The following is a 57,671-nucleotide window of genomic DNA, read 5'->3' as shown; positions in this document are numbered from 1 at the left end:
CACCCAAGGCAGACTTACTCCACAACAATGGATGAAAAAAGCAGTCGGTAATCAAATTTCTATTGAACCATTGCTAAATGCGGTAGATGCAGCGGTTGATGCAATTAGCAATTAGCAACCAGTGGTCTGTGGTTGGTGGTTGGTGGTTGGTGGTTGGTGGTCGGTGCAACATTTTCAGTTGCTTCGGTGTCTGAAGGTCGCTGAGTGCCGAAGGTGTATCGAAGCGCCGAAGACCGAAGCACTGAAAATGCTTATTTCTTAAATTAAAGCTTTGATTAGGCTAAAATGTTTCAAATAAACTGTTTTGTCTCTATCTTTTTTATGTTCTTTTGTCTTGACACAAAAGAACCAAAAAGTCAAGGCTGACATTTCTTTTCTGAATTACGTTCTCATGAATCCTAAGTTCGTGCGGGTGATTTCCGAGCAAGCTCGGAACTTCCCGTTCTCACTAAGGATTCATTTCGAACTTCATTCAGAAGAAATGTATGCCGTCCTTTTAAAGCAAAGTTTTTGGCTATTGATATTTTTTTCTATGATAGATTATCTATACGAAAAGAGTGAAGTTCGTTTATTACACGGCAGTTTAACAAAATTATTGAAACTCGTAACCCGTCCCGAAACTTCGGGACAACCCGCACCACGCATCACCCATCACCCATCACCCATCACCCATCACCAATCACCGAATGCAAACGTCAACAAAACCGGATTATGGTCTGATGAGGCAAACTCTTTATTAACACCGGTTACAGACAATAATTTTAAATTTGGCGAAAGCAAATAATAGTCGATTATTGTTGTGGCTGTTTCGCCTTTTGTATAAGGAATTATAACTCTTCTGTTTGTTGGAGTGTATGGGTCGTATGACCAAGTCCAGTCGGGAAGGTAGTCTGATGGGATATCTAATTTATTTATACTGTCGAAGACGTCATCAGTATATTTATAATTGAAGTTGGGCGGACACTGGTTCCAGTCGCCACCAACGACAATATAATTACCTTTCTGATATTCGGAAGTCAAAAATGTTTTAAGGTAATCCATTTCTTGCTTTCTCATGCTGCCATCGTCGTAAGCAGAATTATGCGTATTTATAATCAGCAATTGCTTGCCATTGCTGAGATCGTATCTGTTTACTAAAAAACAACGATTTAACATAGCCAAATTTTTAGGGAATCCATAACTGCTTGGAAACGAGTAACGGACAGAGCTTGTAGGAGTGATTGAGCTTAAGGTCAGCAAGCCGCTTTTTACACTTCCCATAGGACTTTTTACAGGTACGGGTACAAATCTAACGTTGTAATTAAGGGCGAAACTGCTACAGCGGTCAGGGAAATTGACACAAAACTCATTCATCTGATTAGTTTTATAACTCCTTTTCGATTTTTCATCAACTTCTTGCAAAAGAATAAAGTCTGCGGAGTTACCCAACTCATGCACGGTTTGCAAAATATTATTAAAGTTAAGCTCCGATTGTTCTTTTGTCGGACGCACCTTTTTGCCACCATCGTAAAAGAAATCCATGCTTTGGTCTAAACCGGCATAACCGATATTCCATATCATAACGTTAAAAATGCGGCTGCTATCAACTGTTATGGTGTCGCCATCGGATATATACAAGGTTTCTTGCTCGCTTGGTTTGTATTTGGTAACACTTAAATACAGCAACAAAGAGGCGAAAGCCACAATTGCAATAATAATTATGGCTAAGAAAATTTTTAATACTAATTTCACAACTTTAATTATTAATTTTTATATATGTAGTTTTGTTGTTTTGGAATAATCATTCGTTTCCCCAAAAAGACAATTGGTCTAAATTAATTTTTACTACTTGTATATTTGCGTTGGTATTTTTAATTGCGTCTTTTTCCCAAACATTAACGTGGTCTTTGTTTAGTCTGCCTGTGAATTTAGCCCAATAAATAACAACCAAAAAATCGGAGTTATCGTTTACAGTTATTTTGGTTGGGTTACCTTCTAAGTCGCATAATCCAGCGTTAATATCATTAAATTTAACTAAATCGTTTATCTGATACGTTTTGTTTTTATCCAGTTCTAAAATTGCACTAAAAGCATGTGCATTGCATTCGTTGGTGTCGCGGTAAATGATATTATCTAAGTTTTTATTAAATATTAAAGCTTCGGGTACGCTTCCACCTGCAAAAAACAACTGATTTTGAAAGCTTTCGATATTTTTAGTTGTAAACACATTATCCGAAGTCATTTTTATCTTTCGCATGTATTTGCGTAAAGACTCTGTGGTTTCAACTTTTGGCTCGTGCATTCCCGCATACATCATGTATAATTTTTGGGTACAACTGTTTGTTAGCAACAAGACTAACATTAGGCAAAATATTGTAATCTTAGATTTCATAGCTAAATATTTGTTATATGTTTTACTACAAAGTTAATATAACGCTATTATTTTGCAAATAATTAATATTATTTTTCAGTTATGTGATTGTAAAACATCTAAGACCCCCATTACCTGTACCAATCCCGCTTGGTTTCTACTTTGCTCAGCCACCGCAGGATTGCTAATTGTTCATTGCTAATTGCATGACAACCCGCACCACGTACCCCGCAACCCGTCCCGAAACTTCGGGACAAATAGCCAACAGCCAATAGCCAACGGCTAATAGCCAATATTAACCAAAAAACACTACTTTTGCACCAATTAAACACTATGAAATTCACTTTAAATAAAACATCGCAGGACAGCAAAGCCAGAGCCGGTACTATTGTTACCGACAACGGAATTATTGAAACTCCTATTTTTATGCCTGTCGGCACGGTTGGCAGTGTTAAAGGTGTTCATATTCAAGATGTTAAGGAAGATGTCGGAGCTCAAATAATTTTGGGCAATACTTACCATTTATATCTTCGTTCGGGAACTGAAATAATTCGGAAAGCCGGCGGAATACAAAAGTTTAATGCTTGGAACAAGCCAATGCTGACCGATAGCGGAGGTTATCAGGTTTATTCGTTGAGTCAAACTCGCAAAATCACTCCCGAAGGAGTAACTTTTCAATCGCATATAGACGGTTCTAGGCACTTTTTTTCGCCGGAGAAAGTTATTGAAATTCAAAGAATTATTGGAGCCGATATAATTATGGCTTTCGACGAATGTGCTCCGTTCCCTTGCGACTACGATTATGCGAAAAAATCCTTGGATTTAACTCATAGTTGGTTACAAAGATGCGTAAATCATTTTAAATCGACTGAACCTATTTACAATCACAGGCAATTTTTGTTTCCTATAGTGCAGGGAAGTGTTTACAAAGACCTACGCAGGCAGTCGGCTGAGGTTATCAGCAGCTACGAGGCATCGGGCAATGCCATTGGCGGACTTTCAGTCGGCGAACCTGTTGAAATAATGTACGAACTCACCGATTTGGTTACGGATATATTGCCGCATGACAAACCCCGATACCTTATGGGTGTAGGTACTCCCGAAAACATTTTGGAATCCATTTCGCTTGGAGTTGATATGTTCGACTGCGTAATGCCTACCCGAAACGGCAGAAACGGAATGATTTTCACATCGGAAGGGATAATAAATTTGAAAAATCAAAAATGGGAAGATGATTTCTCGCCATTAGACGAAAACGGAACTTCGTACGTCGATAAAACCTACACTAAAGCGTATGTGCGACATCTTTTCAAATCTAACGAAATGCTAGGACCTATGATTGCCAGCAATCATAACTTGGCTTTTTATTTGTGGTTGGTCAAAGAGGCACGCAAACACATAATTGATGGGGATTTTGAAACTTGGAAAAGAAATATTTTGCCAAAATTAACCAACAGATTGTAAAATATATATATTTGCTTTATCGCGATAATCTGTTCTTTTATGAATAATATTTTACTAAATCTTTTTTCGTCTTCGTATTTTCAGGGCGAATGCCTTATTGCAGGGCAATTGGGCAAGACTTTTATTTTTTCAGCCATAATTGCTCTGATTGCAGGCGTTGTGGTCAGTTTGAAAAGCAATAAGGACAACGAAAGCAACTTAAAAAGTGCAGCGGCGTTTTATTGGTTTCACTTGGTTTTTCTTTTTGGAGCCGTTTTGGTTTTCTACTACATAATACTAACTCACAAGTTTGAGTATTCTTACGTTTGGCGTTACACTTCAAAAGACACTCCTTTGAGTTTGCTTATATCAAGTTTTTGGGCAGGTCAGGAAGGCTCGTTTTTGTTTTGGGCTTTTGTGCAAGCTATAGTTGGAGCGGTATTGTTGCTGACAGCCAAAGAGTTGAAAAGAACCGTAATGATGGTTTTTTCGATAGTGCAAATATTGCTTATCAGCATGATGTTAGGCATTGATGTTAAGGGTTTTGTGATAGGTGTAAGTCCTTTCCAATTATTACGCGAAGTTCCCGAAAACTTAAAATTGGAATTTTTTCATCAAGCCGATTATCTCTCCAAAATTACAGACGGCAACGGTTTAAATCCTTTATTGCAAAATGTTTGGATGATAGTGCACCCGCCGGTGCTTTTCGTGGGATATGCCGTAAGTCTTGTGCCATACAGTTACGCCTTGGCTTCACTCGTTGAAAAAGATTATAAAACATGGCTAAAACCCACAAGAGCTTGGACAAGATATTCACTTGTTGTTTTAGGTCTGGGTATAATTTTGGGAGGCAGATGGGCTTACGAGTCATTGACTTTTGGTGGCTTTTGGGCTTGGGATCCTGTCGAAAATGCATCTTTGGTTCCTTGGCTTTTACTTCTTGCATCAATGCACATGTTGGCTCTTACCGACAAGAAAAAACGACTGCATACACTTTCATATTTGTTAGTGTTTTTGAGTTATTTTTTCATAATCTACGCTACTTACCTTACCCGAAGCGGAGTTTTGGGACAAACGTCGGTGCATAGTTTTGGTGTCAATGTACTTTCGCCGCAAATGGTAGTGCTGTGTTTGCTTGCCTTGCTTATACCTGTTGGTTTTTTGGTGGTAAGACTAAAAACAATTCCCAATCAGGACGTAAAAGACAAGATATTGTCGCGCGAATTTTGGCTGATTATTGGCGTGGTTTTCATTTTAGTTTCGGCATTCCAAATTATTCTAACAACATCGCTGCCTGTAATAAACAATGTCTTTAATATAAACTATGCTCCGCCTGTCAATCCTGTGCAGTACTACAATCAATGGCAGTTGCCTTTAGTCTGCGTAATATTTTTCTGCATATTTATTAGCGTTTCGCTAAAATACGGCAAAAATGATTTCAAAGCCAAGTACAAAAGTCTATTGTTGCAGGTAGTAATTTCGCTTGTGGTAACTTTAATTATTTTTATCTTTTTACCAAACAAAAACCTTGGCTACTTAGCTTTAATGTTTTTTTCGGTGTTGATTTGTGTTGGCGGAATATACAAACTCGCATTGCGTTATTCTTTTAAAAAATTAGGAGCAAATATTTCGCATATAGGAACGGGAATTTTTATGTTGGGTGTTATTATTGCTTTCGGGCAGTCGAAAATAATGCATCAAACTGATGTTAACAACGATAATTCGGGAATTTTATTAACCAAAGGCAAGGATGTAAACATTGGGAATTATATTATTAACTACAGCGAAAGCCACACAGAGCGTGACGAAACCTTTTATCGCATAGATTTTAAGAAATCGGGTAAAAGCAAATCGTTTTCTTTGTATCCTTCGGTTAATGCCAATCCAACCTTTGGATCTGTTTACAATCCCGATGTAAAGCATTTTTTGACAAGCGATATTTACACATACATTTTACAGTATTCGCAAAATGCTGATGGCGAAAAGTATGACAAACTCTTGGAAGTTGAAAAAGGAATAGGCGATACCGTGATATTCGACAATACTAAGTTCGTAATTAATGATATCAATGTTAAGTACGACGGCAAAGACATTGACAATCTTTCAATATGTGCCGTAATGAGTGCTCAAAACGACAGTACATACACGATAAATCCTTGTTTTAACATTGTAGGCGGCATTGTGCAGCGTGTAGATTCGGAAATTAGCGGAACCGACACTTTTGTCAGGTTCGAGAATGTTGCAGATAAATCGACGGATATAGTTTTGGGTTTTTACAAAAAAACTTCGCCGTACATTTTGGTAAAAATGCTCAAATTTCCATTTATTATTTTGGTTTGGTCGGGCGTTACGCTTTTATTCGCGGGCGTAATTCTTTCAGGAATAAAAAAACGTAATCATGAAGTATAATATATCAATAATAGGCAGCGGCAATGTAGCGTGGCATTTGATAAATGTTTTCAAGAAAAACAATATTAATGTCATAGGTTTTTGGGCAAGAAACGATGTCGCATCAGCCGAAATTCAACAACAATTTGATGTTCACAGGTTTAACAGCATGCAAGAAGTCAAAACCAAAAGCAATATTGTGATAATGGCAATAAACGACGATGCTATCAGTGTTATGTCTTCTGAGTTTGCCGATTTTGAAGGCATTTTGGCTCATACTTCGGGCTCTGTCAGCATTGATTCTTTGTCCGATAAAATAAAAAGACCTGCTGTATTTTATCCATTGCAAACCTTCACCAAAGGCAAAGAAGTCGATTTTAAGGAAGTGCTGATTTTTATTGAAACCAAAAACGAAGAAGACCAAAACTTATTGCAAAGTCTTGGTAAACAAATCTCCGATAAGGTCTATAAAGCTAGTTCTGAGCAGCGTTTGTTCCTTCATATTTCGGCAGTTTTTGCCGGAAATTATTCCAACTTTATGTACATTATTGCCGAAGATATTTTAAAACGAAACAATCTGCCGTTTGATGCGCTGCATCCATTGATAAAAGGAGTAGTTGAAAAAACAATCAAGTCCAATGCCTACGATTCAATGACAGGACCAGCCAGAAGGCACGATGTTAAGACCATACAGCTACACAAAAAAACTTTATCAGAACAGTACGAACAGTACGCAAACATCTACAAAATATTGGCTGACGAAATCGGCAAACTTTACGCATAGAAACAGCATTACTTCGGTTATTTATTTGTATCTTTGCATTGTAAAAATAATTATGAGTAAAAAATCGACATGCTAAATTATCGCGAAAGATTAAAAAATATAACCACTTTTATTTTCGATTACGACGGAGTTTTAGGAGGCAACATAGTTGCTATGTTAGATTCGGGTGTGGTAATTCGTTACTCCAACGTAAAGGATGGCTACGCACTTCAATTGGCTGTAAAGGAAAATTACCGAATTGCAATTATTTCGGGCGGCTACTCCGAATCGGTTACAAAGCGAATGGAACTCTTAGGTATTACTGATGTTTATCTTAATTCAAAAAACAAGATGTCGGTGTATAAGGAGTTCGTAGAAAAATATAATTTGAAGCACGAAGAAATATTATACATGGGCGACGACATTCCCGATATAGAAGTTATGCGTTGCGTTGGTATTGCTGCTTGTCCCGCCGATGCCAGCGACGAAATTAAAGAAATTTCAAACTATATTTCGCCAAAAAACGGAGGCGAAGGCTGCGTTAGAGATATCATTCAGCAAGTGCTTAAAGTGCAAGGCAAGTGGGGAACCGAAAATTCAATTAATTGGTAATTTTTTCGCTGATGATATTTGACAAGATAAAAAATTACAGATTGTTGTTGGCTTCAAAGTCGCAAAGGCGTATAGACCTGTTTAAGCAAACGGGTCTTGATTTTACAGTTGTTGATATAAATGCCGACGAAAGTTTTCCGCGAGACCTGCATGTGTCAGAAGTGCCTTTGCATATTTGTCAGAAAAAATCTCACGCATACGATACTTCCAAACTCAAGGACAATAATATACTTGTAACGGCTGATACGGTAGTTGTATTTGGCGATAGTATTTTAAACAAACCACACGACGAGGTGGAAGCCAAAAAAATGCTCTCCATTCTGAGCGACAAATCGCATAAGGTATATACCGGAGTTTGCATCAGAAACAATAAGTTTCAATCTGTTTTCGTTGAAGAAACAACAGTTACATTCGGCAATTTGTCGGAAGGCGATATCGATTTTTATGTAAAAAACTACAAACCTTTCGACAAGGCTGGTGCTTACGGCATTCAAGAATGGATTGGACTTGTAGGAGTTGAACGTATTGAAGGATGTTACTACAACATAGTTGGTTTTCCTATGCATACGTTCTGCAAACAGTTAATTAAATTTATAGAAAGAAACACAGAAAATGAATAATAAACCATTAATATTAGTTACAAACGACGATGGAATTTTTGCCAAGGGCTTACGAACTCTTATAGATTGCGTAAAGGATTTCGGCGAGATACTTGTTTTAGCACCGGATAAGCCGCAATCGGCTATGGGGCATGCTGTTACAATTATTAATCCGTTGTTTATCAGAAAAATATCTTCTTCCGAAAATTATAGAGAGTACAGTTGTAACGGAACACCTGCCGATTGTGTTAAACTTGCATACAGGGCGGTTTTAAATCGCAAACCGGATCTTATTGTTTCGGGCATCAACCACGGAGCAAATTCGTCTTTGAACGTTTCGTATTCAGGTACTATGGCTGCTGCTATTGAAGGAGCTATGTCCGATATTCCTGCGGTTGGGTTTTCGCTATGCGATTATATGCCTGATGCAAACTTCGACCATTGCATAGATGCCGTTAAATCCATAGTTGCCAATGTGTTGGAAGAAAAACTGCCGTCTCGCGTGGCACTCAATGTCAATATACCTGCGGCATCTTGCGGAAAGATTAAAGGCGTTAAGGTTACCCGACAAGCCAAAGCTTATTGGGACGAAAGATTTGACAAAAGAACCGATCCACACGGCAGAGAGTACTATTGGCTTACAGGCGATTTTATTAATATTGATGAAGATGACGACAACGATTTGGTAGCACTTGATAATTCGTATATATCAATAGTGCCGGTGCAGTTAGACCTTACTGCGCACGAAACCATAAAAGAAATAGGAAAATGGAAATTTGAATACTAATCATGAGTTTTTTTAAGAAAATAATAAAAAATGATAACCTGCAAACAGGAATGACATTAGGTTTGACAGTTTTTGCCGTTACTTCTGTTATACTACTTGTAATATATTACACGGCAGCCTTTTTTTATACGCAAACCTACAGCGTTCACCTTTTGAAAGTGCTTTTAATTGCATGTGTTCCAAACCTGATTATTATGCGTAACATGTTTATTATCAGCAAAAAAGAACAGATTGGAAAGGGCGTGCTGATAGTAAGTTTTGTTATAATTTTTGTGGTGGTATTATTGCATCAAATAATGATAAAATAAAAAATTGATTCTATGCATTAAAGCGTTGTAATCAAAACGAATAGAATATGAAATATTACATAATAGCGGGCGAAGCATCGGGAGATTTGCATGCTGCAAGATTGATTAAAGCTATCAGTCAGGGCGACAACAATGCAGAATTCAGATGTTGGGGTGGCGACAAAATGCAAAGCGAAGGTGCACATGTAGTCAAGCACTACAAAGACCTCGCGTTCATGGGTTTTGTCGAAGTGCTTGCTAATATTTCAGAAATTTTGAAAAACATAAAGTTTTGCAAGTCGGATATTATGGAATGGCAACCCGATGCTGTTATTCTTGTTGATTATCCGGGATTTAACATGCGTATTGCAAAATTTGCAAAAAGCAAAAACTTTAAGGTCTATTATTATATTTCTCCGCAAGTTTGGGCATGGAAAAAGTATCGCGTGCATAAAGTTAACAAATACACCGACTTAGCTTTTGTTATTTTGCCTTTTGAAACCGATTTTTACGCAAAATACGGATATACGGCTCATTACGTCGGAAATCCGTTAGTCGATTCGCTTGTTGATGTTAATCAAGAGACGAAAGACGCGTTTATTAAGCAATACAATTTGTCGCCAAAGCCTGTTATTGCTCTTATTCCTGGTAGTCGTGTGCAAGAAATAAAAAAAGTGTTGCCTATTATGATGCAAATGGTTGATAAGTTTCCTGAGTATCAGTCTGTTATATCAAAAATGAAAAATATTGACGAAAAAGTTTATCAAGATGTTGTAAAAACGTACGACAATGTAAAACTTGTAGAAAGTCCAATATCCAATATTTTATCCGTAGCAAGTGCGGCGCTTGTAACCAGCGGGACTGCAACCTTAGAAACGGCTTTGTACAACGTACCGCAAGTAGTCTGTTACAAGACAAGTGCGGCATCTTTTTTTATAGCCAAAAAAATAGTCGATGTTAAATTTATCTCGTTGGTAAACCTGATAATGGATAAGCAAGTCGTTAAAGAGTTGATACAAAACGATTTGAATTCGGAAAATTTATATCATCACTTAAATCTTATTTTGAACGATGAAACGACTATAAATAAAATGAAAGACGACTATAAAGTTTTGAAAAATAAAGTTGGCGAAAAAGGCGTAGCCGACAGAGCCGCCGACCTTATATTGAACAATTTGTTAAATCATTAATGATAAAAACATGAAACTAAAAGAAATAATTCAACTGCTTGAATCTAAATCGCCGTTAGATTATCAGGAATCGTTTGATAATAGCGGTTTGCAGATAGGCGATGTAAATCAGGAGATAAATGGAGCATTAATTTGTTTCGATGTTACCAATCAGATTGTTGAACAATGTATAAGCAAAAACTTTAATCTGATTATTTCGCATCACCCTTTGTTTTTCAAGGGAATAAAACAAATAAATCAGCAAAGCAACGAAGGCAAAATGATTAGTCGGCTTATAAAGCACGACATTGCCGTGTATTCAATGCATACTTCTATCGATAATCAGATATACGGAGTTAACGGTCTTTTGGCTCAGTTGTTAGGTGTAAAGCCCGAATCCGTTTTGCAACCGGTTGAAGATTCCTTGCTGAAACTATCGGTATTTTGTCCCGAAAGTCATGCAGCCAAAGTCAGAGAAGCAATTTTTGAATCGGGAGCCGGATATATAGGAAATTACGACAGTTGCAGTTTCAACACGCAAGGAATAGGCACTTACCGAGCCAACGAAAATGCAAATCCTTTTGCGGGCGAAATCAACAAGTTGCATAGCGAAAACGAAGTTAAAATAGAAGTCATTCTGCCAAAACATTTAAAAAATGCTGTTGTGGCTAACATGATAAAACATCATCCTTACGAAGAAGTTGCATACGATTTGTATCCGATTGTCAATGTAAATTCTCAAATTGGTTCGGGAGTGATTGGTAAATTACCCAAGCCGATTAAATTGTTCGATTTTTTCGATATAATTAAAACAAAATTAAATCTCAAAATTATTCGACACAATTCTGAAACTAATCATTTAGTGCAAAGAATTGCCATGTGCGGCGGTTCGGGAGCGTTTTTAATACCGCAGGCAATGCGACTTAAAGCCGATGTTTTTTTGTCGGGCGATATTAAATATCACGACTTTTTTACCGATAACGATAAGCTTATAGTCGCCGATATCGGACATTTTGAAAGTGAACAATTTATAACAAATTGGATATTTAACTTGATAAAAGAAAAATTTCATAATTTTGCAACCGAAATTACAAGTATAAATTCAAATCCGGTTAAATACCACTAAATATAAATCAAATCTTATGGCAAAGACTACAGACAAAAAAGATACAAAGAAAGTTGTAAAGAAAACTACGACAACTAATAAAGCAAAAAAAGAAGAAACTAAAACAACAAAAACAACCAAAGCAACCAAAGCAACTAAGGCAGCTAAAGCAACCGAAGAAACCAAAGTTAAAACTAAAGACGTTCCTGAAGTTGTTGAAAAAGAAGTTGTAGAAGTTGTTGAAAAGGTGGACGAACAGCAAGAAGTTGAACTTACAGTTAAAGAAAATTTATCCGCTTTGTACAAGTTGCAACGAGTTGATTCTAAAATAGATAAAATTCAAATCATAAAAGGTGAGCTTCCTTTGGAAGTACAAGATTTGGAAGATGAAGTTGAAGGGTTGAGCACTCGTATCGAAAATTATATTCACGAAATTGATACCTGCGAAAAGGAAATCAAAAGCAAAAAGAACGATACTAAGGAAAGGTTTGTTTTGGTTAAAAGGTACGAGGAGCAGCTAAACAATGTTAGAAACAACCGTGAGTACGATGCTCTTCAAAAAGAAATTGAATTTCAGGGTTTGGAAGTACAACTCAACGATAAGAAAATAAAAGAGTTTGAAGCAAAAATCGCTTCCAATAAAGATGCCATAGAAAAATTCCAGTCGCAACTTGGAGAACTGCAAAGCGAACTTGAAATTAAACAAACCGAACTCAAAGATATTGTTGCAGAAACTGAAATAGAAGAAAAAGAACTTAGAGAAATTTCGGAAAAGCAAAAAGCTAAAATAGATGAGCGCTTGGTTTTTGCATACCAACGCATCAGAAATGCAGCTCGCAACGGATTGGCTGTAGTACCTGTCGAAAGAAACTCCTGCGGTGGTTGTTTTAGCACCATTCCACCACAAAGACAGTTAGATATCCGCTCGCACAAAAAAATTATCGTATGCGAATTTTGCGGACGTATCCTTATCGATAGCGAGCTTGTTGGGGAAATAGACGAGTAGTGTTGCGTGGTGCGGGTTGCGTGGTACGTGTTGGCTTTTAGCCATTAGCCGTTAGCCATTAACCATTAGCCATTAGCCGTTATCTGTTGACTAAATACAGCTAATAGCTAAGAGCTAAGAGCCAAAAGCTAACAGCTTTTAACTGTTAATTATCAATCGTTCCGTAACAATAAATATAGCTTTGTCCTAGTTTTCAAAAAAACACCGCAATGATACGAGATTTTATCAAGTACGTTAAAACAGAAAATCTTTTTCAAAAACAAGATAAACTCTTGGTTGGAGTTAGCGGTGGTGTTGATTCGGTTGTTTTATTAAACATTTTGGTAAAATTAAATTACAATGTGAGCGTTGCACATGTCAATTTTAATTTAAGAGGCAACGATTCGCATCAAGATTACCTTTTTGTCGAAAAAATGGCTAAATCGTTGAGTGTGCCGTTTTTTTTCAAAAACGCAGATACACATCTCTATATGAAGCAGCACAAACTAACTCTGCAAGAAGCCGCAAGAGAAATCAGATACGATTGGTTTAATCAGTTAATTTCCGAAAACAACTTTTTCGCAGTCCTTACAGCTCACCATCTAAACGACCAATTTGAAACGCAAGTCATTAATTTGCTGCGTGGTACGGGTTTTAAAGGACTTAGAGCCATGTTGCCCAAACAAAATAATATTATCCGTCCCTTGTTGTTTGCTACTTCCGAAATGATAAGGCAGTACGCTACCGAAAATAATTTGCCTTGGCGTGAAGATATTTCAAACCAGTCGGATGATTATTTGCGAAACTATATTCGCCATAATGTACTGCCATTGCTGCTTGAAGTGAGTCCCAATCTGTTGGAAATAGCCGAAAAAAACGCTCAAAACTTCAGGGATGCCGAGCTTATTTTAGAAAATCATATAAACCAAGTCAAAAATCAGGTTTTTGTTGAAGAAAACGGAATAACCTACATAGATTTGGACAAAATTAAAAACCTTGAACCTGTAGCAGCATACATGTATTACCTGCTTAAAGATTTCGGGTTTAATAAATCTCAGACCGACGGTATTGTGCAGGATGTAGAAACAACATCGGGAAGATGCTTTAGTTCTGCCACACACACTTTGCTTTGCGATAGAAACAGCATTATTATCAAACCCATTGAAACCAACGAAAAGTTTGTAACCGAAACCTATAACTCAATTGATGAACTTTTAAGCAATAAATCAAAAGTTATTGATTTTAAGCAGATTGCATATTCAGAAATCAAAGATTTGAAAAACAAAAACCAAGCTTTTCTAGATATCAGCAAAATAAAATTCCCTGTAACCATAAGGCATTGGCAACAAGGAGATAAATTTATTCCATTCGGAAGTAAAAACTTTAAAAAACTCAGCGATTTTTTTATCGACAATAAACTCTCACTTTTCGAAAAAGAAGAAATTTTACTACTCACTTCTGGCGACGATATTGCTTGGATTATCGGCATGCGTACAGATGAGAGATACAGGGTTACACACGAGACTGAGAAGGTACTGCAATGTTCGGTGGTTAGTGATTAGTGGTTGGTGATTGGTGGTACGTGGTGCGGGTTGCGGGTTGCGTGGTACGCGGTGGCTTTTAGCTTTTAGCCGTTAGCCTTTAGCCTTTAGCCTTTGGCTTTTAGCTAGTCCCCGCTAACAGCTAACAGCCAACAGCTAATAGCTAACGGCTACTTCTAATTTCTAATTTCTACCTTCTACCTTTAGCATTGCCATTTTGGGAATTAAAAAAATAAATACCCAACAATCAAATAATATCTTCAAAATTACGTTTAATAGCTATAAATTAATCTATAAGACAAATAAATGACTAAAATAGGTTTGTTTACTGCATTATTAAAGCAAAAATGCTACTTTTGCCGACAATTGTTTTTAATTAAGTAACAGACTTTTAGTTTTATAAAAATTGAAGGATAATTAAATGTACGATTTTATTGAGGGAGATATAGATAATGTTGCGCCAACAGTTGCGGTTATTAATAATAACGGTATAGGCTATTTAATTAATATATCTTTAAATACATATACACAAGTAAAAGACCTGAAACGATGCCGATTGTACATACATCAGGTTGTTAGGGAGGATTTAATATCGCTATTCGGTTTTTTTGAGAAAGCGGAAAGAGAAGTTTTTCAGAATTTAATTTCAGTATCCGGAATTGGACCCAATACTGCACGTGTTGTGCTTTCGTCATTAACAGCGCAGGAAGTTGTTGAAGCTGTAGCCAACGAAGACGTAGCCAGATTTCAATCGGTGAAGGGGATAGGAGCAAAAACCGCATCGAGAATTATTATAGATTTGAAGGGCAAAATCGACAGAGGCAGTATTGCTACTACCTTAATGGGCGGAATTGCGGTTACACAAAATAAAAATGAAGCTCTTTCGGCTTTGGTTATGCTCGGTTTTAATAAACAAACAGCAGAAAAAGCACTTAATAAAGTTATAAAGGACAATAATAACGAAGAATTGCCCGTTGATAGACTTGTTAAATTAACTCTTCAAATATTGTAAATGCTGTTGAATTAAAATTAATAAGAAAAATTTGCCAAGATTTTGAATAAATACAAATACTCTATAATACAAATCATACTGTTAACTATACTGTTAACTCAAGTCTTCGGAAGCACAATTCCTGATAGAGATTCGGAAGTTTTGGCGTCGGGCGATGTTGTTAACGACTTTTCTCAAATAAAATCTCATCCTGCCGATACCAATAGGGGAGATAACGTTGTTAATCCTTACGAACCGCCAAAAACCGAAGGTGTTGATTTAAAAGAGCCATCGAATATAAGAACCGAAGTTGAGTACGACCCCGAAAACAACGAGTATTCGGTAAGCAAAAAAATGGGCAATATAAATTATCAGCGTCCTTTGTTGTACAGCTTTGAAGAGTACCAAAACTTAGATTCCAAAAACATGGTCGACAAATTTTGGAGAGAAAAAGCTAACAGAGGCGTTGCAGCTTCTAAGAGTGGTAGTGGATTGTTTCCGCAACTGCACATAAACAGCGATGTTTTTAATCAGGTTTTTGGAGGCTCAACAATAGATATTCGTCCGCAAGGTAGTGTTGAACTACTGTTTGGAATCAAGTCCGACAAGCAAAACGACTACAGCATTACCCCACGACTCAGACGAAATACCAATTTTGATTTTGATATGAAAATTCAGATGAATGTTTTGGCTAAAATAGGCGAAAACATTCAGTTTGATGCTAATTACAACACTGAAGCAACCTTCGATTTCGAAGATAAAATAAAACTTAAGTATGAGGGTAAGGAAGATGATATAGTTCAACTTATAGAAGCCGGACACGTTAGTTTGCCTTTAAATTCAACACTTATCACAGGTAGCCAATCTCTTTTCGGTCTGAAGTCGCAATTGAAGTTCGGTAAGGCTACGCTGACTTCGGTGTTTTCAAATCAAGAAAGCGAGGTGCAAAATATAACTGTTCAGGGTGGAGGTCAGAAGCAGCAATTTTCTATAGAATCGTTAGATTACGAAGAAAACAAACACTTCTTTATAGCTCAATATTTTAGAGACCACTACGAGGAAGCATTGGCTCAGTTGCCTGTAATTACTACTAATATAAACATTACAAAAATAGAAGTTTGGGTTACAAACATAGGAGCTGCCGTTACCGAAAACAGGAATATTATTGCATTTCAGGACTTAGGTGAATACAATCCGTACAGAAGCGATATTTTACCTATTGCAGGGCAGCATTATCCGTCCAATTTGTCCAACAACATGCTTATGCAGTTGGATACATCAAGGTTGCGCGATAATAACTACGTAGGACAGTATTTGAATGCCGAAAAAGGTTATACTCCCGGAGTAGATTTTGAAAAAGTTGAAAGTGCAAGAAAACTTAGTCCTAACGAATTTACTTTCAATAGCAAGTTAGGCTTTATTTCTCTAAACGCAGCTTTAAATCCCGACCAAACGCTTGCAGTTGCTTTCCAGTACACAATTTTGGGTAGCGATAGGGTATACCAAGTTGGTGAATTTTCCGACCAAGGTATTTCAACTCAAAATAGCCTTATTGTCAAATTACTTAGGAGTACGGCAATAAATACAAAAATTCCTTTATGGAATTTGATGATGAAAAACGTGTATAACCTCAGGGCATACAACGTTAACCGAGAAGATTTTTATTTAAATATTTTATATATAGGAAACGATAATGCTGTTCCTACAGGCTTTTTCGCCGACGGTCCAGAAAACCTTAAAGGTATTCCCATCATTCGCTTGTTGGGATTAGATCGTTTAGACCAGCAAAACAATCCACAACCCGATGGTATTTTCGACTTTATGGACAATGCTGCTGTCGGCGGTGGAACAATACAGTCGTCGAACGGACGTATTTATTTTCCGGTACTCGAACCTTTTGGAAGCAGTCTAAGGGCTAAGATTGCTGACCAAAATGTTGCCAACCGCTACTGTTTCGACTCATTGTACACTCTTACCAAAACCAAAGCTCAGCAATATCCCGACAAAAATAAATTCCTGATAGAAGGAGAATACAAATCGCAGTCGGGTTCTGACATACCGCTCAATGCCAGCAATGTTCCGCAAGGTTCGGTAAGAGTTACGGCAGGTGGTGTGCCATTGGTCGAAGGTGTCGATTTTACAGTCGATTACATGATGGGAACGGTTAAAATTATTAACGAAGGAATTTTAAATTCAGGAACTCCTATCAATATCAAGTTGGAGAACAATTCCTTGTTCACAGTTCTGCAACAAACTATGGTTGGTACGCATTTGGATTACCGTGTAAACAAAGACCTATTGTTAGGAGCTACAATACTTAACCTATCGGAAAGACCGATTACCACAAAGACAAATTACGGCGACGAACCTATATCCAACACCATATGGGGTGGTAGTCTTAATTACACCAGAAACTCGGGGCTTATCACAAAAATCATAGATAAACTTCCATTTTACAATACAAATGTCGAATCAAGAGTTAGAATAGATGCCGAATTTGCCCATTTCATTCCAGGGCATTCGAGAGCTGTCGGCAAAAAAGGTACTGCCTACATCGACGACTTTGAAGGAGTTAAATATCCTATACATCTTGCTACTTCGGCTATTGCATGGAGTTTAGCCAGCACGCCTCAAGGACAAACCAAGCAGGGATTTTTCCCCGAAGCCGCACCAAATACAGGATTAGAGTACGGTTTTAACAGAGCAAAATTATCGTGGTTTATAATCGACCAAAATATTTTTTATTCTGAAAGCGGTAACCGACGACCACCCAATATTTCTAAAAACGAACTTTCAAGGAACTCAGTCAGGCGTATTTCTCAAAATGAGTTGTTTCCTAACAGACAAAATGAAACCGGATTTCCTCTAAATTTGCAAGTTTTCAATTTGGCATATTTTCCAAGCCTCAGAGGACCTTACAACTACGATGTCATTGGCGGAGCCTATTCGTCGGGAATAAACGACAAGGGCGAGCTTCTTGACCCGGGTTCACGTTGGGCAGGAATTATGCGTAAAATGGAAACCTCCGATTTTGAAGCATCTAACGTAGAATATATTACGTTTTGGCTCATGGATCCGTTTACCGAAGATGAAACCTTACAAGGAGGCGAGTTGTACTTCAACTTAGGCGATATTTCCGAAGACTTGTTACGAGACGGACGAAAATCATTTGAGCAAGGCTTACCTATCAACGAAAACGTTATCGATGTTGATACCACAATTTGGGGTAGGGTTCCGTCAAAGCAAGCAATAATAAACGGATTTAGCAACGAACCCGGTAGTAGAGAATTTCAGGACGTAGGATACGACGGACTTCGCAACGAAGATGAAAGGGCTTTCTTTAACGAAACATTTTTAAAAAAAATAGCTCAAAGGTTTGGCGAAACTTCCGAAGCATACGTAAAAGCCTATGAAGACCCGTCCAGCGATGACTTCTCATCGTATGTGGGTGCCGAAAAAGATAACGATCCATTCTATAGTAGCGTTATAAACAGATATTTGGATTTTAACGGACCATCAGGAAACTCTCCGGAAATTGAAGACAACAACGCAATTGCAGTTACCGGACAAAGGCATCCCAATATGGAAGATATCAACGGCGATAATACGCTTAACGACCAGGAAAGGTATTTCCAATATATGGTTAAAATCAGACCCGAAAATATGCAAGTCGGACAAAATTATATTACCGATATGTTCGAGTCGACTGTTGAGAAACTTCCTAACGGCAAGCCTGGAGGTGTTAAGTGGTATCAGTTTAAAATACCGGTACAAAACCCCGACGAAGTTGTTGGAGGCATACAGGATTTTAAATCCATAAGATTTATGCGTATTTTCTTAAAAAACTTCGAAAGTCCTATTGTTTTGCGTTTTGCAACTTTGGAATTAGAGCGTGGCGAATGGCGCAGTTATTATTCAAGTCTTTTAACACCGGGCGAATACATTCCCGATCCTAATCAAAATCAAACCAAATTCGATATCTCTACTCTTAGCATTGAAGAAAACAGTAACAGAAAGAATGTTATTTATGTTGAGCCACCCGGAATAGTCAGAGAAACTAATCAGGCATCAACACACTATCAACTAAAAGATGAGCAAAGTATGGTGCTTAAAGTTACCAATTTGTTAGATGGAGATGCCAGAGGAGCTTATCGTACAACATCTTTCGATTTCCGAAATTACAAACGTCTTAAAATGTTCACCCATGCCGAAAAAGTGCAGGAAAGTGACATTTTAAATGATGGCGATGTTACATTCTTTATTCGTATAGGAACCGATTTTACTCAAAATTACTACGAGTACGAAATTCCTCTTACGATTACTCAATGGAAGAGCATGTGGAGCAGAGACGAAGCCAGTGTCAGAGAAATTTGGCCCCTCGAAAATGAGTTAGACCTCGAACTTGATAAACTTGTAGAGTTAAAAACTAAGCGAAATCTTTCTTTACATGAAAACAACGCAATTGTTAGTGCAGCTACTCCTTACTCATTAAACGACGGCAAAAACAAGATGACTATAGTTGGAGCCCCGAGTTTGAGCGATATTAGAGCCATAATGCTTGGTGTTAGAAATCCAAAGCAAAAAAATACAGGATATTCCGAATCCAACGACGATGGAATGCCGAAGAGTGTGGAAGTTTGGGTCAACGAACTTCGTTTGTATGAGTTTAACGAAAAATCGGGGTGGGCAGCCAACGCTCGTGTTGCAGCCAATTTAGCCGACTTGGGTAACTTAGTTCTTTCGGGAGCTTATAGCACGCCCGGATTTGGAAGCGTTGAACAAGCCATTACCGACCGCCAAAAAGAAGCTCTTACTCAGTTTGATATAGCTTTGAATTTGGATTTAGGAAAATTCTTCCCCGAAAAATCGGGAGTTAGAATACCTGTACACTACGACTACTCGCTTACTCAAAGCAATCCCGAATACAACCCTCTTGACCCCGACGTGCTTTATGGCGAATCTGTGAAAGGATTGGAAAAACACGAGAGAGATTCTATACGAAGCATTACAAACGACGTTACGCAAAGGCAGAATTTAAACTTTATGAACGTCCGCAAAGACCGAATTAGTGCTACACGAAAACCTATGCCGTGAGATATAGAAAACTTCGACCTTTCGTATGCTTATCCTAACATAAAACAGCGCAATGTCGACGTTGAAGTCGATTCAAGAACTACGCACCGTGGAGGATTAGGCTATAATTATATGACAAACTCTCAACCATTAGAGCCGTTTAAAAAAATCATTAAAAGTCCGAGCTTGAAATTATTGCAAGATTTTAATTTATACTATTTGCCACGTTCGTTTTCGTTCCGAACCGATATGAACAGAGACGTTCAAAAGCGTTTGCTGCGTAACAAGAGCCGAGCTCAAATTATTTTAGAACCAAGCTATTCAAAACGTTGGGATTGGAACAGAATGTACAACCTAAATTACGACATAACTCGCTCATTAAAATTAGACTACAGTGCCAATGTCAATGCCTACATTTACGAACCACCCGGATATTACGAAAGAGGAATGGCAGGGTACGAACAATTTAGGGATACAATTTGGAACAGCATTAAAAACTTTGGATTGCCCAACAGATATAATCAAACGGCAAACGTAAATTATGTTCTTCCAATTAGTAAAATTAATTTCTTAAATTGGATTAATGTCAATACCCGTGCTGGCGTAATTTATAGGTGGGAAGCATCGCAACGTTCGTTACAAGACAGATTTGGTAACTCCATAGAAAACTCCAGAGATTTAAGCGTCAATGCCAACGTACGAGTTTCATCATTATTTGAAAAGATTAGTTTCTTAAAGAAAGCAAAAGACTTTAACGACAAGCAATTCCGCGAGTCAATTATGAAAAAATCGCCAATTCCTGCCAGAGAATTGCAAAGGCAGGGCATTGACCCAAAAAGATTGAAGGAGACTGAAACAGCCGAAGATACAACTAAGAAAGAAAAGAAAGATTATTTCCGCATAGTCGGCAATCAGCTGATAGGAGTGCTGTTAGGCGTAAAAGATGTAAGCGGCTCTTATTCGAAATCAAACGGAATAATGCTGCCTGGATTTATGCCGCAGGCAGGAGTATTGGGCAATAGTTGGAAAGGCAACGCACCCGGTTTGCCATTTATTTTCGGTAGTCAGGAAGATATAAGGTACAGGGCTGCTACGGAGGGTTGGTTGTCGCAAGATACACTGTTAAACAATCCGTTTGCTAAGCGAGAAGTTGAAATCATAAACTTTAGGGCAAATATTGAACCATTTAAATTTATGCAAATAACCCTAAGCGGCGATAAAAACTTTTCGCAGAACTATCAATCATCGTTTAAAAATGTTGGCGATGGTGTGTTTAAAAACACTTCGGAAATGAATACCGGAACATATACTTCTAGCTATTTAATTTTACCGACAGCCTTTATGTCGGCAGGAAGTTCAGAAGATGTCGACCCGGTGTTTTCAAAAATGTTGGATAATAGGATAGATGTAGCCAGAAGATTAGCCGAAGGTAATCCTAATTCTGTTGGTACTGTCGATTCTACAGGCTATCCCAAAGGATACGGAGCTACAAGTCCCGAAGTGCTTTTATACTCGTTTATATCGGCATATAAGGGCGAAGACCCCTCAAAGGTAAAACTAAATCCGTTCCCCAAAATACCTATACCCAACTGGCGATTGACGTACAACGCCGGACAAGCTATACCGATTTTGAGAGAATATTTCAGTTCGTTTACAATCAATCACGCTTACAGGTCGGCGTATTCAGTTGGTAGTTTCCGCAACGATGTTAACTTCGATGACAACGGAACAGGTTTCCCATGGGCATTGGACAATGCCGCCAATTTTATTCCCGAAACGCGCATCGATATGGTTTCAATTACCGAACAATTCGGACCGTTTTTAGGAATAGATATAACAATGAAAAACAGCCTATTAGTTCGTTTGGAATATAAAACTTCGAGAAATCTATCGCTTAGCTTTGTTAACAATCAGCTTACCGAAGTTAAAGGCAATGAATTTGTGATAGGCACAGGATATCGTTTCAAAAAAGTACCGTTAACCGTAAGGTCGGTAACTTCGGGTAGTAGAGTTAAAATTGAAAGCGACTTAAATGTTAAAATCGACTTTTCTATAAGAGATAACGTTACGTATATACGCAAAGTAGAAACATCTGAAAACTTGGTAACTTCGGGAGCCTTAAGGTATTCTATCAACTTTTCAGCCGATTATATGCTAAGTCAGAAATTAAATTTAAGGTTTTATTACGACCACATGATAAATCGACCACATTTGGCTGGACAAATCAAGACATCTAACTTTAATGGAGGAGTTTCGCTAAGGTTTACTTTATCTCAATAAATGAAAAAATAAAATAAAAATTATATTAAAAACATCGTTATTTAATTTCTTTAAATTACCTTTGTAAAAAAATTATAACACATATAAAATATAAAACTATGAACATACCTAATAACTTATTATTTAGTAAAGACCACGAATGGCTTAGAATAGAAGGCGATACAGCTTATATTGGAATAACCGATTTTGCTCAACAACAATTGGGCGATATTGTATTCGTTGAAGTTAACGACCTTGGTGATATTGAAGCAGGCGAAGTTTTTGGTACTGTAGAAGCCGTTAAAACCGTATCCGATCTTTTGATGCCAATTTCGGCAACAATAGTTGAATTTAACAGCGCATTGGAAGACAATCCCGAACTTATTAATCAAGACCCATACGGCGAAGGATGGATAATTAAGATTGATAATTTCAACGATGCCGACAAATCTGAATTGCTAAGTGCAGAAGATTATAAAAAACTTATAGAAGCTTAGTTAGCGTTTTTTTAATATATTTTTTAGCAAATATTAAATATTATTAAAAAAAAATTTGTAGTTCTGAAAAAAATTGTATTTTAGCTACGAATTTGATTGGTTGAAATTTTTAATAAAACAAACAAAATTATGCAACAGAAAAAAACAGAAAGAGCCAATTTGGAAAAAAGGAGTTTTTCTTTTTTGGAAATAGGCTTGATAATATCATTAGCATTAGTGCTGTTAGGCTTCGAGTGGAAGACCTATGATAGAGAAGTTGAGACGGATTTTGTTTCGGGACCTGTTCAGGAAATTCCAGAAGAAATGGTTCAAATTACTCAACAAAAGGCTCCACCACCACCGCCAGCTCCGCAAGCACCTTCAGTTGTTCTTAACATAGTTGAGAACACAGCAGTTATTACAGCTGATATCCGTATTGACGCAGAAGCTGACGAATCTTTAGTGATGGATGAGTACATAGCTCCACCACCAGCTCCGGTTACAAAAATTGAAGAAGAGGAAGAAGTTTTTGAACGACAAATATTCTTAGTTGTTGAAGAAGATCCTGAATTTGTCGGCGGAGATGTAGCACGTATGAAGTTCTTAAGCGAAAACATAGTTTATCCGCAAATGGCTAGAGAATCGGGAATACAAGGAACTGTTTATTTAACTTTCGTTATTGAAAGAGACGGCTCGGTTACCGATATTCAAGTACTTCGTGGTATAGGCGGAGGCTGCGACGAAGAAGCTATAAGGGTTGTTAAAAACATGCCTAAATGGAAACCTGGTAAGCAAAGAGGCAAACCTGTAAGGGTACAATTTAGATTACCTATTAAATTCGTACTTACAGGGTGATTTTTCATAATTCAAAACTTTAGGGTTATAAGTGCCTGAATTTTTCAGGCACTTTTTTTTACTAGAATAAGGTAGTTTTGCAATTGAGTGAAATTTTCGGACTAACCAAAATGTTAGAATCGCAAAAGATTGAACGCATATGTTAATTACTTTGTTGATAAAACATTTGCTTAAAAACCAAAAGCACACATTTAATCCTTAATTTTGTTGAGTCAAAATGATGCTAAGGGAATACCGTTAAAATCGGTAGCTGTACCCGCAGCCGTAAGTTACAAATAGGTTTTAAAATAGTATAAGCCACTGGATTTAATTTTTTCTGGGAAGGCGTTTTAAAATGTAACAAGCCGGAAGACCTATCATTTTCGACATGTAATTCGTAGCTTTCGGGAGAAAAGGCTAAGAAGAAAAATTTTTTTCTTAATATTTTTATTCCAAACGCTACCATTAATTGTTTAACTTTTAATTCATAATTTGTTATGGAAATTGATGGTGCAATCAGAACAGTAATTAAGCGAAACGGCAAAAAGGTGCCGTTTTCTATAGAAAAAATCAAAAATGCAATCCGCAAAGCATTTTTATCAGTCGGCTCATTTGCTACCGATGAGGATATGACGAATATTCTTTCACGCCTGCAAATAACAAACGAAATGACTGTTGAAGAAATTCAAAACAACGTGGAAGTGGCTTTGATGGCGGAAAAATATTTTGCAGTAGCAAAATCGTATATGCTGTACAGAAAAGAACATGCAGAAACGCGAGAAATTCGCGATAAAATGAATTTTCTGATGGACTACTGCAATGCTCAAAACGCAGCCACAGGAAGTAAGTTCGATGCTAATGCCAATGTTGAAAACAAAAACATAGCAACACTTATAGGCGAAATCCCTAAAAATAATTTTATCAAACTCAACAGAAAACTGTTAACCGATAGAATTAAAGAAATGTACGGAAAGGAGTTAGCTGATGAGTATATTAAAATGTTAAATGAGCATTTTATATACAAAAACGACGAGACAAGTTTGGCAAATTATTGTGCAAGCATAACAATGTATCCTTGGCTATTGAACGGAACAGTTGGGATAGGAGGCAATTCAACACCGCCAACAAATTTAAAATCGTTTAGCGGAGGTTTCATAAACATGGTGTTTATGGTTTCAAGCATGTTGAGCGGAGCTTGTGCAACTCCCGAGTTTCTAATGTACATGAATTACTTTATAGGATTGGAATACGGTATAGATTATTACAAACGCGTCGATGAGGTTGTAGATTTATCTAAGCGCAGAAGAACATTAGATAAAGTTATTTGCGATTTTTTCGAGCAGATTATTTATTCCATAAATCAACCAACAGGAGCACGCAATTTTCAGGCAGTTTTTTGGAATATTTCTTATTACGATAAGTACTATTTTGAAAGTTTGTTCCGCGACTTTGTTTTTCCCGACGGAAGCAAACCGCACTGGGATTCGCTAAACTGGTTGCAAAAAAGGTTTATAAAATGGTTTAATAAAGAAAGAACCAGATCGGTGCTGACATTTCCGGTCGAGACAATGGCTTTGCTCACAAAAGACGGCGATGTGTTAGACGAAGAATACGGCGATTTCACTGCAGAAATGTACGCAGAAGGGCACTCGTTTTTTACATATATGAGCGATAATGCTGATTCATTATCAAGCTGTTGCAGGTTGCGTAACGAAATTCAGGATAACGGATTTAGCTACACCTTAGGTGCGGGAGGAATTTCAACAGGATCGAAAAGTGTGCTGACTATTAATATCAATCGTTGTGTGCAATATGCAGATAAAGTTGGGATTCCATATTTAGATTTTCTCGAAAAAGTTGTCAATTTAGTACATAAAGTACAAATAGCTTACAACGAAAACCTTATCATGTTTAAGGATAAAAAGATGCTGCCGCTTTTTGATGCCGGCTACATCAATTTGGATAGGCAATATCTTACAATTGGCGTAAACGGAATAGTTGAAGCAGCCGAATTCCAAGGCATACAAATATCAGATAACAGCAACTATCTGAAATTTGTGCAAGACGTATTGGGATTGGTAGAAAGATACAATAAAAAGTACCGTACTTCTAAAACAATGTTCAACTGCGAAATGATACCGGCTGAAAATGTTGGAGTTAAGCATGCAAAATGGGACAGAGAAGACGGTTACTTCGTCCCACGCAGTTGCTACAACAGTTATTTTTATATTGTGGAAGACGAGTCGCTAAATGTTATAGATAAGTTTCGCTTGCATGGTTCAAGGTATATAAAACATCTTACGGGAGGGTCGGCACTTCATATGAATTTGGAAGAACATTTATCGAAAAAGCAATACCGACAATTGCTATGTGTGGCAGCTATTGAAGGATGCAACTATTTTACCTTCAATATTCCAAATACGGTATGCAACGATTGTAACGCTATTGACAAAAGGTATCTTAAAAAGTGTCCAAAGTGCGGTTCCGATAATATTGACTACCTAACTCGCGTGATAGGTTACATGAAACGTATTAGTAATTTCTCGGCAGCGCGTCAGGTTGAGGCTGCACAGAGGTACTACTGCGACAACCAAAAAGTTCAACTTGAGGAAAAAATAGAACAATATGCTTAAGTACACCGATTATGATATAGTTTTTCAGGAAATTCCCGACGAGGTTACATTGGCTATAAATCTTTCGAACTGTCCGCACAAATGCAAAGGATGTCATAGTCCGCAGCTATGGTTAGATATAGGCGAAGTTTTGACCGAAACTGTGATTTTAAATTTGCTGAGTAAGTACGGATATTTGATTACTTGCGTATGTTTTATGGGTGGAGATGCCAATCCGTTTGAAGTTGAGAAGTTATCGGTTTTTATTAAAAAGCAATCTGAATTGTGCATAAAAACAGCTTGGTATTCGGGTTGCGAGAAACTAAACAAAGTTAAAACACAGAATTTCGATTATATAAAATTGGGTTCTTACAAACAAGAACTAGGAGGCTTAAAGTCGTTGCAGACAAACCAAAGACTTTACAAAGTTAAAGATGGCTTAATGCATGATATTACCGAACTTATGCGAAGATAAAAAAAAGGACTATTCTAAATTTGATAGTCCCTTTTGTTAGTTTAACATCTACTACAAGCCTTAAAACCTGTACGACACACCCAATTCAAGCCAGTTGTTGTCGAAATGAGCACGTAGGTGAGCACCAAAATTGTTGGTGAAAAAATACCTGCCGCCCACGGTAAATTGCCAATGCAAATCACTGTCTGAATCGACGGGTATAAATAAACCAAAGCCGGTAAAAGCATCAAAATTTTTGGTAAAATTGTAATGTACCAATGGTTTTAAGTTAAAGCCGCCAAAACCTTTTGTAGAATTAAAATATTTGAAAGTACCGTAATAAAATCCCAATTCACCACCAATAGAAAACCCACTTTTGTTGAAAAAGACGTACTCAAATGCGAGGTCAAAAGGGTATAAACTGTAGATGTCTGACGATTCAAGCGGTATCATAAAACCAAATCTTGCACATTTGTTGTAATTGCTTTGTGCAAAAGCCGAAGCTCCTAACGTAATAATAATTAATACTGTTAATAGTGTTTTTTTCATTGTTTTATTTTTTAAAGTTATTTATAAAGTTAAAATTTTTATCAATTAAAATTATTTGCTATTTGTAGGTTTACCTAACTTTGGGTCAGCAATAGATTCTCTCATTTTTGTATCGGCTTGTATATTCTGGAATTTATAATAATCCATAATGCCTAAATTTCCGTTTCTGAATGCGTCGGCTATAGCTTTAGGTATCTCAGCTTCGGCTTCAATAACTTTTGCTCTAGCTTCTTGTGCTTTAGCTCTCATTTCTTGTTCGGAAGCAACAGCCATAGCTCTTCTTTCTTCGGCTCTGGCTTGTGCAATATTTTTATCGGCATTAGCCTGATCCATTTGCAATATAGCTCCAATGTTTTTACCAACATCTATATCGGCTATATCAATAGAAAGTATTTCGAAAGCAGTACCTGAGTCGAGACCTTTAGCCAAAACAACTTTAGAAATAGAGTCGGGATTAGCCAACACTTCGCCGTGATTTTTTGTGCTACCTATAGAAGACACAATACCTTCGCCAACTCTTGCCAAAACAGTTTCTTCGCCGGCACCACCAACAAGTTGTTTTATATTGGCTCTGACGGTAACTCTGGCTTTTGCAATAAGTTGAATACCATTGCGAGCAACTGCAGCAACAGGTGGAGTATCAATAACTTTGGGGTTAACCGACATTTGAACGGCTTCAAAAACGTCGCGTCCGGCTAAGTCTATAGCTGTTGCCGATTTAAAATCCAAAGGTATATTTGCCTTATCGGCAGAAATCAGTGCATTTACAACCGATTTTACTCTTCCGCCTGCTAAGTAGTAAGCTTCCAATTCGTCGCGTGTAAGTTTTAATCCGGCTTTTGTAGCGTTAATCATTGCAGTTACAATAACCGATGGCGGCACTTTACGCCAACGCATAAATATCAATTGAAGTAAAGAAATTCTGACACCCGAAAGTAGTGCTGTAAACCACAGTCCTACGGGTACAAAGTAAAAAATAATCCACAAGCCAACTATACAGGCTATGGCAATAATGGCAATTGTTAGAAGTTCCATATTAGTTTAATTTTTAAGTGTTACGTATATTTTATTATCTTCTTTGTTAATTACTTTAATTTCTGAGTCTTGATCAATAAATTCGTTGTAGGTGTGCACTTCGCAAATTTTGTCGTTTATAAGTGCTTTTCCCGAAGGAGCTAAACGTGATATAGCCACGCCTTCGTCATCAACATTGATATCGTCAAGTTCGTTTTCGTTAACCTTTCCATCAAGCGATGTTTTTAAAGCCACCTTTTTCCAGTTGCCGAATCTGTACGTGAGATAGGCAAACACGCCCAACAGAACCAAGGTGCTTATCAACATTATTGTTCCGTTAGTACTTCCCAATACTGAGTACGATTTCCATATAGCATATATTATTAAAATAGTTCCTGCTATGCCTGCAACAGTTGTGCCTGGAAGTACAAATATCTCAAGCATCAGGAGCAATATTCCCAGTATAATTAGAGAGATTACAATTAGTAGCCACGACATATGTTATATGTTTTATGAGGTTATTTAATCTTAATATTATATTTTTGAGGAGGTTTGGGCGTAGCTGTACCCGTTCCCGTGTTCGGTGTACTTGTGGGTTGAGTGCTGCTTCCTGTGTAGTATTTCATAGCTTCGGGCAAAAATTTTTGAATTTCACTAATTCTTTTAGCATCGCTAGGGTGTGTACTCAAAAATTCAGGAGGTTTTGTACCTGTACTGCTGTTAGCCATTTTAGTCCAAAACGAAACAGCTCTTTGGGGGTTGTATCCAGCCATAGCCATAAAAATAAGTCCGAGTTTGTCGGCTTCATATTCTTGCTTACGCGAGTAAGCCATTGCACCCAACTGACTGCCAATACCATAAAGCGACAAAAATATATTTTGAGTTTGTTGAGGTTTTTGTTGCATAGCAGTAGCCAATGTCATACCGCCCAACTGAATAGCCAACTGTTGGCTCATTCTTTCGTTGCTGTGGCGCGCAACAGCGTGTGCTACTTCGTGTCCGATAACGACAGCTAAGCCGGCTGCATCTTCGGTAATAGGCAAAATTCCGGTATAAACCACAATTTTTCCACCCGGCATGCACCAAGCATTTATTTCGTTGCTTTGTACGGTATTAAATTCCCAATTATAACCTTCAATTAAATGCGATAAATTGTTAAGATTCATGTACTGTGTAACGGCACGACTTATATTTTGCCCAACCGTTGAAACTTCAATAGATTGTACAGTTGGAGGATTTATTGCAGGATTTGAGCTCAAAAAAGATGCGTATCCTTCTGCTCCCAACTGTATCATTTGGCTATTGGGAACAACATTAAATTGTTTTCTTCCCGTAATGGGAACAGTTGAGCAGCTATATAACAGCATCGATATGAACAGTAAAACTATTAGTTTCGAATTGTGTTTGATTATTGTTTTCATTATGATAGAACTGATTTTAAACCTTTTATTATAAGTTGTTTATTCATGCGTGCCAAAACTTCTTTTTCTCCTTTTTTTACTATACATTTTCCTTTTATATGCGTTATTATTGCGCACTGTGAGGCTTGTTCGTGAGTGTGATTACAAATTGTCATCAGACAATCTATAACGTAGTCGAACGTGTTAATATTATCATTATACAAAGTAATTTTATACTCGTTACCCGTGTCATCGTCAATGTCCTGTTTTGGGACTCTTTTTACATTATGGTCAGGCATAATTACGCACAAAAATAATTATATAATATCCTGTTGCAAAGTTAAGATAATTTCGTTACTCATATAATAAATAGCAAATTTTTAAAATATATTTAGAGCAAAAATCGTTTTATATGAAACTATTTGTATAAAATTAAGAACAGTTTTGTTTAAAAATCATTACTTTTACAAAATCAAACAAAAATATAATGACAAAAATATTAGTAATAGACGATGAGGCTCCTATAAGAAATGCTTTGCGCGATATATTGGAGTACGAGAACTACGAAGTTGAGGAAGCAAGTGAAGGGCTTATGGCAATTAGTATGGTTGAGAAAGAGCATTTCGACGTTATTTTGTGCGATATAAAAATGCCGCAAATTGACGGAATGGAAGTCTTGGAAAAACTGTTGAAAATCACCGATTCACCAATTATAATGATTTCCGGACACGGGACTATAGAAACCGCTATGGATGCTATTCACATAGGTGCTTACGATTTTATTCCAAAGCCTTTAGATTTGAACAGATTGCTTGTATCGCTACGAAATGCGTTGGATAGGACTAATTTGGTTAACGAAACTAAGGTGCTTAAGCGCAAGGTGAATAAGCAATACGAGATGATAGGCGAATCGGAGTCTATAAAAGAAATAAAAGATATGATTGAGCGTGTGGCTCCAACCGACGCTCGTGTGCTTATTACCGGAGCCAGCGGTACAGGTAAGGAGCTTGTCGCCAGATGGTTGCACGAAAAAAGCAACAGAGCCGATGAGCCTTTTGTTGAGGTTAACTGTGCTGCTATTCCTTCGGAACTTATTGAAAGTGTTTTATTCGGACATGAAAAAGGAGCTTTTACTTCGGCTGTAAAGCAGCGAAAAGGCGATTTTGAACAAGCTCATAAAGGAACTATTTTTTTAGATGAAATCGGAGATATGAGCTTGTCGGCTCAGGCTAAAGTTTTAAGAGCTTTGCAAGAAAATAAAATTACCAGAGTGGGAGGCGAGAAGGAAATACCTGTTGATGTTAGAGTTATTGCGGCTACCAATAAAAATTTATTGAAAGAAGTTGAAGAAAATCGCTTTCGCGAAGACTTATATCATCGTATAAGTGTTATTTTGATACATGTCCCGACTCTTAACGAGCGCGAAGATGATATTCCGCTTTTGGTTGCCCACTTTTTAGAAACTATTGCCGAAAGTCAGGGTAGAAATGTACCCAAGATAACTGATGAAGCCGTGCAAGCTCTCCAAAAACTGCATTACAACGGAAATATCAGAGAATTGCGAAACATTGTAGAGCGTTTATCTATAATGGCAGGCAATACGATAACACTTCAAGATGTTGAAAAATACGCACAACCGTTCAAACGGTGATTGGTGGTTGGTGAATGGTGAATGGTGAATGGTGAATGGTGAATGATGGTTGGTGATTGGTGTTGCGGGTTACGGGTTTTAGAAGTTAGAAATCAGAAATTAAAAATTAGAAATTAGAAATAGTGGTTATTAATAGTGAATTCCCCATTTCTACCTTCTGACTTCTAATTTCTAACTTTATCTGCCAACAGCCCCGAGACTTCGGGGGCTAACGGCTAATAGCTATCACTCACTTTGACAAAGGAGTAGCTCCATCGGGAAGTTGTGTGGGTGGTCCGAAATCGGGATTAGTTATAAAGCTTTCGTCGGTTAAAGCATTCAAAAATGCTGTTAATTGTCGCCTCTCAATAGGTGTAAGTTTAGTTCCGCCGTTGTTTGCGTGGTGCATTAGCGGATGTATAAATTCCGAAACAACAATTCCTGTTGAGTAAAACTCAATCACTTCGTCCAATGTGCTAAAACGACCGTCGTGCATGTACGGAGCCGTATGGACTATATTCCTGAGGGTTGAAGCTTTGTATGCTCCAATATCGCTCCTAACGCCTGTTACGGAAAACCTATCGAATGGGTCGTTGAAGATAGAATCGGTTCCGTTGTTGTAAAACAAATTGGTTGTAAACAGCGGATTTCCGTCACCACCGTGGCAATGAAAGCAGTCTGCACCTTCTTCGGTCATAAAAAGCTCGTAACCCATAAGTTCATCGGTTGTAAGTTGCACTTCACCCCTTAAATATTTATCGAATTTAGAGTTGTAAGAAATAAGAGTTCGTACAAACTGAGCTATGGCTTTAGAAATTCCATCTACGGTTACTATTTTTGAGCCGAAGGCTTTTTCAAACAGTTCGGGGTAGCCACTTGTGTTTTGTATAAGTGTTACTATATCTGTTGTATCGCCGTTGATTTCGTTTGGATCGATGAGAGTGTGATAAACAATTCCTTCAATACCTTTTTTGTATTTATCGGGGTTGGAATTGTTAAAACTACCGTTCCACATGTATCCGCTTTCGTTCCATACCAAGTTTATGAGCGGTAAAACTGCGTGTGGTGTGGGAGTTCCGCCAAGTCCAACGGGTCTTCCGTTTTGAAACGTAATTTGGTTGGGGTCAACATCAAACGACCTTGATTGCTTATGGCAACTGGCGCAACTCATCAGGCTGTCTGCGTGGGTTCTTCCCGAAAGTCTTCCATCGTAAAACAAATACCTTCCTAATTCAACACCTTCGACTGTTAGTGGATTATCGACAGGAATATTTGTTCGAGTTGGGAAAAAACGAGGTATTTCTAACTCGTAAGGAGTTGTAATATGCGGTTCGGGTGGTTTTTTGCACGAAAACAAAACACCTAACAGCAAGACAAATAGACTTAGAGTTTTTATTTTGTTCATTGTTAGTTAGCTTTTATACTGAATACGTCGTGTCCGTTTTCGCAACCCATTTTTATTGCATCATGATTATCCATTATGCCTCCTCCAATAACGTTCCAATCCCAAATATTTGGATTCTTGAACCAATTTTGAACATTCATTACTAGGGTTATAGTATTTGAATCATCGGCTTTTGCATTAAGATTTATGGGCAATGTTACTTTAAAGTAGTAATGTTTAAATTCCGTGCTAGATTTTTTGGCTATTCCTAAGTGGAAATTGGCGTTTTTCCTATCAGAATTGGGGTCTAACCACTTGCAATTGAGTTTCATGTAGTGGTAGCCACCTCCTAATAGTTCGGGCCATACCATATCTCGTTCGGGCGGATTTACAAATCTGAAACTTGTGTTATTGGCTTCCGATAAGCCGAAGGTAAAGACGAGACTGTCGTATTTGGTTACAGGCAAGTCGTTGGATGCGAGCCATTGCATTGTTTCCGGAATGTCGGAGTCGATGTAGTGAATGCTTTGGTCGTTGATTAAATTGTGCTTTTCGCCCGAATTTGAAATTAAGCTAAGGTCAGAAATGAAATACTGAATTTCGTTGACTTCGTAGCGGTTACCGGCTTCATTAACGTAAATAATAGAGTCGAAAATAATTTCGTTGTTATCAATCAAGTGGCTAAATTTGATAGTAAGTGAGCCTTTTTCGTCTTCCGAATTATTTGTACAAGAGTTAATAAATAGGAGACCAAAAATTAAAGTTAAGATTAGTGTTAAGTTTTTCATGATTTATAAATGTAGTTTAGTAATTTATTTTCCTACAAAAATAAGACTTTTTTTCATCTCAAAGGATATATCTGAAAAAATCTATATATAATATATGTTAAAAAAGAGCTTTTACGAAGTAGAATGCCATACCAATAGTAACGGCAAGTTTCATGAAAGTTCCGGCTAAAAATCCCACAAAAGAGCCTAAAGCTGATTTAAACGAAATATTAAGGTCGGAGCTGTTGATAAATTCGCCTATGAAGGCACCAATAAAAGGTCCTATTATCAAACCCCAGGGAGGAATAAACAGTCCTAATATTAATCCGGCTGTTGCACCTCGAGAGCCTGCTTTGGTACCGCCAATTTTTTTAGCACCCCATATAGGAACAAGATAATCTAACAGAACTACAATAGCAGTAAGAACTCCCCAGATGATAAAGAATCTTAAATCGAAAGGAGCTTTTGAGCTAAATTGTAGTAACAACAAACCTACAAACGAAAGTGGAGGACCAGGCAAAATAGGCAAAACGCTACCTAAAATACCTACAATCATTAATATTGCACCGAGTACGATTAAGAATATGTCCATGGTTTTAATATGTTGTTACTGATGTTGTACTACAAATATTATTCCTTTTCTTGGCTTTTAGCTGTTAGCTTTTAGCCGTTGGCTAGACCAAGCCAATAGCCAAAAGCTAAGAGCTAACGGCTATAACTTCATGCACCTACTTCTTATCACAATATTTATCCAACATCATTTTAGCATCTTCGCTTCCTAGTTCAAAAGCCTTTTGCCAATCGGGGCACGGGTCTAAGTTAATTATAAGTTTTGCTTGTCCGCGGTTGAAATAAGCATTAACGTGTTTTGCATCGTTGGAAATAACGAAATCATAGTCTTCTATTGCTTTTTCATATTCTTTCAGCATCATGTATGTGTTGCCTCTGTTGAGGTATGCCGACAAATAATTCCTATTATGTTGGATTGAATACGTAAAATTCATTTCAGCATCCTCGTATCTTCCTAATTGAGCTTGTGCATATGCCATGTTGTAGTACATTTTGGAATTTGGAGGGTAATTTATATCATACCTCTCGTAGTCGGCAGCAGCCTTTTCATAATTTTTTAAGTATAAGTGTATGTTTGCTCTATTTTCCAAGCCTTCGCGATGATTAGGAGATATCTCCAAAAGCTTGTCGTAATTTTCTAATGCAGTTTTGTACTCTTTTAAGTCGTAATATATTTTACCTTTCAAAAGAAATAAGTGCCAAGTATCAGGAAACTTAGCTATAGCATCATTTAAAATTTCTATGGCTTCTTCGGTATTGCCTCCACTGTAGTGAGTTAGAGCGGCATAATACCAAGCATAATGGTTTTTGGGATTAGCTTTTTCTTCTTTTTTAAACAGTTTAAGAGCTTTTGTGGTTTCGCCGCTTTTTGCCAAGCTAACACCCTCTTTAATGTTTTCTGATAAAAAAAGTTGATGTTCAGAATTATCATTACCAACCAACGTAGGAACGCCAAGCGAAAAATCGACTATAGGTATTGATTTTGGCGGTTTATTGCCGGTGTTTGTTTTACTATCAATGTCGGCTTTATCGTAACCGACTTGGTTTTGTTGTTCGATGTTGGTCGTATCGCTTATTAAAGTTATTCCATCTTCGGTTTTTATATTATCCGATTTAACTTTACTTTGGCAAGCCGTTGAAAAAGTAATTGCAATTAAGCATACAAATAAGTATTTCATATTCATTTGTTTTAGTTTGTTGATTAATAGGTGTTTATTAGTCGAAAAATTAATAGTTATATTGAGTTTCATTTTTTTTATTTGCAATTTCTATGCAAAAGTACTTTAATTATAAGAAAAAAATTGTTAATTGTTTTATTTGTCGTCAACGATGTCAAAGTCTAAGTATCTGCGTTGCAAGTCAACATTAATGACTTTAATTGTAATATCGTCTCCAAGTCTGTATGTTTTTCCGTTCCTTTGTCCGATAATCTGATAATTATCTTCATCTAAAAAGTAGTAGTCGTCATCTAAAAGTCGCATAGACACAAGACCTTCGCATTTATTGCCTTTAATTTCTACAAAAATTCCCCACTTGCTAACTCCCGAAATTGCGCCTTCAAAAACTTGTCCTTTTTTATCTAACATATACTCAACCTGCTTATATTTAACGCTGTTGCGTTCGGCATTTTGAGCTCTATTTTCCATTTTGGAACAGTGTACGCAATATTGCTCGTATTCTTCCTGATCGACGCTTTTTTTACCTTTAAGGTAAGATTTTATAAGTCGGTGAACCATAAGGTCGGGGTAGCGACGAATGGGCGATGTAAAGTGGGTGTAATATTTAAAGCCTAAGCCGTAGTGTCCGATGTTTGAAGTTGAGTATTCGGCTCTTGACATGGTGCGAAGCGCAATTTTCTCAATCATACGTTCTTCGCCTTTGCCTGCAATTTCGGTAAACAAAGAATTAAAGCTTTTAGTGATATTGCTTTTTGATTTAGTTTGGAATGAATAACCCAACTTTTTCAGAAACTCGGTAAAATTCGATAACTTTTCAACGTTAGGTTCGTCGTGTACCCTATAAACAAAGGTTTTAGGGTTCTGATTGTTGCTTCTCTTTTCGCCTATAAGACTAGCCACAGTTTTGTTAGCCAAAAGCATAAATTCTTCTATGAGCCAATTAGATTCTTTTTGTTCTTTTATTTTTATCTCGATTGGTTTGGCATTTTCGTCGAGAACAAACTCAACTTCTTGTGTGTTAAAATTAATTGCACCCTTTTTAAATCTATCGGCTCTGAGTATTTCAGAAATTTTGAACAGTTGAAGAATTTGGTCTTTAAACTCACTATCTGCACCTTCAATAATGTTTTGCACTTGTTCGTAATTGTATCTGACGTTGGAACGAATAACAGTTTCGCCAAGCCAATGCTTCTTGATTTTACCATCTTTTGTAATGTTAAAAACAGCCGAAAAGCAAAGCCTGTCTTCGTTTGGTACAAGTGAGCACATATTGTTTGATAGAGCTTCGGGTAGCATAGGTATGGTTCTATCGACCATATATACTGACGTAGCTCTTTCGTAGGCTTCGTTATCGATAGGAGTACCCGGTTTTACAAAAAACGAAACGTCGGCAATATGTATTCCTATTTCGAATGTATCGTTGTCAATAGCTTTTATCGAAAGAGCGTCGTCGAAATCTTTTGCGGTTTCGGGGTCTATTGTGCAAGTCCAAACGTCTCTGAAGTCTTTTCGCTTAACAAGTTCCGTTTTAATATCCAATTTAAAACTTTCGGCTTGTTTTTCGGCTTCGTCGGAAAAGCAGAGCGGGAAGTCGGCGTCGGCTAAAATAGCCTGCATTTCAACTTTATTATCGCCAGGATTTCCCAACACGCTAACGACCTTACCTTCGGGATTGTTGGCTTCGGGTTGCCAATCGGTTATTTCTACAACAACTTTCTGACCGTTTTTGGCTCCCATCAAACTTGTTTTCGGGATAAATATATCTCGTTTTACGGTAATATTATCGGCGACCAAGAAGGCAAAATGTTTGCTAATTCTGATAATACCAACAAATTGTTTTTTAGCTCTTTGCAATACTTCAACGATAACGCCTTCGGTCTTTTTGCCTTTGCGACGTGGGAACAACTCAACGCGGACTTTGTCGCCGTCTAATGCCTTGTTGGTATTGTTGGGAGCAATATATACGTCTTCGTCGAGTCCGGTATTTATTATATACGCCTTGCCGCTAGATTTCATTTCTACCTCGCCGACAACGCTATTTGCCTTGTCGATAGCTGCAAGCAATTTGGGATTTATGTAATATTTGCCTCTACTTCCTTCTACGAGTGAATTTTGCCTGCAAAGCAATTCTATTGCGCTACGAACAGCCTCTTTTTCGTCTTTGCTGCTTATTTGCATCAACGATGCGACTTGGCGGTAATTTAGTTTTCGGTCTTTATTTTGCACAAAAATTTCAAACACCTGATTTGCTAAGGCGTTTTTCTCAACATTTTTGTTTTTCTTCTTTTTCATATTATTATTTGTGTTTTTTAATTGTGTTGTATAATGAATCCCTTTCAACGGGAGTCTTTCCTACCTCTGTAATAGCTTTTTTAATTTCTTCTTCGGTGAAATCGGGGTTTGTATCTTCGGCTCCTGCCAGCGAATAAATTTGGGTCGAATTGTTTACGGTTCCGTCTAAATCGTCGGCTCCAAACGAAAGAGCCAGCAAGGAGTTTTGTTTTCCGAACATGGGCCAATACGCTTTTATATGCGGTACGTTGTCTAAAAACAAACGAGAAATCGCAAACATTTTTAAATCATCAACTAAGCTGACTTCACCCAAATGGCTCATAGAGTTGTTTTTGCTCTTGTATTTTAGCGGAATAATAGCGTTAAAACCTTTGGTTTCATCTTGCAGTTCTCTTATTTTTCCCAAATGATTAATGCGGTCTTTAACGTTTTCAATATGTCCGTAAAGTATGGTTGCATTGGAAAAAATGTCAATTTTGTGTGCTTGTCTGTGTATTTCCAACCAATTGTTTGAGTTTGTTTTATGTGAACAAATTTTGCTTCTTATTTCATCATCTAAAATTTCTGCACCGCCACCGGGCAGTGAACCCAAACCGTTTTTCTTCAAAAGTTCCAATCCTTCGCCAAATCCCACTCCCGATTTATTGCACATATATTCTATTTCCACAGCCGAAAATGCTTTAATATGTACGTTTGGAGCAATTTGTTTTACAGCGTTTATAAGGTTTGCGTAGTAGTTTATATCTCTTTCGGGGTGAACCGCGCCTGTAATATGCACTTCGGTTATATTGTCGGAAACAGGTTTGATTTTTTCCAACATTTCATCGACAGATAATTCAAAAGCTGTGCTATGATGATGCGAATACGAGCAAAACGAGCAATTGTGTACACATATGTTGGTTGGCTCAACGTGGATATTTCGATTGTAATAAACGTTGTTGCCGTTGATTTGTTTGTTTTTGAGGTCTGCAAGTGAGCCCAAAAGAGCCAAATCGGAGTTTTGGTATAACAAAACAGCTTCCGACTTAGTAATGCGTTGCGAGTTTAATATTTTGGACGAAACATCTTTTAATTCCGACGAGTAATGCGATTTTCCTATTAATGATGATATAAAAGAGTCAGTCATGAGTTTATTTTTGTATTGAAATTATTTTATGAACCTGAACATTGTTTTTTGAAATAACTTTAAGCCACAGCATTCCGTTGTATTCCGGCAGTTTGATGGTAAACGGATTAGAGAATGAGTTTTTGGGGAAAATCCATTCTCTCATTATTCTTCCGTTTGCATTTATTGCAAATATTTTCAGGTCGTAATTGTTATCGGCTATTCCATTGATGTAGCCGTTTACGGTTGGGTTTGGATAAAACGGATAATACACTTTTATCCAATCTCTGAGCAAAATCGAATCGGTTGAGATATCGTTGCTAACTACTAATTTTACATCGAAAGAGCCGTGTTCCTTGTATGTAATATTTGTAGGATTTTTTTCGGTAGATGTTTGTGGCGTAGCACCTTCGAAGTGCCATTGCCAACTTGTCGGATTTCCGGTAGAAACATCAAAAAAGTTGATGCTATTATCTATAGCTACAATATTATTAGAAACCGAGATTAAAGGCATGATATGATTGGAGTTGAACACGCCGTCTAGTATTGGGTTTCCTGAATTTATCGGGTCTAACCAAGGTGCGAGTTGCTTGTAGGAATTACTGCCATTGGATTTCCACGAATACGAAAATTTCCCGAAATAGTCTTTTTCGTTAGGCGAACTGCACGATGAGTTTCCACCTGAAAGAACTCCAACAATTTTATTATTGTTGTTAAACAAAGGACTTCCGGAAGAACCGCCTTCGGTAACGCCGTGTCCGTTTTGGGTTTCAACCCAAGTTACACCCCAATGAGTATTTGCTGTAGCGCTCCAATTATCGTTGGTGCAGGGCTGTTCGTAGGTTGAGATTTTTTTAAAATCGCCTTTTGGGTGATGCAAGCAAACGCCGTATGGCGATGGCGTTTCGGTTCTGTCCCAACCGGAAAAATATACGTTGTAGGCTTCGGGAATGCTATGCTTAAGTTTTAAGAGTAAAAAATCCGAACCGTCATCATCTATAAAGTCGCTTTGCGAAACGATATCCATTCCAACCATTGTTTGGTCGAAGTTTGGCGGAACATCGCTATTACAATCGGATTCGTAATTGAAATAAAACACCCATTTGTTTTTATCTAGTTGAGATAACACAGTTTGACTATTTAATGCTCCGCAGTGTCCGGCAGTTAGAATGTATGGCATAAAGTCGTTGGCGGTGTTGTTCACCACGCTTCCGCTACAGTAGTAGTACATTCCTTCAACACAAGTAAGGAGCTTTACCACACTTCGTTTAATAAGCTGAAAGTTGTTACCTTCACTACAATTTACACTTACTTGGCAAAAGTCAGATTCGCCGTTCCTGTCGCCGTTCAGCAAGTTTTTGTAAAAAAACGAGACATCTTGCAATACCAGAGTAGCATTTGTGGGTGGAGTTTTTACAAAGTCGATTTCAATATAAACGGTTTCATCGGGTATAGGTCTGATTGTTATTTCATTGTCAGATAACTGAGCTAAGTCAAAAGCTCCATAAATGTAATTTCCATCTTCCGAAAAACAGTACAACTTACTTCCGCTTGGAAAATTATCGTATTTCAAACTAACACCTAAGGCTGTGGCATTATCGGCTTTTATGGCAATTATCCACGAGTGCGTTCCGTTGGCATTGCGGTGTTTGTAAACTGTATTGCTGATATCGGTGTTTTGTGGTAAGACAATCCCCAAACGGTCTTTTTTCAAAATGCAATCCTGAACCGATAAATCTTCTTCTTGCAACTTCTTAATATCGGGTGTTTCTATTTCTATGCAAGAAATAGAACGTTTTTGTGTTTTAAGAGTATTGTACAAAAACGGATTTCCCGGGCTTTGTATTTGAGCCGCTATTTCAAGCGAACAGCAGATTAGCAGTAAGGAAATTATAATTACACAAGTCTTTTTGTACATTGCTTAATAATTTATGAATAATTCAATTGCTCCGTAACCGTACTTGGCAAATGGAGCGTCTTTAACTTCAATATCGCCGTTGACACTAACTCTGTTAAGAATTGCATTTTTTAATACTCCGTTGCCAATCCCGTGAATAACAATGAGTCTCTTGTAGTTGTACGCTATTGCGCTCGACAAAACCTTGTCGAAAAAAGATAGCTGATATTGTAGAATATCTTTAGCTTTCATTTTAGAAAAATCGGGCAACAGTTTTGAAATATGCAGGTCAACTTCGGCAGTATCGTCGTCTATTCTGAATTGGTTGACAATGGGACTAATCTCGAACACCGAACTGTTTTTTTGTTTCAGTACAGCGCCATATTTGCTTTCTTCTACGAGTTTTTGCTTTTCCTCGGCACTTGCGGTTCTGTACAAAGTGTGAATTATGCCTTTTTGTTGTTTGTAAATTGGGAAAGCCTGCAAATTAGCAACATCGGTGATTTGTGAGATTTTGGAATTAAAAGTAACCGAATGCGGAGCTTGAATGGCTTTGGTTTTTTCGTGAAAGAAAATTATTTGCACTTCTCCTTTTTGCCACATATCAAGTTTGTCGGCTTTTATTACGTCGATGACTTGGCAGTTGTTTGCCGGAATAGTGCCGTAGTCGTAACCAATGAATCCACTTTTGGTTTTTTGCAGAAATATTGAATAAATAATTTCGCAATTGGTGTAATTGAAAAGAACAATTTCTACGTCGCTTATCTGAATTTTTTCAATATCAACAGGAAACCAACCTAAGTAAATTCCCTTTTCCACGTCATTATCGGGCTTTATACTCATGTAGGTTTGTTCATCTTCCAAAGTGTAATCTTTTTCAACTTCCCAAGCGGTTTCTTGTTTTTTACTATCTTGTCTTACAGCTTTATGTTGCTCTTCCTGATTACGTTGAGCTTTTCTTTCATCTTCCTGCAAAAATATTCGGCTTGCCGGTGTAGATTCTCCAATTTTCACAACTTCGTTCATTAAGACGGGTACTTCAAAACCATCTTCAATTTCAACCAAAACCATGTAGCTATTGAGTTGCTTAACGATAATTCCTCCACCGGTTGTATTCAAAAATCTTACCTTATCTCCTTTTTTTAATCCCATATTGCGTTTATTTCAAACAAAAATAATCTATTTCTTAAAATTTTAAGCACAAAGTACCAATTAATGTAAAGTTAATATGGGAAATAGTGATTAGTGGATAGTGATTGGTGGTTAGTGGTCGGTGTTGTGTGGTACGTGGTTTAATGGCTTTTAGCCTTTAGCTTTTAGCCATTGGCTATTAGCAAACGACCATAGCCAATAGCTAACAGCCAACAGCTAATGGCTATGATTTGTAAACAAACTCATCTCTACTACTCAAAAACCACGTCGTTTAGGAACAACCCTTTTGCAGGAACCGAAAGTCCGGCGCTACATCTGTCTTTACTTTCGATAATTTGGCTGAAATCGTCTATAGAACATTTGCTTAGTCCGACATCAATGAGAGAGCCGGCAATAGCTCTTACCATATTTCGCAAAAACCTGTTAGCTGATATTGTAAATACTATTTCATTGTCGGTTTTGGTGAAGTACGCCTCAAATACGGTGCAAATAAAATTGTTAACCTGCGTGTTTACTTTACTGAAAGATTGAAAATCTTTTGAGCCTATCAGAAGTTTTGCAGCTGCGTTCATTTTTTCAATGTCTAAAGGTACGGTAATTTTATATGCGTAGTTATACTTAAACGGGTCTTTGCTTGTGATGATATAATATTTGTACTCTCTACTGATTGGCGAAAAGCGTGAGTGCACGGAATTATCGACTTTATTTATTGAAAAAATGACAATATCCTCGTCTAAAAAGCCATTTAACTTGTAAGTCAGTTGTGAGAGCTCTTGCGGAGTGTAAAAACCGTCGCAATCGAAGTGAGCAAAAAACTTTCGGGCATGAACACCTGTATCGGTTCTTCCGCATCCAATAAGTATTATTTCTTGTTTGGTGATTTTGCTCAAAGCATCTTCTATTGTCTCCTGTATTGTAGGAGCGTTAGGCTGCTTTTGCCAACCATGATAGTTTGTGCCGTCGAAAGCTAAATGCACAAGATAACGATGCTTGTTTTCGGTGATGTTCATAATGCAAAATTAAGCATTTTGGGGTAAAATTATGCTTTTTTACTTTTATTTGACAGGTTGCGTGGTGCGTGTTGCGGGTTACGAGTTTCGACATTTTCGGTCATTGAGTGCCGATATTGAGCGAAGCGAGATATCGGTGTATCGGGCTTCAGTAAATTCAGCCACCAAAATGCCGAAAATGGAGAATAGAGTGTTGTGTCTTTCTCAATAGCCGTGTCTTTAAAGGCACGGCTATTGAAGCGAAATGCCGAAAATCTCGGGTCTTCAGCCACTGCAGCACTTCGGCACTTCGACACCTCGGCTACGCTCGGTGGGCACGAGCTCAGTGACCGAAGTGCTGTAACTCCTAACTCATAACTCCCAACTCCCAACTCCCAACTCCTAACTCCTAACTCGTAACTCGTAACTCATCACTTATCACTTATCACCCATCACCCATCACCCATCACCAGCCAACGGCTAAAAAACCAAAAAAAAACTTAATAATTTTTTGCATTTGAAAATAAAAAAAATATACTTTTGTATTTAGTTAAAATTAAAACAGTTGCAGTATTTTAAAAGTAAAAAACAACTAAAAAATAACATAGTAAACCCATTAATAATAAACCCATTTAATTAATTTATCCGACTATGAAAAAAACATTATTACTCTCATGTTTATTGTGTGTATGTACGTACTTATGTAGCGTTTCTACTGCTTACGGACAAACAGTAGCACACACGTTTGACCTTAGCAATGTAACTTACACACAAAATTTTACTATCCCGGAATTCCCCTATGCATTTTATCCAACAGGTTGGAAGGGAATTAAAGTAGGTGGTACGTGGCACCGATACGGAATAGGCGATTCTATTCCATTAGAATGTAAAAACAGTAATCCAGTCGGACTTAGTGGCATTATCCTTGTTGGTTTTGATCCAGGTTATTATTGGGATTGGACCGATAGAGCTTTGGGAACAAGAGCTAGTGACTTTATAATACCGGCTTTTGGAGCTGTATTTAAAAATAATACCGGCTATAAAATTACCAAAATCGACTTCTCGGGTGTTTGCGAACAGTGGTGTACCGGAAGTTCTAGTTTTGTTATTGAAACTATAGAGTTTGAAATTAGCTTTAACGCTACCGACCTTTACGATGTTGATGCTACCTGGACAAGAGTAAATAGTTTTGACCTTGTAGAAATTAGAAATGATTTTGGTGTATCACAAAGTATAGACGGTAACGAGTCTGAAAACAGGCGAAGTATAAGTGCAACTTACGAAAATGCGCAGTGGCAACAAGGCAGCAATATGTGGATACGCTGGACAGACAAAGATGATGTTGGTAATGACGCATTACTTGCTATTGATGACCTTAGTATTACGGTTACTCCTGAAATTAAGGTTATTCCCGAAGGGTTTGCACACATATTTGATATTGACCACATGACTTACAATCAAAATTTCGACGGCATGGGCGCCACCGGAACATCCTACCCTACGGGTTGGACGGGATATAAAAAACACGGCAATAATACACCACTGGTAGGTGCACTACTTCCGTTACAAGTTTCCGACGGTTCTAGTGGTAATGCAGGTATGCACAATGTCGGCGAATCGGGACAAAGCGACAGAGCCATGGGATCAATTTCCTATTATGGAGTAACTGTTCCGACTTTTGGAGCTGTATTTAAAAACAACACCGGCAAAACTATATCAAAATTAGACTTTACCGGTGTGTGTGAACAATGGCGAGCTGGGGGAAGTATGCTTGGAGGTTCAACTTTTGACGAACGCCATATATTTGAAATTAGCTACGATGCCACTTACCTAAATGATACTAGTGCCACATGGACACCAGTAAGCAGCTTCGACCTTTATGAAATTCAAACAGGGAATACCAGTAGCGAAAAACTGAACGGCAACTTGCCTGCCAACAGACAAGAAATTAGTGCAACTTTAAATAATATTAACTGGCAAACCGGCACCAATATATGGATACGCTGGAATGACGACCAAGCACCAGCCAACAACGCACTATTAGCTATTGATGACCTTTCAGTTACGGCAACTTTGGCAGACCCTATACTAACCGTTACTTGTCCCAAAGCAGGAGCTAAATGGGAAAATGGTTCAACTCACAACATTACATGGAAACAAGTAAGTATTTCCGATAATATTAAAATTGAATTGATAAATGTTTATGGTAGTGTTCAGGGCACCTTAGCAGAAAACGTAACTGCAACTAATGGTTCCTGGACATGGAACATTCCTGTCGGGCTGCCTTCAGGTTCCGGCTATAAAATCAGATTAACAGCAGGAGCAAAAGTGGCGGAGAGTGGAATATTTGATATTATAAGTCCATCATCCGAACTAGTAGCATTTACATTCGATGCAAACAATTTAATTTACGACGAAAATTTCGACGGCTTATTACCCGACGGAACAACTTATTTGACAGGTTGGAAAGGAGTAAATAAAGCGACCGGCGACCCGCTTGCGTTGCAAGTTTCCAATGGCACGCCGGATGTTGTAGGCGCCTTCAACGTTGGTACAACCAACGAAGCCGACAGAGCTTTGGGAACAAGAGCAGGAGATATACAACCTCGTTTTGGAGCCGTCTTTAAAAACAACACTGGCTCAAGAATTACAAAAATCAACTTTTCGGGTTTTTGCGAGCAATGGCGTACCGGAAATAATAGCAACAATGAGTCTAGCCAATTTGCAATCAGCTTTGATGCTACAAACCTTAACGATGGAACATGGACAAATATAAATGATTTCAACCTTAATGAAATTCTAACAGGTGATAACAGTGGTCAGGGTGTAGATGGCAATTTGGCTGCAAACAGGCAAGCTATTAACGCAAGCAGCATAAACCTTGAATGGGAACAGGGCGATTATATGTGGATACGCTGGACAGACGACTTGGCAACCGGTAGTAACGCACTACTTGCTATAGATGACCTTCAAATTGCGGTTACTCCGGTTCCGTCAATATCCGTTATTTCCCCAAAAGCGTGGGACAATTGGCAATACGGCACAACCTATAATATTACTTGGGCACATGTAGGTATCACCCATGATGTTAAAATTGAATTGAAGGATGTAACATCAGGCACAGAATGGGTAACTATAGCAGAAAACATACCAATAAGCAATGGTTCTTGGGATTGGTATGTGCCTAATAATCAGACTCCCCATTCGTACAGAATTAAATTAACAGCAGGTGGAAAAATTTCGGAGAGTGCAATTTTTAATGTTGTACAAAAATATATAGGTGTTAATTATCCTAACACGCTCAGCAAATGGGTTCAAGGTACTTCACAAGATATATTGTGGGGTGTAAATGGTATAGCATCTGGTAACGCAAAAATTGAACTTACTCGCAACGCATCTGCTGCTAATCCTGTATGGGAAGAGCTAGCAGCTTCTGTTCCCGTAGAAAACCGAGCTTGGACTTGGAATATTACACAGAATGGAAGCAACGACTGTAAGATTAAAATTACACGTATTTCCGATGATTATTCGGCACAAAGTGAAACATTCAGTATTGTAGATGCTACGGAAGTACCCAAAATATTTATTACCGAATATATAGTAGGTACAGGCAATAACAAAGCCTTAGAAATATACAACGGTACAGGAAGTAATATTAATTTGATTAAATTGAAAATTCGTGTTACTCAACCTGATGCTACATATAGAGATTGGCTTTTTAATAATATAATCCTTGCCGCAGGCGATGTTTATGTTTTATATCATTATAATGCCAACGCAAGTATTAAAGATTATGGCAATGAATATTATTCATATTTCTTCGAATATGTTGATGGAGACGGTGCTATAGAAGTTTTTTACGATGGAGTAGTCTGCGATTTGTTTGGAAAGATAGGAGATAATCCTGCTAGTGGAGCTTGGGAAGTTGCAGGTGTGGCTAATGCAACAAAAGACAAAACCCTGTTACGCAAGCTAAATGTAACTAAAGGTAATTATATGCCCAAAGGCTCTTTCGGGACAACAGCCGAAAATAGCGAATGGGTAGTAAAGGAAAAGGATTATTTTGGCAACATAGGAGGATTTGGTTCGGCTTTAACACAGAGCACCAATACCGGTCTGGACGCCAGCTATGATGTCCCCATAAGCGATTCTAATGATAGTACATTCAATCTTATTATTAATAATAACAGTGTAGATGTTAATAACTGTGTTGGCGTAAATTCAAAGTTAAATAACGTAAACAATGTAATACTTAAAAAATCGGGAAACACAACATTTACAATTAATCCTAATTCCAACTTAGGTATTGCCGGTATGGCTGTAGATAAATCGCCTACAAAAGATGGAACTGTCAGCTTTAATATCCTAAGCGATAATACAGGCACGGGTGCGCTTATGCACGACTTTATAACAGCCGGAGATATAAAGAGATATATTTCGGGCAATACGATTCTCACGGCAAATTGCTACCACGGTGTTAGTGTTCCGCTTGAACAAGGAACAAATCTTGTTAGTAACTTATTCAATGGCTCTTACTTGTACAAATTTAACGAAACACTCAATCAATGGGAAGGTATGGGTTCGGCTACCAATACCCAATTGTATGCAGACAGGGGATATTTGATATACTATCCAGGTGCCAGTATAACCTACAATTTTGACGGTACTTTTAATTACGGCTTCTTCCCAATACCATACACATCTACGGCTGCCGATAAAGGATTTAACTTTGTGCCTAATCCTTTTCCATCTCATATAGATTTTTCGGAAATTGAGAATTTTCCAACTAGTTTATCATACGGTTTTTGGGTATGGGATAATGGCAACTACAAAGCTTATAACGTTCCTGCCGGAACGGGTACAACCACAAATTACGATACTATTTCCATAGGACAGGCGTTTTTCGTTAAAGCCACAAGTGCGGGTACATTGTCACTTACCAACAAATGTAGAGTAGGCAATAGAGCAGACAAATTAACACCTTTTTATAGCACGGGCAATCAACCTAACAAGTTGCGTATAGCCGCAAATGGCAATCAGTTGCAGGACGAGATACTGTTTGTTATAGATAACAAATGGAATTTAGGCACAGATGAAGGCGATATGGTTAAAATGATAGGTTCGGAAGAAGCACCGCAACTTAGCAGTATCAGTGCCGACAATGAAAACCTTACTATTAATACCCTGCCGTTAAATCGTTACGAAACAGTAATACCGCTTAGCTTTACTCTGAACGCATCAACGCAAGTTCAGTTTGTAGCCGATAACAGAAGCCTACAAAGCAATATTACTCCATACCTGATTGACAAAAAGGAAAACAGAAGCGTAAACCTACGTCAAAATCCTGTTTACACTTTCAATCACGCCAACACTGACAGCGACAACCGTTTTGAATTAAAACTCGTAAACGCAGTCTATTCCACACCTTACGATTTGGCAGACGAAAACATGATTTATGTAAATAGCAACAATCAGATAATTGTGAGCGTACCAAGCATGCAAAACACCAAAACTATGGTCAACGTTTACGACATGCAAGGCAAGTTAGTAAGCAGCAACTCTGTTTACTTAACCGACACTTTCGTAACCCAAGCACCTGTAGTTTCGGGTGTTTATGTTGTTAGTGTGGTGAATTCAGTGCAAGCTGTTAATAAAAAGGTCGTTGTTACCCGTTAGTAGCCATTAGCCATTAGCGTAACTCAGCTAATAGCTAAAGGCTAAAAGCCAACAGCTAACAGCCAACAGCTAACAGCCAACAGCTAATTCAATTAAAAACAAAAAAAACATCAGATATGAAAACAACACTAAAAACAATCTTACTAATAGCAGTATTAACCTTTGGTGTGCAATATTATTTATCGGCACAATCTACCACGCCACCTAAACCGCCTACTGAAGCTACTGATGGAGGAAAGAATGGTATTGTAGGAGGAGGAGCTCCAATAGGTAGCGGTCTTGTAGTATTGCTAACTCTTGCCGGAGCCTATGGCGGATATAAGCTGTATAAGAACGCTGATGAGGAGGAAGAGTAGAGTTCTGAGTATTGAGTATAGAGTTTTGAGTTCTGACATTTTCGGTCATTGAGTGCCGATATTGAGCGGAGCGAAATATCGGTGTATCGAAATGCCGAAAATGGATAAAATAATTTTTTTTTCAGCACTTCGACACTTCGATACGCCCTTGGCACTCAGTGACCGAAGTGCTGACCCCGCTCGCTTTGCAAAAGCGAGCGAACGTCTGGAGGATGGTCATTGATTGGTGGTTTTAGTTTTGAGTTCTGAGTATTGAGTATTGAGTATTGAGTATTGAGTATTGAGTATTGAGTATTGAGTATGTCAACTCCTAACTCCTGACTCGTAACTCTGAACTCAGGACTCCTCCGCACCCACTCATCACTCATCACTCACCACCATTCACTAATTATTAAAGATTATCTTTTCATCGTCAGCATCAATATAAATAGGTTTTTCCTTGTTAATGCTGTTTGATAAAATTAGCTTTGAAAGTTGATTGAGAATTTCTCTTTGTATCAAACGTTTTATAGGTCTGGCTCCGTATTGCGGGTCGTAGCCGTGTTTTACAATTAGGTCAACTGCTTTTTCGGTGTATTTTAGAGTAATGAAATTGTCTTTTAGCATTTCGCTAACTCTGTCTAATTGTAGCACCACAATTTGCTTGATTTCATCTTCTGACAGCGGAGTAAACATTATAATTTCGTCAATACGATTTAAGAATTCGGGTCGTATTTCTTTTTTCAAAAGATTGATAACTTGTTCCTGAGTTTCTTCTATAATCGCATCTCTGTTGCTGTCGTTCATCATCTCAAGTTTTTCTTGAATAAGTCGTGACCCGATATTGGAAGTCATAATAATTATTGTGTTTTTGAAGTTGGCAGTCCTACCTTTGTTGTCGGTAAGAACGCCGTCGTCCAACACTTGCAATAAAATATTAAACACGTCGGGGTGAGCTTTTTCCATTTCGTCGAAGAGAATAACAGAGTACGGTTTTTTACGCACTTTTTCGGTTAGCTGTCCACCTTCGTCGTATCCCACATATCCCGGAGGCGAGCCAATGAGTCGAGATACCGAATGCTTTTCTTGATATTCGCTCATATCAATTCTGATAAGAGCATTTTCGTCGTTAAACATGTACTCGGCAAGGGCTTTGGCAAGTTCGGTTTTACCAACACCTGTGGTTCCAATGAAAATAAAAGAGCCGATTGGCTTTTTAGGGTCGTTTAAGCCGGCACGACTTCTTCTGATGGCATCGGAAATTGAAGTAATGGCTTCGTGCTGACCGATAACTCTTTTGTGAAGTTCGTCTTCCAAGTGTAGAAGTTTTTCGCGTTCGCTTTGCAACATCTTGCTTACGGGTATTCCTGTCCATCTAGCGACAACTTCTGCAACTTCTTCGGCACTGACTTCTTCTTTAATCATAGCCGAGTTTTGTTGCTTTTCTTCCAACTGACTTTTAAGAGCTTCTAATTTATTTTTAGCTTCCTGAATTTTGCCGTATCTGAGTTCGGCGACACGACCGTAATCTCCATCACGTTCGGCTCTTTCGGCTTTAAATTTGTAATCTTCAATAAGCTGTTTCTGTTCCTGAATACCGTTCACAAGTTCGCGTTCGGCTTCCCAAGTAGCTTTAAGCGAGCGACGAGTTTCGTCTAAATTGGCTATTTCTTTGTTGAGCATTTCGAGCTTAGTCTCATCTTTTTCGCGTTTAATAGCTTCTCGCTCAATTTCAAGTTGTCTGATTTTTCTTTCAACTTCGTCCAATTCTTCCGGAACGGAATTTATTTCGTAGCGTAGTTTTGCAGCAGCTTCATCAATCAGGTCAATGGCTTTGTCGGGTAAAAATCTGTTTGTGATGTAGCGTTGCGATAGTTCAACAGCAGCAATAATTGCCTCGTCCTTTATCCTGACCTTATGGTGAACTTCGTATTTTTCTTTCAAACCTCTAAGTATCGATATTGCGTCGATTGTGTCAGGTTCATCGACAATAACAATTTGAAAACGTCTTTCAAGAGCCTTATCTTTTTCAAAATATTTTTGATATTCCGATAGAGTAGTTGCTCCAATTGCTCTAAGTTCGCCTCGACTAAGTGCCGGTTTCAAAATATTTGCAGCATCCATAGCACCTTCAGAAGCACCGGCTCCAACTAAGGTGTGTATCTCGTCGATGAACAATATGATTTTTCCGTCGGAGTTGACGACTTCTTTGATAACGCTTTTCAAACGCTCTTCAAATTCGCCTTTATATTTCGCTCCGGCTATTAAAGCCCCCATATCAAGCGAAAACACAATCTTATCTTTTAAATTTTCGGGTACGTCACCGCTCTCAATTCTGTGAGCAATACCTTCGGCGATAGCTGTTTTCCCAACACCTGGTTCGCCTATCAGAATAGGGTTGTTTTTGGTTCGTCTGGAAAGAATTTGCAATACCCTTCTAATTTCTTCGTCTCTGCCAATTACAGGGTCTAGCTTGCCTTTTGCGGCTAATTCGTTTAAGTTTTTTGCATATTTACTAAGTGCATTGTAAGTATCTTCTGCCGAAGCACTTGTCGCCGATGAGCCCTTTCTCAAGTCCTTGATTGCTAGTTTCGTGTTTTTTTCGGTAAAACCTTCCGATTTTAATATTGCAGAAACATCGCTAGGAGTTACAATCATTGCTAATATAAGCATTTCTATTGTAACAAATTCGTCATCAAATTCTTGCATTAACGATTCGGCTTTTTTGAAAACCTTTTGCAATTCTTCGGAAATGTATTGTTGCCCGCCTTCAACTTTCGACAAGCCACTTATAAGCCTTTCGGTTCTTTTGGCAATATTATTAGTATTTCCTCCAACTTTTGAGCAAATGTATTGAAACACTTCCTTGTCGTTGTCAATTATGGCTTTTAGTAAATGTTCAGGAGCAATAGCTTGATTTTTATTTTCCGAAGCTATTTGCTGAGCTTTTACTATAATTTCTTGTGATTTTATTGTATATTTATTAAAGTCCATTTTTTTTATTTTTTAGTTTGTAATATTCTCGCTATACAATACTCAAAATAAGAGCCATTGCGATAAAAGACAATGTTTGCGACAAAACGACAGTGGCAGTGTAATTCACGATGCCAAATTGTCGCATAAAGGAGATTTTGAAATAAAAAAAATAGTTATACATTTGCAGCCTAAATAATTAAATTATAAACTAAAAATTAAATAACATGTTTGAAACAGCATACACATTTGTGCCAATACTGATGGTAGTGATTTTTGTATTAGGATATACTGCAATTGCTACCGAACATTCTATCCACGTCAACAAAACGGCTTCGGCTTTACTTACAGGCGTAATATTATGGTTTGTATTTATAATTTTTAGCGACGATATTGGTTTTGTCAATACTGAGCTTCGTCATCATTTGGGCGAAATTGCCGAAATATTATTTTTCCTTATGGGAGCCATGACTATTGTCGAAACCATTGATTCGCACAATGGTTTTCATGTTATAACTTCGCGTATTACCCAAACCGACCAAAGAAAGCTGTTATGGATAATTTCGTTTATAACTTTCTTTTTATCAGCTGTTTTAGACAATTTAACAACGACAATTGTAATGGTTTCTTTGTTAGGAAAACTTATTAAAGACCGCGAACAAAGATTGTTTTTTGCTGGAATGGTTGTAATTGCTGCAAATTCGGGCGGAGCATGGTCGCCAATGGGAGATGTTACTACAACAATGCTATGGATTGGTAACCAAATTACAGCTGGGCATATAATAGTTGAAACGTTTGTACCTTCATTGATAAGTATAGTAGTTCCGTTAATAGTTTTGTCGCTTATACTTAAAGGAAAGGTTGAAAGACCCGAAGTAAAAGTTAGCGAATCGGCTGCAATATTATCGTATTCGCAGCAAAAAACAATGCTTATACTAGGAGTTGGCGGATTGGTATTTGTTCCTATTTTTAAAACTTTTACCCACTTGCCACCGTACATTGGCATGATGCTATCGTTGGGAGTAATTTGGTTGTTTACCGAATTGAAACACAAAAACTTGCCGGCTCAACATAAACGAGCTTTATCTATTCCACATTCGCTAGGTCGTATTGATATGCCGAGTATATTGTTCTTCTTAGGAATTTTATTAGCAGTTCACAGTCTTCAATCGGTTGGAGTGTTAGGTAAAGCTGCCGACTGGCTTATGACAACCGTGGGTAATATGAATGTAGTTGTAATACTAATTGGTTTATTGTCGGCTATAGTTGACAATGTGCCTATAGTAGCTGCGGTTCAAGGCATGTTCGATTTGTCTGTATTCCCGACCAACTCTCACTTCTGGACATTCTTGGCTTATGCAGCCGGAACAGGTGGCAGTGCTCTTATTATAGGTTCGGCTGCAGGTGTTGCTGCTATGGGAATAGAGAAAATAGACTTCTTCTGGTACGTCAAAAAGATTACTTGGATAGCTTTACTCGGATATTTTGCCGGTGCAGGCGTGTTTATCTTGCAAACGATGATTTTTGGGTAATGGGTTGCGGGGTGCGGGATTTAATGGCTTTTAGCCTTTAGCCGTTAGCCTTTAGCTTTTTTGTGATTGGTGATTGGTGCAATGTGCAATTAGCTAACAGCCAATAGCCAATAGCCAACGGCTACTCCTACTTTCAAAAAATCATCCTTAATTTTCCTTCTTTTTTATGTTAAATAAGCATTCCAAAATCGGACTTAACAATAATTTAACATTGATTTTATTATAAGCGGTTGATTTAAAAACTATTACAGCGAGAAAATTTTTCCTGTTTTAAATGAACATTGGTAAGAAGATTTATTAATTTTGCTTGTTTTTAAATTTTTAAATATAAGCTTATGTTAGAATCAATCAATACTATGATCCCAATGTTTATGGTGATCGTTTTTATTTTAGGTTACACAGCCATTGCCACAGAGCATAAAATTCACATCAACAAAACAGCTTCGGCTTTATTTACAGGTATAGTATTATGGACAATTTTTATAGTTTTTGTCGATAATACTGATTTTATAAACAAGGAGTTGCGAGCTCATTTGGGCGATATTTCGGAGATATTGTTCTTTTTGATGGGAGCAATGACTATTGTTGAAACAATAGACTCGCACGGAGGTTTTCAAATTATTACCTCACGTATCACCCAAACCGACAAGAGAAAGCTACTCTGGGTAGTGTCTATTGTTACATTTTTCTTATCGTCGGTACTTGATAATTTAACAACAACAATTGTAATGGTTGCTTTAGTCGGCAAATTAATAAAAGACCGCGAGCAACGTTTGTTTTACGTTGGTATGGTTGTAATAGCCGCAAATGCAGGTGGTGCATGGACGCCAATAGGTGACGTTACAACTACAATGTTATGGATAGGTAATCAAATTACTGCCGGATTTATTATGAAAGATACATTTTTGGCGTCAGCTACAAATCTTGTAGTTCCTCTAATTGTGCTTTCGTTTATGATGAAAGGTCATGTTGAAAGACCTGATGTTGAAGAAGATAGAGCAGCAAATCTGCTTTCAAGGAGGCAGCAAACCGAAATGCTTTTATTAGGGGTAGGTGGCTTAATTTTTGTTCCGATTTTCAAAGTTCTCACCAATTTGCCTCCTTACGCCGGAATGATGTTAAGTTTGAGTGTTATATGGTTCTATACCGAAATAAGACATAGAAAATTGCCTATGGAAACAAGAACAGCTTTGTCGATACCACGCTCATTATCGCGTATCGATATGCCAAGCATACTATTCTTTTTAGGTATTTTGTTGGCTATTCATGGTTTGCAGTCGGTAGGAGTGCTTGGTAAGGCAGCAACGTATTTGATGGACAATATCAGCAACATGAATATAGTTGTAATGTTAATAGGTTTGTTGTCGGCAGTTGTCGATAATGTTCCATTGGTTGCAGCCGTTCAAGGCATGTTCGATTTGACAGTATTTCCAACCAACTCAGATTTCTGGGCATTTTTAGCTTACGCAGCCGGAACAGGCGGTAGCATATTAATTATAGGTTCTGCTGCCGGCGTTGCTGCAATGGGAATAGAAAAAATAGACTTCTTCTGGTACTTGAAAAGGGTTTCTTGGATAGCTTTGCTCGGTTACTTTGCAGGTGCGGGCGTGTTTATTTTGCAGTCGATGATTTTCTGATAGGTTCGTGTTGAGGGGTAGTTTTGAGTTTTGAGTATAGAGTTACGAGTTACGAGTCTCTAACTCCTGACTCAGAACTCAGAACTCAGAACTCAGAACTTCTGACTTCAAAGAAAAATCAACATTAATTTCTTCCATCTTTTTTTTGTTAAAAAAGCGTCACTTTTAATCATAAATCCAAATTTAACAAAAATGTAATAATGATTTTGTTTTTAAGTGTCTTATCTTAAGATTGTTGCAGTAAAAAATAAATTTTAAATTAAATTACAAATACTAAGTAAATTTATTAGCTTTGCCCAATTAATCAAATTTCAAAAATATAATTTATGTTAGAATCAATCAATACTATGGTCCCAATACTAATGGTGATCGTTTTTATTTTGGGCTACACAGCCATTGCCACAGAGCATAAAATTCACATCAACAAAACAGCTTCAGCTTTATTTACGGGTATAGTATTATGGACAATTTTTATAGTTTTTGTCGATAATACCACCTTTATAAATCAAGAGTTGCGAGCTCACTTAGGAGAGATTTCGGAAATACTGTTCTTTTTGATGGGAGCGATGACTATTGTTGAAACAATAGATTCGCATGGAGGTTTTCAAATTATTACTTCACGTATCACTCAAACCGACAAGAGAAAATTATTATGGGTAGTTTCTATAATAACTTTCTTTTTATCAGCAGTTTTAGACAACTTAACCACCACAATAGTCATGGTTGCATTAATTGGCAAACTGATAAAAGACCGCGAACAACGTTTATTTTACGTAGGTATGGTTGTAATAGCTGCCAACGCTGGTGGAGCATGGTCGCCAATTGGTGACGTTACAACCACAATGTTGTGGATAGGTAACCAAATTACTGCCGGATTTATTATTAAAGATACTTTTATAGCTTCAGCTATAAATCTTGTTGTTCCTTTAATCGTGCTTTCGTTTATGATGAAAGGTCATGTTGAAAGACCTGGTGTAGAAGTAGACAGAGCGGCAGATCTGCTTTCGAGAAGGCAACAAACCGAAATGCTTTTATTAGGCGTTGGAGGTTTAATATTTGTTCCAATTTTTAAAGTTATTACAAATTTACCACCTTATGCCGGAATGATGTTCAGTTTGAGCATTATATGGTTTTACACCGAATTAAGACATAAAAAAATGCCGAAAGAGACAAGAACAGCTCTATCGGTACCACGTTCACTGTCGCGCATTGATATGCCGAGCATACTATTCTTTTTAGGTATTTTGTTGGCAATTCACAGTTTGCAGTCGGTGGGAGTGCTTGGTAAGGCTGCAACGTACTTAATGGAAAACATCAGCAACATGAACATAGTTATTATTTTAATAGGTATGTTGTCGGCAATTGTCGATAATGTTCCGTTGGTTGCAGCTGTTCAGGGTATGTTCGATTTAACGGTATTTCCGACTAACTCACACTTCTGGACGTTCTTGGCTTATGCAGCCGGCACAGGTGGCAGTATGTTAATTATCGGTTCTGCTGCCGGTGTAGCTGCAATGGGAATAGAAAAAATAGACTTCTTCTGGTACTTGAGAAGGATTTCTTGGATTGCTCTGCTTGGCTACTTAGCAGGTGCCGGTGCGTTCATTCTTCAATCTATGATTGTTTAAAGATAGAACCAATAGAAAAATAGAGTAACAGTTTTTCATAGGATACAGACCCTCGTTGGAAATTGAACCCAACGGGGGTTTGTTTTTATCATTTAAAATCTGAAAAAAATACCTAGAAATATCAGTTATTAGAAAAAATTTTGTAAGTTTGAAAAAAAAATAGCGCATATAAATATTAACCTATAAAATATTCAAAACATGAAACACACAATTATTCAGTCTTCCGTTAAAGATAATGTTATGTGGGTAACTTTTAACAGACCCGAGGCATTGAACGCTCTAAACTCCCTATTTTTCGACGAATTAGAGGGTTTAATTGATAATATTGGTCCCGAAATTATGTGTTTGGTTTTCACAGGAACGGGCAAAGCCTTTGTTGCCGGTGCCGATATTGCCGAAATGGATGGCATGAGCGAGGCTGAAGCCAAAAAGTTTTCGAAAAGAGGACAAGATGTTTTCAAAAAAATATCCGATTTAGATATTCCCGTAATAGCTTCTATAAACGGCTATGCCTTAGGCGGAGGTATGGAATTAGCAATGAGTTGCGACATACGTATAGCTTCCAACTTAGCTAAAATGGGTCAGCCTGAAGTTTCTCTAGGTATTATACCCGGATACGCAGGAACACAAAGACTACCACGACTTGTAGGCTACGGAAACGCTTTTTATTTAATTACTTCGGGAATTAACATTACAGCCGAGCAAGCATTTAATATGGGTTTGGTACAAAAAGTAGTTGAACCTGAAAACCTTCAGCAAGAAACGGAAGCTATTGTTAATGCAATTGTATCAAAGAGTCCGCACGCTGTAAAAGCAGCCAAAAAAGTATTGAAGAAAACAGCCGAAACATCATTTGAAGAAGGCTCGAATAAAGAAGCTAAAGTTTTTGGCGACTGCTTTAACAACCATGCTCATGAGGGCATGAAAGCATTTTTAGAAAAAAGAAAACCAATCTGGAAATAAAATTTAAAATAATATTACATTATGAATTATCAAGATATATTGAGCAACGTTGCAGTTTTGGGAGCTGCAGGTAAAATGGGAAGCGGTATATCGTGGCTGCTTTCTGTAGAAATAACAAACGAAATGCTAAAACCCGAAAATAGTGAAAAACAATTCGTTCTTAACGCTATAGACGTATCGGAACAAGGTTTGCAAGGGTTGTTGGAATACGTCAGAACACAAACTCAAAAATATGCCGAAAGAAGAATCGAACAGATAAAAACGTTGTGCAA

The 57,671-nt window shown here is 37.7% G+C and carries 42 protein-coding genes, 1 pseudogene and 1 riboswitch (1 of these 44 running past the window's edge); of the genes and pseudogenes, 26 read left to right on the top strand and 17 right to left on the bottom strand.

Annotated elements, in window-relative coordinates; genetic code table 11:
- Positions 1-115: the 3' end of a hypothetical protein gene (locus PHP31_01215; GenBank protein MDD3737900.1), read on the top strand. 1,940 nt of this gene lie to the left of the window's left edge; only the last 115 of its 2,055 coding nucleotides appear in the window; its start codon lies beyond the left edge, outside the window; it ends in the stop codon at positions 113-115.
- A gap of 557 nt (positions 116-672) precedes the next feature.
- Here the strand turns inward: PHP31_01215 and PHP31_01210 are convergent.
- Both PHP31_01210 and PHP31_01205 read right to left on the bottom strand, forming a co-directional pair.
- A complete protein-coding gene (locus PHP31_01210; protein MDD3737899.1) occupies positions 673-1,731 on the bottom strand; it encodes a hypothetical protein in 1,059 nt (352 codons plus the stop codon).
- Positions 1,732-1,780: 49 nt separating this feature from the next.
- Entirely contained in the window at positions 1,781-2,371 is a 591-nt protein-coding gene (locus tag PHP31_01205) for a hypothetical protein (GenBank protein MDD3737898.1), read from the bottom strand.
- 312 nt (positions 2,372-2,683) lie between these two features.
- Between PHP31_01205 and tgt the strand changes: the two genes are divergently transcribed.
- The 17 genes and pseudogenes from tgt (at position 2,684) to nrdG (ending at position 26,749) form a co-directional block, all read left to right on the top strand.
- Positions 2,684-3,814 (top strand): tRNA guanosine(34) transglycosylase Tgt, encoded by a 1,131-nt coding sequence (gene tgt / locus PHP31_01200; GenBank protein ID MDD3737897.1) that lies wholly within the window; start codon positions 2,684-2,686, stop codon positions 3,812-3,814.
- Positions 3,815-3,853: 39 nt separating this feature from the next.
- Positions 3,854-6,202, top strand: a complete 2,349-nt coding sequence (gene ccsA, locus PHP31_01195; GenBank protein MDD3737896.1) for a cytochrome c biogenesis protein CcsA — start codon at positions 3,854-3,856, stop codon at positions 6,200-6,202.
- Complete coding sequence (locus tag PHP31_01190) at positions 6,192-6,965, top strand: DUF2520 domain-containing protein (protein ID MDD3737895.1); 774 nt, start codon at positions 6,192-6,194, stop codon at positions 6,963-6,965. Before ccsA ends, PHP31_01190 begins: the two co-directional genes overlap by 11 nt.
- Positions 6,966-7,034: 69 nt before the next feature.
- Positions 7,035-7,556, top strand: a complete 522-nt coding sequence (locus PHP31_01185; GenBank protein ID MDD3737894.1) for an HAD-IA family hydrolase — start codon at positions 7,035-7,037, stop codon at positions 7,554-7,556.
- Positions 7,557-7,567: 11 nt separating this feature from the next.
- The gene (locus tag PHP31_01180; protein MDD3737893.1) at positions 7,568-8,176 is read left to right on the top strand and encodes a Maf family nucleotide pyrophosphatase; all 609 of its coding nucleotides are present in this window, start codon (positions 7,568-7,570) and stop codon (positions 8,174-8,176) included.
- Positions 8,169-8,942 carry a 5'/3'-nucleotidase SurE gene (gene surE, locus PHP31_01175; GenBank protein ID MDD3737892.1) on the top strand — a complete coding sequence of 258 codons (774 nt, stop codon included), beginning with the start codon at positions 8,169-8,171 and terminating at the stop codon, positions 8,940-8,942. The genes PHP31_01180 and surE overlap by 8 nt, the downstream gene beginning before the upstream one ends.
- Before the next feature lie 2 nt (positions 8,943-8,944).
- The gene (locus PHP31_01170) at positions 8,945-9,250 is read left to right on the top strand and encodes a hypothetical protein (GenBank protein MDD3737891.1); all 306 of its coding nucleotides are present in this window, start codon (positions 8,945-8,947) and stop codon (positions 9,248-9,250) included.
- Positions 9,251-9,297: 47 nt separating this feature from the next.
- On the top strand, positions 9,298-10,419 hold the full coding sequence (gene lpxB / locus PHP31_01165; GenBank protein MDD3737890.1) for a lipid-A-disaccharide synthase: 1,122 nt from the start codon (positions 9,298-9,300) through the stop codon (positions 10,417-10,419).
- Between the two features lie 10 nt (positions 10,420-10,429).
- Positions 10,430-11,524 (top strand): Nif3-like dinuclear metal center hexameric protein, encoded by a 1,095-nt coding sequence (locus tag PHP31_01160; GenBank protein ID MDD3737889.1) that lies wholly within the window; start codon positions 10,430-10,432, stop codon positions 11,522-11,524.
- A gap of 16 nt (positions 11,525-11,540) precedes the next feature.
- Positions 11,541-12,509: a C4-type zinc ribbon domain-containing protein gene (locus tag PHP31_01155; GenBank protein ID MDD3737888.1), complete on the top strand. Its 969-nt coding sequence runs from the start codon at positions 11,541-11,543 to the stop codon at positions 12,507-12,509.
- A 209-nt stretch (positions 12,510-12,718) separates the two neighbouring features.
- The gene (gene tilS / locus PHP31_01150) at positions 12,719-14,050 is read left to right on the top strand and encodes a tRNA lysidine(34) synthetase TilS (GenBank protein ID MDD3737887.1); all 1,332 of its coding nucleotides are present in this window, start codon (positions 12,719-12,721) and stop codon (positions 14,048-14,050) included.
- A gap of 400 nt (positions 14,051-14,450) precedes the next feature.
- Positions 14,451-15,041, top strand: a complete 591-nt coding sequence (gene ruvA / locus PHP31_01145) for a Holliday junction branch migration protein RuvA (GenBank protein MDD3737886.1) — start codon at positions 14,451-14,453, stop codon at positions 15,039-15,041.
- 141 nt (positions 15,042-15,182) lie between these two features.
- Positions 15,183-22,373: pseudogene (gene sprA, locus PHP31_01140) on the top strand (cell surface protein SprA).
- Positions 22,374-22,471: 98 nt separating this feature from the next.
- Positions 22,472-22,849 carry a glycine cleavage system protein GcvH gene (gene gcvH, locus PHP31_01135; protein ID MDD3737885.1) on the top strand — a complete coding sequence of 126 codons (378 nt, stop codon included), beginning with the start codon at positions 22,472-22,474 and terminating at the stop codon, positions 22,847-22,849.
- A 129-nt stretch (positions 22,850-22,978) separates the two neighbouring features.
- Positions 22,979-23,683 (top strand): energy transducer TonB, encoded by a 705-nt coding sequence (locus PHP31_01130; protein MDD3737884.1) that lies wholly within the window; start codon positions 22,979-22,981, stop codon positions 23,681-23,683.
- 191 nt (positions 23,684-23,874) lie between these two features.
- A riboswitch (cobalamin riboswitch) is annotated at positions 23,875-24,059 on the top strand.
- A 100-nt stretch (positions 24,060-24,159) separates the two neighbouring features.
- Positions 24,160-26,295 carry an anaerobic ribonucleoside-triphosphate reductase gene (nrdD, locus tag PHP31_01125; protein MDD3737883.1) on the top strand — a complete coding sequence of 712 codons (2,136 nt, stop codon included), beginning with the start codon at positions 24,160-24,162 and terminating at the stop codon, positions 26,293-26,295.
- A complete protein-coding gene (gene nrdG, locus PHP31_01120; protein MDD3737882.1) occupies positions 26,288-26,749 on the top strand; it encodes an anaerobic ribonucleoside-triphosphate reductase activating protein in 462 nt (153 codons plus the stop codon). Before nrdD ends, nrdG begins: the two co-directional genes overlap by 8 nt.
- Before the next feature lie 60 nt (positions 26,750-26,809).
- Here nrdG and PHP31_01115 read toward each other — a convergent pair whose 3' ends face one another.
- The 5 genes from PHP31_01115 to PHP31_01095 are packed head-to-tail and all read right to left on the bottom strand — an operon-like array spanning position 26,810 to position 29,990.
- Entirely contained in the window at positions 26,810-27,277 is a 468-nt protein-coding gene (locus PHP31_01115) for a hypothetical protein (protein MDD3737881.1), read from the bottom strand.
- A gap of 51 nt (positions 27,278-27,328) precedes the next feature.
- Positions 27,329-28,312: a flotillin-like protein FloA gene (floA, locus tag PHP31_01110; protein ID MDD3737880.1), complete on the bottom strand. Its 984-nt coding sequence runs from the start codon at positions 28,310-28,312 to the stop codon at positions 27,329-27,331.
- A gap of 6 nt (positions 28,313-28,318) precedes the next feature.
- A complete protein-coding gene (locus tag PHP31_01105) occupies positions 28,319-28,789 on the bottom strand; it encodes a hypothetical protein (GenBank protein ID MDD3737879.1) in 471 nt (156 codons plus the stop codon).
- 20 nt (positions 28,790-28,809) lie between these two features.
- Positions 28,810-29,712, bottom strand: coding sequence for a M48 family metallopeptidase (locus tag PHP31_01100; GenBank protein ID MDD3737878.1), 903 nt, complete (start codon positions 29,710-29,712; stop codon positions 28,810-28,812).
- The gene (locus tag PHP31_01095) at positions 29,712-29,990 is read right to left on the bottom strand and encodes an ATP-dependent Clp protease adaptor ClpS (protein MDD3737877.1); all 279 of its coding nucleotides are present in this window, start codon (positions 29,988-29,990) and stop codon (positions 29,712-29,714) included. Before PHP31_01095 ends, PHP31_01100 begins: the two co-directional genes overlap by 1 nt.
- Before the next feature lie 188 nt (positions 29,991-30,178).
- On the opposite strand from PHP31_01095, the gene PHP31_01090 reads away from it, so the two are divergent.
- Entirely contained in the window at positions 30,179-31,342 is a 1,164-nt protein-coding gene (locus tag PHP31_01090) for a sigma-54 dependent transcriptional regulator (protein ID MDD3737876.1), read from the top strand.
- A 229-nt stretch (positions 31,343-31,571) separates the two neighbouring features.
- Here PHP31_01090 and PHP31_01085 read toward each other — a convergent pair whose 3' ends face one another.
- The 9 genes from PHP31_01085 to truA form a co-directional block, all read right to left on the bottom strand.
- A complete protein-coding gene (locus PHP31_01085) occupies positions 31,572-32,726 on the bottom strand; it encodes a cytochrome c peroxidase (GenBank protein MDD3737875.1) in 1,155 nt (384 codons plus the stop codon).
- 2 nt (positions 32,727-32,728) lie between these two features.
- Positions 32,729-33,493 carry a hypothetical protein gene (locus PHP31_01080; GenBank protein ID MDD3737874.1) on the bottom strand — a complete coding sequence of 255 codons (765 nt, stop codon included), beginning with the start codon at positions 33,491-33,493 and terminating at the stop codon, positions 32,729-32,731.
- Between the two features lie 97 nt (positions 33,494-33,590).
- Positions 33,591-34,064 carry a DUF456 domain-containing protein gene (locus PHP31_01075; protein MDD3737873.1) on the bottom strand — a complete coding sequence of 158 codons (474 nt, stop codon included), beginning with the start codon at positions 34,062-34,064 and terminating at the stop codon, positions 33,591-33,593.
- Positions 34,065-34,200: 136 nt separating this feature from the next.
- Positions 34,201-35,220, bottom strand: a complete 1,020-nt coding sequence (locus PHP31_01070; protein ID MDD3737872.1) for a DUF3808 domain-containing protein — start codon at positions 35,218-35,220, stop codon at positions 34,201-34,203.
- Positions 35,221-35,355: 135 nt separating this feature from the next.
- Positions 35,356-37,512, bottom strand: coding sequence for a ribonuclease R (rnr, locus tag PHP31_01065; GenBank protein MDD3737871.1), 2,157 nt, complete (start codon positions 37,510-37,512; stop codon positions 35,356-35,358).
- A gap of 4 nt (positions 37,513-37,516) precedes the next feature.
- Positions 37,517-38,638, bottom strand: a complete 1,122-nt coding sequence (locus tag PHP31_01060) for a CofH family radical SAM protein (protein ID MDD3737870.1) — start codon at positions 38,636-38,638, stop codon at positions 37,517-37,519.
- A gap of 4 nt (positions 38,639-38,642) precedes the next feature.
- Positions 38,643-40,535 carry a PKD domain-containing protein gene (locus PHP31_01055; protein ID MDD3737869.1) on the bottom strand — a complete coding sequence of 631 codons (1,893 nt, stop codon included), beginning with the start codon at positions 40,533-40,535 and terminating at the stop codon, positions 38,643-38,645.
- Positions 40,536-40,538: 3 nt separating this feature from the next.
- The gene (locus tag PHP31_01050; protein ID MDD3737868.1) at positions 40,539-41,666 is read right to left on the bottom strand and encodes a DUF2027 domain-containing protein; all 1,128 of its coding nucleotides are present in this window, start codon (positions 41,664-41,666) and stop codon (positions 40,539-40,541) included.
- Positions 41,667-41,917: 251 nt separating this feature from the next.
- On the bottom strand, positions 41,918-42,676 hold the full coding sequence (truA, locus tag PHP31_01045; protein MDD3737867.1) for a tRNA pseudouridine(38-40) synthase TruA: 759 nt from the start codon (positions 42,674-42,676) through the stop codon (positions 41,918-41,920).
- A 630-nt stretch (positions 42,677-43,306) separates the two neighbouring features.
- On the opposite strand from truA, the gene PHP31_01040 reads away from it, so the two are divergent.
- Positions 43,307-48,331 (top strand): Ser-Thr-rich GPI-anchored membrane family protein, encoded by a 5,025-nt coding sequence (locus PHP31_01040; protein ID MDD3737866.1) that lies wholly within the window; start codon positions 43,307-43,309, stop codon positions 48,329-48,331.
- 116 nt (positions 48,332-48,447) lie between these two features.
- Positions 48,448-48,687 (top strand): hypothetical protein, encoded by a 240-nt coding sequence (locus PHP31_01035; protein ID MDD3737865.1) that lies wholly within the window; start codon positions 48,448-48,450, stop codon positions 48,685-48,687.
- A 384-nt stretch (positions 48,688-49,071) separates the two neighbouring features.
- On the opposite strand, the gene clpB is transcribed toward PHP31_01035, so the two are convergent.
- Positions 49,072-51,660 carry an ATP-dependent chaperone ClpB gene (gene clpB, locus PHP31_01030; protein ID MDD3737864.1) on the bottom strand — a complete coding sequence of 863 codons (2,589 nt, stop codon included), beginning with the start codon at positions 51,658-51,660 and terminating at the stop codon, positions 49,072-49,074.
- Positions 51,661-51,866: 206 nt separating this feature from the next.
- Here clpB and nhaD (PHP31_01025) point away from each other — a divergent pair, with 206 nt between their 5' ends.
- From nhaD (PHP31_01025) to PHP31_01005, 5 genes are all read left to right on the top strand, one after another.
- Positions 51,867-53,171, top strand: coding sequence for a sodium:proton antiporter NhaD (gene nhaD, locus PHP31_01025; GenBank protein ID MDD3737863.1), 1,305 nt, complete (start codon positions 51,867-51,869; stop codon positions 53,169-53,171).
- A 335-nt stretch (positions 53,172-53,506) separates the two neighbouring features.
- Positions 53,507-54,808, top strand: a complete 1,302-nt coding sequence (gene nhaD / locus PHP31_01020; GenBank protein MDD3737862.1) for a sodium:proton antiporter NhaD — start codon at positions 53,507-53,509, stop codon at positions 54,806-54,808.
- Between the two features lie 326 nt (positions 54,809-55,134).
- Complete coding sequence (nhaD, locus tag PHP31_01015; protein ID MDD3737861.1) at positions 55,135-56,436, top strand: sodium:proton antiporter NhaD; 1,302 nt, start codon at positions 55,135-55,137, stop codon at positions 56,434-56,436.
- Between the two features lie 198 nt (positions 56,437-56,634).
- On the top strand, positions 56,635-57,399 hold the full coding sequence (locus PHP31_01010) for an enoyl-CoA hydratase-related protein (protein ID MDD3737860.1): 765 nt from the start codon (positions 56,635-56,637) through the stop codon (positions 57,397-57,399).
- Positions 57,400-57,420: 21 nt separating this feature from the next.
- Positions 57,421-57,671, top strand: a 251-nt coding sequence (locus tag PHP31_01005) for a hypothetical protein (GenBank protein ID MDD3737859.1), incomplete at its 3' end; no start/stop codon positions are given.

The sequence above is a fragment of the Lentimicrobiaceae bacterium genome, from assembly GCA_028697555.1.
Lineage (GTDB): Bacteria > Bacteroidota > Bacteroidia > Bacteroidales > UBA4417 > UBA4417.
This window is presented reverse-complemented; position numbering and strand designations above follow the sequence as displayed.

Coding starts and splice junctions, on each gene's coding strand:
- PHP31_01090 (MDD3737876.1), top strand. CDS start 30,179: ATGACAAAAATATTAGTAATAGACGATGAGGCTCCTATAAGAAATGCT.
- PHP31_01035 (MDD3737865.1), top strand. CDS start 48,448: ATGAAAACAACACTAAAAACAATCTTACTAATAGCAGTATTAACCTTT.
- nrdG (MDD3737882.1), top strand. CDS start 26,288: ATGCTTAAGTACACCGATTATGATATAGTTTTTCAGGAAATTCCCGAC.
- PHP31_01060 (MDD3737870.1), bottom strand. CDS start 38,638: ATGACTGACTCTTTTATATCATCATTAATAGGAAAATCGCATTACTCG.
- PHP31_01155 (MDD3737888.1), top strand. CDS start 11,541: ATGGCAAAGACTACAGACAAAAAAGATACAAAGAAAGTTGTAAAGAAA.
- PHP31_01130 (MDD3737884.1), top strand. CDS start 22,979: ATGCAACAGAAAAAAACAGAAAGAGCCAATTTGGAAAAAAGGAGTTTT.
- PHP31_01115 (MDD3737881.1), bottom strand. CDS start 27,277: ATGAAAAAAACACTATTAACAGTATTAATTATTATTACGTTAGGAGCT.
- PHP31_01085 (MDD3737875.1), bottom strand. CDS start 32,726: ATGAACAAAATAAAAACTCTAAGTCTATTTGTCTTGCTGTTAGGTGTT.
- nhaD (MDD3737863.1), top strand. CDS start 51,867: ATGTTTGAAACAGCATACACATTTGTGCCAATACTGATGGTAGTGATT.
- PHP31_01170 (MDD3737891.1), top strand. CDS start 8,945: ATGAGTTTTTTTAAGAAAATAATAAAAAATGATAACCTGCAAACAGGA.
- PHP31_01055 (MDD3737869.1), bottom strand. CDS start 40,535: ATGTACAAAAAGACTTGTGTAATTATAATTTCCTTACTGCTAATCTGC.
- PHP31_01190 (MDD3737895.1), top strand. CDS start 6,192: ATGAAGTATAATATATCAATAATAGGCAGCGGCAATGTAGCGTGGCAT.
- clpB (MDD3737864.1), bottom strand. CDS start 51,660: ATGGACTTTAATAAATATACAATAAAATCACAAGAAATTATAGTAAAA.
- nrdD (MDD3737883.1), top strand. CDS start 24,160: ATGGAAATTGATGGTGCAATCAGAACAGTAATTAAGCGAAACGGCAAA.
- rnr (MDD3737871.1), bottom strand. CDS start 37,512: ATGAAAAAGAAGAAAAACAAAAATGTTGAGAAAAACGCCTTAGCAAAT.
- PHP31_01105 (MDD3737879.1), bottom strand. CDS start 28,789: ATGTCGTGGCTACTAATTGTAATCTCTCTAATTATACTGGGAATATTG.
- PHP31_01040 (MDD3737866.1), top strand. CDS start 43,307: ATGAAAAAAACATTATTACTCTCATGTTTATTGTGTGTATGTACGTAC.
- PHP31_01205 (MDD3737898.1), bottom strand. CDS start 2,371: ATGAAATCTAAGATTACAATATTTTGCCTAATGTTAGTCTTGTTGCTA.
- floA (MDD3737880.1), bottom strand. CDS start 28,312: ATGGAACTTCTAACAATTGCCATTATTGCCATAGCCTGTATAGTTGGC.
- PHP31_01070 (MDD3737872.1), bottom strand. CDS start 35,220: ATGAAATACTTATTTGTATGCTTAATTGCAATTACTTTTTCAACGGCT.
- tgt (MDD3737897.1), top strand. CDS start 2,684: ATGAAATTCACTTTAAATAAAACATCGCAGGACAGCAAAGCCAGAGCC.
- PHP31_01010 (MDD3737860.1), top strand. CDS start 56,635: ATGAAACACACAATTATTCAGTCTTCCGTTAAAGATAATGTTATGTGG.
- PHP31_01100 (MDD3737878.1), bottom strand. CDS start 29,712: ATGAAAACAATAATCAAACACAATTCGAAACTAATAGTTTTACTGTTC.
- PHP31_01185 (MDD3737894.1), top strand. CDS start 7,035: ATGCTAAATTATCGCGAAAGATTAAAAAATATAACCACTTTTATTTTC.
- gcvH (MDD3737885.1), top strand. CDS start 22,472: ATGAACATACCTAATAACTTATTATTTAGTAAAGACCACGAATGGCTT.
- nhaD (MDD3737861.1), top strand. CDS start 55,135: ATGTTAGAATCAATCAATACTATGGTCCCAATACTAATGGTGATCGTT.
- truA (MDD3737867.1), bottom strand. CDS start 42,676: ATGAACATCACCGAAAACAAGCATCGTTATCTTGTGCATTTAGCTTTC.
- tilS (MDD3737887.1), top strand. CDS start 12,719: ATGATACGAGATTTTATCAAGTACGTTAAAACAGAAAATCTTTTTCAA.
- lpxB (MDD3737890.1), top strand. CDS start 9,298: ATGAAATATTACATAATAGCGGGCGAAGCATCGGGAGATTTGCATGCT.
- PHP31_01160 (MDD3737889.1), top strand. CDS start 10,430: ATGAAACTAAAAGAAATAATTCAACTGCTTGAATCTAAATCGCCGTTA.
- ccsA (MDD3737896.1), top strand. CDS start 3,854: ATGAATAATATTTTACTAAATCTTTTTTCGTCTTCGTATTTTCAGGGC.
- ruvA (MDD3737886.1), top strand. CDS start 14,451: ATGTACGATTTTATTGAGGGAGATATAGATAATGTTGCGCCAACAGTT.
- surE (MDD3737892.1), top strand. CDS start 8,169: ATGAATAATAAACCATTAATATTAGTTACAAACGACGATGGAATTTTT.
- PHP31_01095 (MDD3737877.1), bottom strand. CDS start 29,990: ATGCCTGACCATAATGTAAAAAGAGTCCCAAAACAGGACATTGACGAT.
- nhaD (MDD3737862.1), top strand. CDS start 53,507: ATGTTAGAATCAATCAATACTATGATCCCAATGTTTATGGTGATCGTT.
- PHP31_01050 (MDD3737868.1), bottom strand. CDS start 41,666: ATGGGATTAAAAAAAGGAGATAAGGTAAGATTTTTGAATACAACCGGT.
- PHP31_01180 (MDD3737893.1), top strand. CDS start 7,568: ATGATATTTGACAAGATAAAAAATTACAGATTGTTGTTGGCTTCAAAG.
- PHP31_01075 (MDD3737873.1), bottom strand. CDS start 34,064: ATGGACATATTCTTAATCGTACTCGGTGCAATATTAATGATTGTAGGT.
- PHP31_01080 (MDD3737874.1), bottom strand. CDS start 33,493: ATGAAAAACTTAACACTAATCTTAACTTTAATTTTTGGTCTCCTATTT.